Source organism: Candidatus Nitrososphaera evergladensis SR1, assembly GCF_000730285.1.
Taxonomy (GTDB): Archaea; Thermoproteota; Nitrososphaeria; order Nitrososphaerales; family Nitrososphaeraceae; genus Nitrososphaera; species Nitrososphaera evergladensis.
On sequence record NZ_CP007174.1, the window covers coordinates 1,355,922 to 1,412,161 of the forward strand.

Below are 56,240 nucleotides of genomic sequence, written 5' to 3' on the forward strand. Positions count from 1 at the left end.
CCAGGCGTTCGCCCATGATTGTGGACCAGGGAAGCTGCGGAAGCGAATCGCGCTTGTTCACTATGATGGCAACTACGCGGTTTGGGTTCTCCTTGTCGATTACTGCAGAGTATGTGTGGTCGCCGTCAAACGGATCGACAACTGTGAACGGGTCAATGGCGACGTACTCCCTCATTCTGTCACGCAGCGCGTCTGAAAGAGCTGAAGCGATTGCAAGGTCAGAAATATCCAGTTTCCTGACCTCTTCTGTAGAAGGTAGCCTGATGGATGTCGCCAACACGCCTGTTATCAAATGCGCCTGACTATATAATTTTAATTTTCCTTTCTAACCTTACAAAGGCATAAATTGCAACGCCATTGCAGGAAGGAATGCTGAGGTACCCAAGCTAGGTAAGTCGTCCTAGACCCTGAACGGGGTCAGCCTCGAGATCATATAATGCAACTTGACGTGCTAGCTGATGTCCTTCGGGACTCGTGGGTTCGAGTCCCACCCTCAGCGCTCTATTCGTGTAGTTGCACTGGGAAGTGAGCAAGAACAATACCCAGAACACAGCAAAAATCTACAGACTGTAAATGGTTCTTCGCCATCCCTTCCCCCCGCAGAACAGGCATCAACACAAACAGACAGCACAATCTGGTTGGAGGTGAATGAGCAACAATGGAATCATTGAATCTAGAGCAAGCAATCCAGTTCCTCCAAGACCAGCAAGCACAGAAGGACTTTTGCTGCTTCCACTTGAAGAATGGAATATTGAAAGCTCATTTCGACTAGCCTCCTCTCCTTCTATTTTTTCAATACATCATGATTATTTGTCATGATGCTTAAGCTAATTCCAGTGTAGAACATCTAATGAAAAGGGTAAAGCGTTCAACCCTAGTTGTGATAGGAATAGTTGGACTGGCAGGTCTGGTTCCTGTATTAATTGTAAATCAAATCCAAGGACAACCTCTTCCACCTGTGATTAACTTTGCATTAAGTCCTATACCATTTGCGTTTTTAGCGGTGGGAGCTCTGATTGTTAGGCAAGGATTTACAATGTGGGAGCATGTAGGAGAGCCAAATTATGAACCAGATTATGTTCTTGGTGCAATGATTCTGATTGTTGGGATGGTGTTCACCGGGGCTGGCTCCTTTGGAATGCTGTTAATCTTTGGTGGTGCTTCATAGTCACTTAATTTCTTCCAGCAAAGCATATAGCAGCATCCAGTCTATCCAGAGTCAGCGCTTTTCCCAAGGTTTCTGTCAAAGCAGTTGGCAGCCTCTAGCCCGCATAATGCCTCAATAATCTGCGAGCACCGCTACTTTTTTTATCCTGCTTGGCCTATCAAGAGATCTAGTCCCTTGAAGAAGTGGACGTACGACCATGCAGTTATTTTTCTTTTCATTTCCTTCTTATTTTTGGGGGCTGGTGGGGTTCTTTATGGCCTAATCTGTATGACGAAATACTTCTTTTCGCCTTGCAATGATGAGCTGGGTCAAATAGGAAGATACTCTCTTTTCGTAGGCGTGTTGATTTTCCTATTCAGTGTATACATCTTTAGTCTGGCAAAACGCAACGAAGCCAAACAGTCGTATGAACCGATAATGATAATGCCAATACTCAGGCATTACGGAGATGATGATATCAGCCGTTCCAGCGATGGAACGCAGATTTGCACGTTCTCCCTCAAGAACGTGGGTGACGGAAGTGCAAAAAATCTACAGATCAAGGCGACATCATCAAGTGACGGCAGACAGCTTACAGTAGATCCCCGCACTCCTGGAAAAAATGAAGCATGGGAGGTGTCGGAATGGAATGTCCAGGACCTCAAGACCGGCGAAAAGGTAGACATTGAAGTAAACTATACGGACATCAAGGGCAATCCGTGTTCAGCTTTAAGATTTACAGTAGGAGCAGAAGCGCAGTAAACGAATAACGTCACTGCGGCATCTGTCTGGCTATGAGTAGTAAAGCGTCGAAGGTATGTCTGCTGCGAGGTACTTGTTCCTTGAGAATACGCTTAAAGATATCCTTGAGTGAAGTATTTTGTGCGGTCTCTAGCGGGCTTTGTCGGGGACAAGTATTACAAGGCGTTTTTACAATGGCTTGAAAAAGAGTAGAATGAAGTGGATAAAGGGAATCCCCTCAGTGCGCGTGAATTTGTGCCGTTTTTTAGTCCAGTACAAAAAAGACGTTAGTACGCATGAGGGAGTATATGAGATGATAGAAAAGCCCATCGATAGAACCTGCAATAACCACATAGGAGTTATACTTACTTATAGACAAATCTTCACTGCAGCGGAGTAACAAGGCCGGCGACTTGTTCAAACAAAAATTCTGGTACGCCGAAGTCTTGACCGTCCTAGCCATCTTAAACCTTCCAGCCCTCGCGATAAATTATTTTGAGCCAGAGAATTGGTATGTATGGTATGCGCTAGCCGTTGTGGCCTTTGCAACTATGGTTTTCTCATTGAGGAAAATCCGCAGAATAGAAATGTTCAAGAGCCCTGCCTGGAGTTGGGAGATTCTCGTAATACTCATTACATTTGTGTTCGTGCATCGTCTGCTATTGGGAATAGCGGGAGGCACGCATCAAGGCTATTTCGTTAGTACCCTCTTGCAAATTCCGTCTGCCGGGATTCCCTTCTTGGTCGCGTGGCTGCTTCACCGGGTTCCTGAAGAAAGGCGCGTTAGTTAGTGTGCGATACGAATCAAAGTTAATAACTATCTTGCCGATTGATACTTGCCTAGAATTCTATCGAAGCTCGCTTGGCATTATTCATCACTGAACGTATCTCCTTATTTCTCCTCATTAACTCCATGCCTATATTCTCGGTCGTAATCTCTATTCGTCTGCCATCTAGCGATAAGGAAGAGCGATATGCCAAGCAACAAACCCGCTGTGGTCATGGCCCAACCAATCGAGTGCCTTTCAGGATCAGGATGCGGATTGGCAAAGAGTGGCATTCCCAAGATAAAACCTACCACGAATAAGCCAATTGCCAGAAAGGTCAGGCAGACGCCTACTGTACCAAGGATTCCCAAATCTTATTGAGAGTCTATTTGTGCAAACTTTACTAAATAGTCATCATTGTCGATTTATGATTCAGTCTACATTCTAAACTATCAAAAGAAATGCGTAGGAAACATGGAACAGTGTAGGAATTATCTAGCTTTCTAAAAAGAGATCGTATTCCCGATGCCCAAGCTTTCTTTTTTCTTGCCTCTATTATTGTGACCTTGCCTTGAGCCACTGTCCCACTTTGGGAAGCACGTTGTTCTGCGAGTACGAGCTTGCGATGAGCCCTACGTGGCCCGTGTGGAAGCGCATCAGGCGCTTGTCCGCACTTGACACCATGTCGTTGAGCGGCACGCTGCATTCCGGCGATACCAGGTGGTCCTCGTCGGCAACGAGGTTGAGCAGGGGCACGGTTATCTTTGACAGGTCGATGACTAGGTCGCCAAGGTAGAACTCGTTCTTGGCAAGCAGGTTGTCTTGGTAAATGTCAGATATCCATTCTCTGAACGTTTCGCCCGCAATCGGGGGTGTGTCGTACAGCCACTTTTCGATGCGCAGGAAATTGCCCACAAACGGCTCGTTGTCGATGTTCTGCACCAGGTTAAAGTACTTGGCAACTCCTTGCTTGAACGGCTTGAGCGCAGAATAACACGCAAACAGCTGCTCTGGCGGCAGGTTGCCTATGGTGTCGACCATCTTGGCAACGTCCATGTGCTTGGCCATGTTGCCAATGACCGTCGAGTCTTTCTCGGTGTCAATCACCGGCGCGATTACTGCTAGGTTGCGCACCTTTTCCTGGTGCAGAGCCGTGTACATTATGGACATCGACGCGCCCATGCAGTAGCCGTGCAGCGTCAGCTTGTCCGTCTTGCTCTTTTTGAGCACGATGTTGACGCAGTCGTCAATGTAGCCGTTGACATAGTCATCAAAGGTAAGGTACTTGTCAACGGTCGACGGGTCCTTCCAGTCGATTAGATAAACGTCAAAGCCCTGCGTCAGCAGGCTCCTTATCCAGCTCTTGTCAGGCTGGAGGTCAAGTACGTACGACCTGTTGATGAGCGCGTATACCGCAAGTATCGGGGTCTTGAAGGTCTTGTTCACAAGCGGCTGGTAGTGCAAAAGCCGGTAGGCCCTCGTCTCTGCCAGTATTTCATGCGGCGTCTGGCCGACTTGAACCTTTCCTGCAGTATACAGAATTTCCCTTGTCTTTTCAATCTTGCGAAAGTTTTCTTGGACCTCTCTTGTCAGGTCTTCGGCTGGCTTTATTTTCGCTGGCGGCTGTGTTGTAGCAACAGGCGATTGCGGTTGTTGCGGCTGTTGTTGTTGCTCTGACTTGTTTGGAAGCGTTTCTTGCTGTGTCATTGTTTTTCAACACTCCTTTTCAGGTCGCGGACAGACCTCTTTAGCTCGTGGATGTCTTTGAGGATCTCGTCGATCTCGCCCCTTGTTGGCAAGTTGAGCACCTTGAAGTTGCGCTCGGTTATGGTCTGCATGGCCCTTGACATGTCCAACTGGCTGCTGAACAGCTTGCCATAGACCTGCGAAAACTCGGACGACGCATACAGGCCGGTGAAAGCGTCCTCAAACGCCTCTATCATGGTCTTGCGGTAACTGTCATAGTCGTCCTTGGTGACAAACTGCTTTGGCGCCTTTTCGGCAGTTTCCTTTGACGCCTTGACGTAGGCCGCGTTTATCATCGACCAGTACTGGTCCGTATGGGTCTTCATGTCCGCCATTATCTTGCCAAGGCTGACAAACTCGTTTGCGTACGTGTTAAAGTCTTTTGTAAATGCGTACATGGGGCCTATGGTCGGCAGTTTTAGCACCTCGGACCACATGTCAAACATCTTGCTTGCCTGCTCCGGGGTCATCCCGGGCGTAAAGTTGTTATTTTTACTGTCATCGGTCATTAAACCACTTCTTCTATTATTGACTAAGGTAGAGTTCACCCGCCAACTATTATAGTTTGTCTGTCCAGAAATTATACTATTCTATAGAATATTATGTAAAATTTCTACTATATAGTACAGGTTTTAGTGCTTCTACAATTGCAGAAATAGCACTTGATAGCTGAGATGTAGATGTTTATTATGTCAACCAGCTTAAAGAACATATAGTTGCAAAAACCGCCGCAAGCCTGTGTTTTGTTCATCGCAACTGGCGTTTTGTTGCTATCTTTTGCATATACTTTGGAAAATAATGCGTACGCCCACAACATATCACCCGGTGTAAGGAGCCTGCCTGTAAGAATAGACAACGAGCAGTTCTCAAGCAACAGGGCAAACACTGATGGCGGCTTTATCGCTGTGACAGGCACTCTTACAAGCCTCGCCACTGAGCGGATAAAAGTGTCTCCGTACATCTTTGTAACTCCCTCGGAATGGGTTGGTGCAAACGGCGTACGCCACGGGACTCTTCCGTATTACGACCTCCTTGCCTTTATCTATCCACCTTACCGCGACCAGTCGAACTGGTACTTTCGGGTAGAGCTGAACAACCTGCCAAGCTCGATAGTGCTTGAGCCCGGAGAAAAGGTAGATTATGAAATCCAGATATATCCACTCAAGGCAGGCGCGTATCACGTTCACTCCTTCTTTCTGTCCGAGAATTTTGCACGTTCTGGTCTTGGCCAGACAATACTGGTGACAGGCTCTAGTGCGCCAACAACTGGCGAAATCACGCAACTGTACCTGCCGCTTGTTCTGGGGCTGACATCCTTTGTCATCCTGATTATCCGGATAATGCAAATCTCAAGAGAGAATGCGCATCTGGCTAGAGAAAGGATAGCCAGAGTGTATTTTGCGGCCAAGTCGTCGCTTGAAACCATGTGGCTTGCCGGCGTACTGTTCTGGCTTGCAACGGCTGCGCCTTACTTTCCTGCGATTGAATCAAGGTATGCTTTTGCATTGTCCGCATCTGCGGTACTGGCAGCCATTGTCATTGGAGGGTATGTCTCTGCAGCTGCAAAACAAAATGCCCGTCATCTGGCGTTTGCTATCATGACATCTGCCGTCAGCGCGGCATTTTGCTTTGCGCTGCTGTTTGGCGAAGGCTGGTTGTATCCTTACTACAAAGAGCTGCATTTCCTCGTGGATGGTTCTGCATTATTTCTTGCCATGATCGCAAACTCTATCATCGCGATTTATTTCGCGGTTATGGCGCGCAAAGAGGGAAAGAACAAGCTGACAAGTGTAGCGTAACTGCACACGCTCTTAAAAAACATTTTATAAAGGAACTGTCCGCATTCCAAAACGCGGGCTCGTAGCTCAGCATGGATAGAGCGCCTGCCTTCTAAACACACATCCTCTGTTTCTGAAGACAGCCGGAAGTCGTGGGATCGAAGCCCACCGGGCCCGCTTCTTCTTTTTGCTACTGTTTTTTCTTACTTTCTTGACAAGAGGGCGTATGCGCCGCCAACCGCGTACGCTATGGCTATCAGTATCCTTGAAACCATGACTGCAATGTCTTGGTGAGTCGCAAAGAGCGAGCCGTCTATCACAAGTGCTACCGGCAGAGCAACAAGTGAAATCGCGCCTACCAGAAGCTGCTCCGGGTTGTTCTGGCCGCTGTATTTTTTCATCAGGATGTAGGTGGAGAGGTTGCCAAGGCCAATGCCTAAAAGTATGAAATACTGGTAAAGGTGGGGAAACGCGCCAATGGCTGCAAACGGTCCTGCCCACGATACGCCATTTATCGCTTTTGCACCCGTTGACCATTTGATGCTGTTTTTCATGCGCCCCCTGATGGCCGGGATTGCCTTGCGAAAGCGCGGGCCTGCGCCGGCAAGCACCGCGCCGAAACTGCCTATCCATATTACAGCGTACCAGTAAACTGGCATGTTGTTGATTGCGGCAAGCTCTGAAAGAACCGAGCCGGCGCCAACTGCTGCTGACACTGCCACGAAAAGAACGCCAAACGCCCGCCTGGTCTGGAGCGCCGAGTTTTCCAACATCCGGTATGGGTACGATATCTAATTTAAAGCAAATTGTAAAAGGGGAAAAAGAGAGGGAGGGACAGGAGCCCTTACTTTGTCGCGTCGGACACCTTGGCCCACTTGGCCACTGCGCCTGCCGCCGTGACCCACTCGATTACAGAGTGGTAGACTGGCACGTTGGCATCCTCGATGCGCTTTGAGATGTTCTTGGTGAATGGTCCTCCCATCGCGCCGATGAGTATGGGCTTTTTCTTTTGCTTCTGGAACGACGCAAGCACGTCTACGATTGTTTCTTCAAGCGGGTCGTCCTGGAAGACAAACCACGGCATGATGATGTCGACGTTGGGGTCGTCCATGAACGCCTGTATCGCAAAGCGGTAGTCGTCGGCGTTGGCAGAGCCTGTGATGTCGCACGGGTTGCCGATGACGTATGTCGGAGGATAGTGTTCCTTGAACGCCTTCTTTGTCTGCTCTGACAGTTCTGCAACCTGCAGGCCGAGGCGCTCAAAGTTGTCAATCGCTGCGATGATTGGACCTGCGCCGTTTGTGACCATTGCCACGCGGCTTCCCTTTGGCACCGGCTGCCAGTTGAGCGCCTTGAGCGCCGCGGTCAGCTCTTCATAGCCGTCGACGCTGATGATTCCTGCCTGGTCCAGCGCGCCTTTCACGACGCCGTACGAGCCTCCAAGCGATCCCGTGTGTGACGCTGCCTGCTTGGCGCCCCTTGCGCTCCTGCCGTTCTTGAATACCACGATTGGCTTTTTGCGCTCTGTGATGACTTTTTTGGCTGTGTTCATGAACTTGCGGCCGTCGCCGAGGCCCTCGACGTACAGGCCGATTACCTTGGTGTTTGGATCTTCAGAGAGGTACCAGATCATGTCGGCTTCGTCCACGTCGGACCTGTTGCCGTACGAGATCATCTTGCTCATGCCAAAGACATCGGAACTTTCCATGAACGCGATTCCAACCGTCCCGCTCTGGGAGAGGAACGCAACGTTGCCGTTCTTTGGACGAAGCATCCTTGCGTGGCCTTGGAACGCGCAGTCGAGGCGGTTTGCGCCATTGAACATGCCGATGCAGTTGGGGCCGATGATCCTGATCTTCAGCTCCTGCGACAGCTTCTTTACCTCTGCCTCTATGGCGGCGCGCTCGCCTCCAAGTTCCTTGCCTCCGCCGGAGATGACTACAAAGTTGTGGATGTTCTTCTTTGCCGCCGACCTCATTAAGTCCGGCACGAATTTCAGGTCTACTGTTACAACTACAAGCTCGACGTTTTCCTGTATGTCGTCAAGGCTCTTGTACGCCTTGATGCCCATGATTTCGGGGTAGCCCTTGGCGTTTACCGGGAACACCTTGCCCTTGTAGTCGTGCTTGACCATGCTCTCTAGGACCGAGTTGCCCACCTTGCCTGCCTCCGGCGACGCGCCAATGAGTGCGATTGACTTGGCGTTGAAGAACAGGTCCATGTACGAAGAGTCGGGCTGAACCTTGGACACTGCGTTTGCGTCGACTGCCTGCCTCAGTATTATCTTGGCGTCGACTACGTAATAGTCCTTCTCGTAGAATATCACGGGGTTAAAATCGATGCTCTCATAGTACGGGGCCATCTCTGTGCCAAGGTTGCCGATGCTCACAAGGGCGCTTGCGATCATGTCCTTGTCGACCGGGGCCGCGCCACGGAATCCTTCAAGGATCTTTTTGCCCTTGAGGTCGTTTATCATGTCCAGCGCGTCCTGCTTTGTAATCGGCAGGACCCTGAACGCGACGTCCTTGAAAACCTCGGTGTAGATGCCTCCGATTCCTACCATTATAATCGGGCCAAACTGAGGGTCATTCTGCAGGCCGACAATGAGCTCCGCGCCTTGCGGCACCATCTTTTCAAGGAGCACGCCCTTGACCGTGTTGTACTGCTCTGACAGCCTGCCGTGCATGTCGCTAAAGGCATCCTTGACCTGCGCCTCGTTCTGTAGGCCGACCTTGACGCCCTTGACGTCTGTCTTGTGCAGGATCTCGGGCGACACTATCTTGGCGACAAGCGGAAAGCCCATTGCCTTGGCCTTTGCCGCGGCGTCTGCCTCGCTTGTGACAAGCGCGTACGGCGGCACCTTGACGCCGTACTCTGTCAAAACCTGTTTAGCCAATTCTTCTGTGATTACTTTTTCTTTGGTTGCAAAAACATCATCAAAGATCTTTTGGACCTTTTGATTCGCCATATTGAATCTGAGGAAAAGCTTCTCAAGCTTCTTTTATAGTTACCTAAGCATCGCTGTAAAGTTTCTATACACAACCTGGCACTTTTTTTCAAGTTCCGACAGGTCACCTGCGGCCGGAAGGATGCTTCTTTTTGCGTCTATTTTTTCAGCCCTTACCTCTGCGTCGTATTCCTTCATCCATGTCCTTATGAGGCGCTCGTCAACTTCTAGGTGGAACTGGACGCCTATGGCGCTTCCTACCTTGAACGCCTGCGGATAGAGGTCGGTGTATGCCAGAACCGTCGCATCTCTGGGTAGTTCGTACGTGTCGCCGTGCCACTGGAATACTCTCATCTTTTTCTCGCTGATGCCAGAGAACAGACTTGCCTTTCCCTGAGGCGACAGGAGGACATCGTGCCATCCTATCTCTTTTTTTCTGCCCTTGAACACCCGCCCGCCGGCTGCCTGCGCTATCAGCTGCGACCCAAGGCATACCCCAAGAACCGGCACATCGTTCTTGATTGCGTCCCTTATCAGGTCCTGCTCTTTTTGCAGATACGGAAGATTGTCGTAGACTGCCATCGGGCCTCCAAGAACGACGATTGCAGAATAACCGGATGACCTGGCAGGCACGCCGTCTTCTTGCGCACTGATGTTTTCGACCGCCAAGCCGTCCTTTCTGAACATGCCCTCAAGCGTGCCTAGCGTCTCGCACGCAACGTTCTGGATGGAAAGGACCTTCTTCTTCAAGGGTCTCTCTGTGTTATGCCGAGAGATACTATTTATTGTGTCGCTGGCTTGGCACAAATATTAAATCGCACCAGCGCTAAACTACAACTGCCGATGGGCTATCAGGCAAACGATGAGCAAGTCCTTGAGAAGCTGAGGCATTTTGTTGGTATGCTAAACGAAGAGTCTGAACGGGGTTCTGTAATTGTCGTGGAGGGCAGGCGCGACGCCGAGGCGCTCTCAAGCATCGGCTTTACGGGGAGCCCGGCCGTGTTCCACAATTTCAAGGGCATTGCCGACTTTGTCGATTGCCACGGCCATGGAAAAAACAAGATAATCCTGCTCCTTGACATGGACAGGACGGGCAAGTACCTCACAAGCAGGCTCTTCTCAAACCTCCAGTCACGCAGGAACCATGTCAGCCTCTTTTACAAACACGCGCTTGCCAAGATAACAAACGGCAAGGTGAGGCACGTTGAGGACCTGTCTACGTACGCCCAGCAGATGGCCGGCGTAACTGGCGCCCGCAAGGACCTTTACTTTTACACCTGAGACGTATCTCGCGATACACGAAAGCACTTATATTCAAGCGACAGCGAATTTCAATTAGTTACGGACAAACCAGTAAACGAGGTTATGAAGAAAAATTGCCTAGCACAGGAATCGTAAAGTATCATGTTAAGCTAAAGTTTGAAGTTGATGGTTTGGTCGAGAAGGCCGACATTATCGGTGCTATTTTTGGACAGACCGAAGGTCTCCTTGGACCTGAGATGAACCTCAACGAACTGCAAAAAGTATCAAAGGTTGGACGAATTGAAGTAAACGTCGAGACAAAGGGCAACGTGGCCAAGGGCGACGCGCTGATACCCATGAGCACCGACATCTCTACCGCCGCGCTTATCGCTGCGGCCATAGAGAGCATCGACAAGGTCGGCCCGTTCCAGGCCAAGTTCCAGCTGATGGGCATCGACGACATCCGCGCCATCAAGAAAAAGGTCATTGTCGACAGGGCCAAGAAAATAGTCCAGGACTGGGCGACCAAGACCATATCGGAGGGCGAGGAGATGCTCAAGGACGTCTATGATGCAAGCAAGCCCGGCAAGCTCACCGCCTACGGCAAGGCGCAGCTTGCGTGCGGAACAGGAGTTTTTGATTCAGAGTGGATAATACTCGTGGAAGGGCGCGCAGACGTCATCAACCTGCTTCGCGCTGGCTATGACAACGCGATTGCCATCGAGGGCGCCAAGATTGACGAGACTGTCGTAAAACTGACGGAAGGCAAGAAGGTGATTGCCTTCCTTGACGGCGACAGGGCTGGCGACCTCATACTCAAAGAGCTGGCAGGCGTAGTCAAGATCGACAAAGTCCTCCGGGCACCTACTGGAAGAGAAGTGGAAGAATGCACGCCTCTTGAGGTTTCCGAGATACTAAAGGACGCTTACTCTGTTGACGTTTCTGCAGCACCTCATCAGCAAGAGCTGCCGCCTGTGCAGCAAGAAGAGCGCAGGCACGAGCGCCGCGACCGCGACGATCGTGGCGGCGGCTATGGTGGAAGGAGGGACCGCGACCGCGGCGGCTATGGTGGAAGGAGGGACCGCGACCGCGGCGGCTACCGCGACAGAGATAGAGGTGGCTACCGAGACCGCGACGATCGTGGCGGCGGCTATGGTGGAAGGAGGGACGACTATCAGGACCGAGAAGAGTCCTACTCCCACGGCCCTTCACAGCAGGAAGAGCCTGCACAAGCCCCAGTAACGCCAGGACAGCCATCTGCAGCAGCGGCAAACGATGCGCCAGAGCTCTTGACTGCAATCCGCGATGTGTATCCGCAGATAAACGAGACGCTGGAGGCAGTGATACTCGATGGCTCGATGAAGCAGCTGCTAAAGGTTCCAGTATCTGAGGTAATCAAGAGGCTGGATTCTGCCGAAGGTGCCAAGTACCTTGTCATCGACGGCATTGTGACCCAGAGGCTCGTCGAGGCTGCCGACAAGGCAGGCATCGAGTACGTCGTGGGTCACAGGACAACAGGAGTCAAGCCAAGCGACATCAAGGTGCGGACCTTTGGCGACGTGGGCATCACGAACTAAATGCCGGAAATAAAGCTGCAGCACATACTGACTATGGTGCAGCTCCTGTCAAAAGGGGCTCGCCACAATTTTGTCGAAGTGACCACCGCGGATCTTGGCAGGAATATCGGACGGTCCCAGCAGGCCGCTTCAAAGCATCTTTTGGATCTAGAGATGGCCGGCTATATAGAGCGGGTAAGGCGCGGCCAGAAATTCGCCGTGCGCGTGACTGACAAGGGCAACACCGAGATCCAGAGCTTGTTTGCATCTCTAAAATCGGCGCTAGAGTCTGCGCCTGCCGCAATCGACTTTGAAGGAAGCGTTGTTTCGGGCATGGGCGAGGGCGCCTACTACATGTCGCTTGAAGGCTACAAAAAGCAGTTCCTTGAAAAACTTGGCTACGAGCCGTATCCTGGCACGCTCAACGTGCGCCTTACAGACCCAGTGTACATGAATGCAAGGCGGGAGCTTGGGCGCCACCCGTCGATATTTCTCGAAGGCTTCTCCGACGGGACGCGCACGTACGGATGGGTAAAGTGCTACCGGGCTTCCATAAACGACGGCGCAATGGAAAACGCCGCCGTCCTTGTCCTGGAGCGCACACACTATGACGACAGTATGCTTGAAGTCATTGCGCCGGTTTCAATAAAGGACGCAGTCGGGATAAAGAACGGCGACAGGATAAAGGTGCAGGTTAGGATAGACAATAATAACAGTCCTCATCAGATGCCGTAGATGGTGTCGCCAAGCTCTTCCTTTATCTTGGACGACTTTGACCCCGGTATCGGAGTCGACAGCCTGATCACCTGTACGTTGAGGTTGCGCTTTTTGCAGTTTTCTGCAACATCCTTTTCGCTGTGCGCCTGGTCGTAGCCAAGCGCAATCACGTCCGGCCTGACAAACTCGACTGTGTCGTAGAGAGTGCCCTCCCTGCCAATGAGCGCAAGGTCTACAAAGTTGAGCGACTCTACGAGCTCTTTACGCAGGTTTTCATCGTGGTAAATCTTGCGGTCTTTTTTTATCTTTAGCGCAGTGGCGGTCCTTGCGATGACTACCACAAGCACGTCGCCCACTTCCTTTGCCGCCTTTAGCGTATGGATGTGTCCGGGGTGTATCAGGTCAAATACCCCGCCTACGAGCACCACCTTGAGCGCGTCGCGGCCGATAAACGTCAATTTTGGCGGGCTGCTGTTCTTTTCCACCATGCCTATCTCTGCCAGGCGCTTTATCCTCTCTTCAAAGAACTTTTTCCCCACGGGCAGCTTTGCCCGGAGCCTGTCGTACGCCTGCACGGAAGGGTCAAGCGTGCTTGCGTAAATTGCAGCAAGTATTGACTTGTCTTCAGGCTCCATATCTGTACATGTTCTCCGAAAGCGACAGCAGGGTGTGGGTCTGTTAACTCTATAAATCCTTCGACATTTTTGTCGTGACGTAATAGTAGTTCAGTATGTCCCCTTCCACCTGCCTGACGTCTATACTTTCAAAGCCCGCCTCTGCCAGCTTTTCTTTTGCTTTTTGCTCGCCCCACACGGTGCCAAGTCCCTCTCCGCCATACGCAAGCGACACTGTCATGCAGTGCATGGTGGAAATCGTGTAGAGCGACGGCGCAAGCGGGTTTTCCATGTTTTCATGCAGGCGGCTTGAAGCGGCAATGTCTTGCATCAAAAAAGTGCCTCCCTTGCGAAGGGCCCTGTGGATGCACTTTAGCACCTTGGCGGGCCTTGCCTGGTCGTGTATCGTGTCAAAAGCGGTTACTAGGTCAAACTTTTCCCGGTCGCCTATCTTGGATGCGTCGACTATTTTGAACTTGGCATTTTTGAGTTTCATCTTTTTTGCTTCTGCCCTTGCCGCACCTATGCCTTCCCTTGAAATGTCATAGCCCCAGAACCTGCTCTTTGGAAAAGCCTTTGCCATAAGGTTGATGGCGTGGCCCGTGCCGCAGCCTACGTCAAGGACGTCTATTCCTGATTTGAGCCTGCCTGTCAGCCCCTGAGCAAGCGGGAGGATGTCGCCTACCAGCCTTGCATCAAAGACGCGGGCAGTCTCTTCTGCCTGGATTTCCTGGAATTTTGGAAACGCCGAATACGGGACGCCTCCTCCCTTTTTAAAGCACTTTACAATGTCGTCCTCGACGTTTCCCATGAGGGCAATGTACTGCGTAAACATGGCAAGGTTGTCAATGCCTGCATCGCGCGTAAGGCACGACGCGTGAGCGGCCGGCAGGCTGTACCTGCCCGTTGAAGGTTCATAGTCGATTATCCTGCCAGTGACCATTGCACCAAGCCATTCCCTGACGTACCTCTCGTTCAGTTTTGCAGCTTTTGCGATCTCGATGCTTGTGGAGGGCGAAAGGCGCGCCATCGCATCAAAGAGCCCTGTCTTGTGGCCCACGCTTGTCATAAGGCACAACATGCCGTCGTTTAGGATCTGCAAGAACCTGCCGCCAAAATCATTATTTTCGTTCTCTTCTTTGCTCATTTTCGTGCGTATATGATATGTGTGTTCGTACTTGCAAAAAAAGTTAACCAAGCTCTACGCAAATAAGCAAGCGCTGCGTCATCTTTTTCTGAACAATAATACACATGTCGTTATCGCCGGCAGAGATAAAGCGCAGACTGGAGCAGAACTGGATCCAGTTCCTTACTGCCAACTCTGCCCGGCTTTCGATGGACACGCTTGATGGCGCCAGCCCGCCGTCCATGTTTGTGGGAAGGTATGGCTATCCGAAGGTGCGAATCGGGCCGATGATACCGCCCGTGCATGGCGACACGACGGTCTATGACAAAACCGAGATGTGGGTGGGCAAGACGCTTGAAGAGATTGCCAATTTGCGCCTGTCCCTTGTGCGCGGGGTGATGAGCGTAAACGTCGGCGACACGTCAGGCCGCTACATCGAAAACCTGCAAGAGCTTGCCATGTCAGAGAGGCCTGCGGAAAGCGAGGCAACATTTGAGAAAAAGCCGCTTGCGGACATGGAGCTTGACCGCGAGCTTCGGCTGAACACGGAAGCGGCGCCCTTTGGGCCTGCCGCGCCTATCAAGACGTTCAAGGCGTCGTCGCTTTCAGCCGACCAGAAAATCGAGTCGGCGTTCTACGACGGCGACCTGCGCGCAAAAGACGCGGTGATGGAGCTTTACAAAAAGGGAATAGAGACAAGCAGGATCCACAGGGTCCTAAGCGTCGGGATGCTTGGGCTGAAAAAGAACCGCAAGCTGGTGCCGACAAGGTGGAGCATAACTGCGACTGACGACATCATCTCTGCAAACGTCGTCAGGCAGAACGAGGCAAACGAAAGCATTGACCTCTTTGAAGTGAGGCAGTATTCGCACCTTGGCAACTATTACTCTGTCATACTGATACCCGACAGCATATGGAGCTTTGAGATGATAGAATCGTGGTACGCCGGCGACGGCAAGATGGCTACCGGCGCCGATTACGAGGATGCGAGGGGCCTTGACCACTACCCTTCAATCGCCGGCGCATACTTTGCAGCGCGGCTTGCAGTCGCCGAACATCTGTCGAAAAGGCGCAGAAAGGCGGCGGCACTCGTACTGCGGGAGATCCATCCAGAGTACGTGATGCCTGTGGGAGTGTGGCAGATACGGGAAGGCGTGCGGGAGGCGCTCAAAACACCTGCAAAGGCGTTTGAAGGTTTTGATGGCGCGCTGGCGTTTGCGTGCTCGACAATGTCGCAATCAAGGGCAGAGATCCTGAGGCACAGCCAGCTGTACCGCAATTTCAGGTCGCAGACAAGGATTACCGATTTTTAATAAACAACAACGCAAAGGGTCATATACTGCCACCACGAAGTCTCGGCGTATATGAGTGACGCTCTTCCAGAAGGCGTAAAGCACCTCGTCCCAATCGTGCCAGTTGAAAAGGCCCCGAAAATTACCGAGCAGGCAAAGGAGGAGCTAAAGAGCGTGGGCATGATGGACGAAAAGGGTAAACTAAAGATCAAAGGCGTCAGCCCCAAGATGTTAAAGCGCATGAAGCAGGAGCAGGTCGCCTGTCCAGTGCTAAAGCAGGATATCGCCTTTGTGCAGTGTTATGTCTGCCGCAACTTCCATAGCAGGATCTCCGGGCAGGTGTACTGCAAGGGCGAGCCTCTCTAGGAAACTTTCATAAACCCTGCCACAACTGATGCACATTCATATTGAGTTCCCAGCCGCCAAAGGAAGCAGTGGGCATCACGGCCAAAAAGAGCGACGATTTCAGCGAATGGTACACGCAGGTGGTGATGAAGGCTGGCCTTGCCGACTATGCGCCAGTCAAGGGCTTTATCGTTCTTCGGCCTTATGGCTATGCCGTCTGGGAGTCAATACGCGACATTCTTGACAGGCGATTCAAAGAAACCGGCCACCAGAACGGCTTTCTTCCCGTGCTGATACCTGAAGGCCTGCTTTCAAAGGAGGAGGACCACTTTGCAGGCTTTACCCCCGAAGTGTTCTGGGTAACGCAAGCCGGCAACAACGACCTTGGAGAAAGGCTTGCCCTGCGCCCCACCTCTGAAACACTGGCGTACTCGATATTTGCAAAGTGGATAACAAGCTACCGCGATCTTCCACTAAAGATCAATTTCTGGAACACTGCCCTTCGCGCCGAAATAAAGGCGACCAAGCCGTTCATACGCACGTCAGAGTTTCTCTGGCAGGAAGGCCACACCGTGCACGCAACCGAGGACGACGCCGAGCAGGAAGTGATGTCGATACTTTCCATCTATCGCGAGCTTATCGAGGATCATCTTGCCGTTCCTGCGGTCCGTGGCTTTAAAAGCGACAAGGAAAAGTTTGTCGGCGCAAAATACACGACAACGCTTGAAGGCATGATGGCCGACGGCAAGGCGCTCCAGATGGGAACGTCGCACCACCTCGCCCAGAACTTTTCAAAACCGTTTGAGATAAAGTACCTCGGCAAGGACACAAAGGAGCACCTTGCATGGCAAACTTCGTGGGGAGTCTCGTGGCGCCTCATCGGGGCGATAATCATGGTGCACGGCGACGACAAAGGCCTGATACTGCCGCCCAAGATTGCGCCAATACAGGTTGTTATCGTGCCTATACACAAGGACAAGGACGCGCAGGCAGTCAAGGAAAAGGCAAACGAAATAGCGCAAGAGCTGAAGAATGCTGGAATCCGCGTGCACGTTGACGACCGCGACGAGTACACGTCCGGCTGGAAGTTCAACGAGTGGGAGCTAAAGGGCGTGCCGCTCCGCATCAACATTGGTGCTAGAGACATTGAAAAGGGGCAGGTCGAGTTTGCCAGGCGCGATATTCGTGACAACAAAATCCAGTCGCCGCGTACGAGCCTTGTCGACAAGACAAACGAGCTTTTAGAAGAGGTGCAAAAGAGCCTCTTTTCCAAGGCAAAAGCACTCCTTGACGGCTACATTTCAAGCCCGGCAAGCTACCCTGAATTTCGGTCAATAATCGAGGGCAAGGGTGGCTTTGCTCGTGCAGGCTGGTGCGGAGACCAAAAATGCGAGCTGGCCGTAAAAGAGGAGACAGGGGCCGACATTCGCGTCATCCCATTTGACCAGGACGGCATGCCTGAAAAATGCATCTACTGCGGGCAGGCTGCCAAGAAGGTCGCCATGTTTGGAAGGGCATACTAATTATTAAGGGATAGAGCGCGAGAGCTAGTTACGCTTGGTCGACATCACAGACCTATTGTTCCCGCTCGATGGCGAACTGGGATACCTCGGTATCTTTCTGGTAAGCTTTGTCGGGAGCATCATCGTGTTCGTGCCTGTTCCATACTTTCCGATAATCCTTGCGGCCGCGCTCAGCGACAAGTTTGACCCTCACATGATAGCCATAGTGAGCGCGCTTGGCACTGTCATAGCCAAGACCATCATATTTTTTGCCAGCTATTACGGCCGTAAAATGCTCAGCCAGCAGACGCAAAAGCGTATGCTTCCCTTGCAGAGGCTTGTAAGCAAGTACGGGTGGCCGGGAGCCTTTGTAGCTGCCGCAACTCCTGTACCTGATGACATCGTCTACATACCCCTTGGCCTTGCGCGGTACAGCCCGTGGAAGTTTGCGCTTTCTACGTTTGCGGGCAAGGTGGTGATGAACGAAGCAATAGTGTGGAGCACGGTCTTTCTTGGCCGGCCGCTTGTGCAGGATGTCGTGTCAGGCACGGACAACACGACGCTTGCAATAATCACGGTGGCAAGCATTGCGGCCATGGGCCTGATAATCTACTACTCGCTCAAGATAGACTGGGGAAAACTCATCGGCAGGTGGTTCCCCTGGGCCGTCAAGGAAGATGATGAAGAAGAAAAGGAAAAGACCAAAGATGGCGCTGAAAAGAAGAAGGACTAGCCAGCCAGGTTTTTTCTGTCGGAACTGACGCCGCGCTTTAGCTCAATTTCCACATAGTCTTCTTCCATGCCTGCGACGCAGTCAGTGACTACCGCCTTGACTGTCTGGAAGTGAATCTTGCCTGCGGGTGCCTTGCCTGCCTTTTGCATGGACGCAAGCTTGTGCTCAAGGCCGTCCTTGTGGTCGTCGCACACCACTGCGACCATGTACTCGCCGTCGTGGGACTTTATGGAAACAACGTAGGATGGCGGCAGGCGGCATTCGGTCCCGTCGACCTTGACGGAGCAAGACTCTGGGAGGAGCACGCAATTTGTGGGGCTAACTGGATATAAAATCCGTTCGCGGGAAGAAATTTGGTTTATAAAACGGTGGCTCTACTTGCCGGTGTAATAAAACATGGGTAGCCGAAGAAGAAAGGCCGCAGCCCGGCCGATGAGCAGGGCCCGCATGACAGACGGCAAGTGCCCCAAGTGCACAACGATCGTCAAGTTCAAGGTTTCCGGCGACGTGGGCAAGGAAATCTACGAGTGCACGTCATGCATGTCCAAGTTCTCAATAGATGAGCTCTAGTTCTCGTAGAATCGCAACACACGTTTTTTCCTAGTTGCCCTCAGCGGTGCTGCTGTTGATCTGGGCAAGCGGCACCTGTCCGGGGTTTCTGTATTTCACTACCTGCGACACGCCCTGCCTTGGATAGACGCCATAGATGAGTGTCGCCTTTGCCACCGTCGAGTCTTTGAGAGTCACCATGATTATCTGGTTGTCCTTTGAGCGCTCTACTAGGATCTTTGACAGCCTGTCAGTGTTCTGCGCGTCAAGGTGCGCGTCAACCTCGTCCATAAGATAGAACGGCGACGGCTTTAACGACTGGAGCGCAAGCAGGAACACTGTCGCGGCGATTGTTTTCTCGCCGCCGGAAAGCGCGGTCGACTCCCTTGCGATCTTGCCTGGAAACGCCACCAGGAGCATCACGCCGCCGGCAAACACATCTTCCGGGTTTTCAAGCTCCAGCCTTGCGTTTCCACCCGTTAATTTTGAAAATGTTGTGCGTATGTCGCCGTCAACCTTGCCAAACGCATCCATGAACATCTCTTTCTTCTCCTTCACTATCTGTTCTATGAACGAGACAATAGAGTTGCGCTCGCTTTCAAGCTGGTTGCGCCGGGTGGACATGCCCCTGTAGCCTTCCATCACCTGCACGTACGACTCGTCGGCGCGCAGGTTTATCCTAGATTTTACCTGCTCGTACTCGTCTGACAGCTCTTTTATTCCGCCCTCTACGTCCATCGGGTCAAGCAGGTTCTTGTAGCCTAGCCACACAAGGTCGTTTACGAGGCGAGATTCCTGCGCTGTCAGGTCGGAAACGTCCTTGCGCAAGAGCGCGGACTCTCGCTCGATGATGTTGTGCTCTTTTGACACCTTGCGCTCTTCTTCTGAGAGCCCCTTTATCTTGCGCTCGTACTCCTGCAGGACAGAATAGGCGTTGCCGGAAGAATCGATTATCTGCTGTTCTTGGTCTCTGAGGGCCTTTAGTTCTGTCTCTAGCGCCTGCGCCTTGCTTTGCATCTCCTCCACCTGCTTTTTGCGCTGGTCAAGCTCTGCAGTCAGTCGCTCCTTTTCCTCGTCCATCTGTACAAGCTCGCGCTGGTCAAATTCCAGCCTGCTTTCAATCCCGCCAAGCGAGCTTGAGATCTGGCTCAGCTCAATGTTTGCGCTGTCGGCCTGCTTCACTATCTGGTTGCGCTCGACGTTTATCTCTGCAAGCTGCGCCTTTGCGTTTGACTCGTCGATTCCCTGCAGGCGCACAGACAGCCTGTCAACGGCGGGCAAAATTAGCGTCAGCCTGCGCCTGTATTTTTCAAGCTCTGCTTCCAGTATTTGTGCTTCGTGCGCAAGCGTCTGTCCCTGCACCTGCATCTCCTGCATCGTTTTTTCCTTGCCTGCAATTGACGCCGATTCTTGGGCAAGACGGGTTTCGTTGCTTGAGATCTGGATCTCTAGCCTTATCTTCTCTGACTCGGCCGATGCAATGCGCTCTGCAGCCTCGCGCAGCTGCGCGTTCTTTTTCTCTACAACCTTTGACAGCTTGCCAAGCATGTCCCGAAGCGACTCGACCGAATCGCCGAGTATGATGGCTTTTGTCAGGTCAGAGATCTTTGATCCAAAGTCAAGCGCCATCGAGCCCCCTGCCGGCTCGAACAACTCGCCTTCTACCGACACGGCCCTAAAGCCCTGCCTTGCAAGCATGTACGCCGCAGACGAGTTCTTGACCACGATAGAATCTGAAAACAAAAACTCTGGCAGTGCTTCATACTCGCAATACACAAAGTCTGATACGCGCCCGACCACGTTCGTGTCGCCTCGGAATTCCTCCGTACGCTTGGACTTGTAACGGGCGACGACGTCAAGTGGGATTATGCGAAGGCGTGGAAGCTTTTTCTCCTTTGCGTACGCGGCTATTGCTATCATGGACTTGACATCCTCTACTACAAACGCCTTCATCCACTCCGTGCCTGCCGCAAGGACCGCCCGCTCGTAGCCCTTGTCCCACCTTATCAGGTCGTGGACGATTCCCTTGATGCCAAATTTCTCGCTGTACTTGGAAAGCTCTGCGATCGCAAAGTCCTCGTTCATGGCGTGCTTGGCCACGCTTGCCCGCTCCTCAAACTTGGTCGCCATCGTGTCTGCCTTTGAGAGTATGGCGGCAGAGCCGGCAAGCTCGCGCTCTAGCGCAATCTTGGTTTCTGCAAGCGTACTAATGGTGTTTATCGTTTCTTGAAGGCGCGATTTGTCAGATTCCAGCGACTTTTGCAGCTCTGCTATCCTTGCTTTTGCAGAATCAACTTCTGATGCAAGCGACGCAAGGGCAGAGTCGCCGGCGTCTTTTTTGTACGCGTTGGTCTTGAGCTTTTCCTCGACCCTTGTCGCCGACACCTCGATTGAATTTTTGAGCGACGAAATGCGCTTTAGTCTGCCTTCCAGCTTTTGCCGCAAGCCTGTATAGCGCGAAATCACTGCCGAGACTTCTTCGACTTGCGCGTTTATCTGGTCCAGCCTTGCGCGCAGGGCGGCAAGTGCTTCCTTTTTCTGGGCTACCGAAGCCTGCAGCCTATCTGCGTCTGCCTTCATACCCTCTGCCCGCTGGACAATTGCCTGCTTGCCTCCTTCTATCTGAGGCAGCCTCCTCTCAATGTCGGAAATCCTGCGCTGCGACTCGCCAAGCATTGCCTTGGTGCGCTCCGAGTCGTGGACTATGGAAGCTGTCTTGCTGGCAAGCTGCGCCTTGGCCTTGTTTGCCGCGTCCACCTCTTCCATGAACTTGGCCTTTTCAGTCTCAAGCCCTTCAATTTCCTGCCTTAATTCATCCAGATGCTTTGTCAGCTGCGCCGAGCGCTGGTTGTTGCCGTCCAGTATCTGGGTGCTGGTGGCAAGCTTGCTCCTGACGACCCTGATGTTGTTTGAGAGCTGCACCGCCTTGAACCGCTTTAATTCAGAGCCTATCTGCTCGTAGCGCAGCTGGTCGTTGCGCTCTGCCTCTAGCTCGTCTATGCGCTTTCGGATCTCTCCCATCCTTGCAAACGCGACTTCAAGGCGCCTGTCGGCCTCGTCAAGCTGCTTTAGCGCCTCTGCTTTTTTCTCGTCAAAATACGATAGACCGACAATGTCCTCGATTATCTTGCGTCTCTCTTCAGAGTTCAGTTCAGAAATCCTAGTTATCATGCCTTGCTGGACGATGTTGAGCTTGTTTGGCGCCGAAAGCACCACTTCAAGCAGTTCCATTATAGCAGTCTTGGACACCTTTTTTCCGTTGAGCAGGTATTGCGATTCGCCGCTCTGGCCTTCCATCTCTCTAGTCAGAGTGACCGTGTCCTCGTCCATCGGGATGCCCCTGTCCGTGTTGTCAAACGTGACACTGACGCGTATCAGCCTGTGGCCGGGGTTGTTGGCGTCGTGGAACAGCGACTGGAATTTGTCGACCCTCATGGCCTTGGGGCTGTTCTCGCCTATGGCAAACATGATTGCGTCAAGGATGTTGCTCTTGCCAGAGCCATTTGGGCCCGTGATGGCGACCAGCCCCTTCTCAAACTGCACGATAGTGTTGCGAAATCCAAACGACTTGAACCCGTACACCTCGAGCTTTTTGATGTGGACCAAGTGGGTTCTGGGATGAGATTTTACGCAGGGCTAATTATCTGTGCTGGCGCTCATTTGCGCTTCCTTTTAGTCAAGTATTTTTAATCAGAGCTAGTTAGCGTTCCCGCTTGCCCTCGACGAATTCGAGGAAATTGGCCTTTGCTACAGAGTACGGCATCTGGACAGGTGGGTGCTTGAAGCAGTAGGCCGAGATGCTGTCAAGCGGGCCGGATATCCCCCGGTCTATTGCTATCTTGGCGCACCTTGCCGCATCTATCATGACGCCGGCCGAGTTGTAGGCGTCTACCACCTTCAGCTTCAGGTCAAGTTCCACCGGGATCCCGCCAAAGTACTGGCCCTTTATCGAGATGTAGCATATCTTGTCGTTTTCCAGGAACCCCACAAAGTCAGACGGGCCGATTCGCATGGGGACCTCGTACGGGGCCATCGCTGCCACTGCTGACGTCTTGCTTATCCTCTTGTCTTCGAGGCGCTCTTCGTCAAGCATGTTGTAAAAGTCCATGTCGCCTCCGATGTTCAATTGATAAGTTTCATTTACTTTGACACCCCTGTCAACAAACAGCTTGACAAGCGTCTTGTGGACCACTGTTGCGCCAAGCTGGCTCATGACGTCGTCGCCGGCGCACGCAAGGCCTCGCCCTGCAAAGGCGTCCTGCCACTTGGGCGTAGACGCTATAAACACCGGTATTGCGTTTACAAATGCGCACCCTGCGTCAAGGCACGCTTCTGCATAGTATTGCGTGCCGCGCCTGCTTCCGACAGGCAGATAGTTGAGCAGCATCTCTGCGCCCGTGTCCTTTAACACCTGCACCACGTTTGCCGCCGGGCCGTCTGCTACTTTGATCTTTTGCGCAAGGTGCCTGCCGATGCCGTCGTGGACCTCGCCCTTTTGCACCTTGACGTCCATCTTGTCCATCTCTTTTATGATGCGGATGGTGTTGTTCGGCTTGGCAAATATCGCCTCGGAAAGGTCCTTTCCTACCTTGCTTGCGTTGACGTCAAAGGCCGCGACAAACTCGATGTCTGACGGCTCCAGCCCTCCAAGGTTATAAGCTGTCAGGCCTATCCAGTCGCTCTCTTGTTTCTTGGCGTCTGGGTTTTCGCGGTAATAGCGGGTGCCTTGGACTAGAGCAGAAGCGCAATTGCCGATCCCGGCAACGGCGACCTTGACCTTTCTACGCATCTTGTCTCTATCTGCATTAGAATCTGCTTAATATATCTTCAAGTTATTCTCGGGACAGCGCAAATCGTCTTTGTGTAGGCTGTTTCAAACCCTGAGCTTTTGTACAAGCCAAGCAGGTTTTCGCTTCCAAGCGTCTGCAAGAACAAGAGCGTGCCTTGCTTTTCAGCAAGTGCCCTGGCAAAATTCAGAATCGACTTGGCGACGCCCTTGCTCCTCTGCGCTGGAACGGTGCCAAGGCAGTATAGGCCAGTCATGCTGTTGTTTTTTGTTGTAAAGAGCGCCCCACACCCTGCTGGCATGTTATTTTCATTATTGTATGCCCGCAAGAGCTCTAGTTTCTTTGCATTGGATGTTATAATGCGCGCAACTTCGTCTTTCCATTCTGGAACTGAAAACGACCTGCAAAAGACGTCTATCCATATCGCAACTTCTGATGGCTTGCATGCTGCTGTTATCTTTATTCTCCTGCTATCGCGGGGCTCCCCTGCCTTCTTTTTTGCCGCTCTTAACACGTACATAGTGTCTACCATACGCAGCCTTGGTGGTGGCTGCGACCTGAAATAAAGGTGGCAGTCGATGCCTGCGTCCCAGAACACCTGTGCCACCTGCTCGTACGGGACATTACAATTTTCGACTGTTGCCCTGTTGAAAAAATAGTCGCCTTCAAGCTTTGGGTTGACAAGTGCAGTGGCGCACTTGATCTCTATTTTCTTTGACCACAGCGAACAGAACGCCCATTCGTTTTCCTCCATTAACCTGTAATCAGTATCTGAGGCCAAGGATCTCTGCCATCTCCCTGGTGCCTGCGCCTGCACGCGCGGCTTCAAGCATCACCCTCATCGCGCCCTGCGTGTCAAAATCGTCATCCATCTTTTGCATGAATTTCTTCATGTGCGCCGGCTTGCATTTCTTGTCTGCTGCACTTGATATAATGTCATCAAGCTCTGCATATTTGGCTAGCCTGTTTTCTGCAAAGTCAAGCCGCTCTCTATAATGTGTAGAATAGAGGTAAAGCCGCACTGCATTTGCACTGTGGTCTTGCAGCAGCCTTTTGATGGCAACGGCGTTGCCAAGCGACTTGCTCATCTTTTTTCCCTTGACGTACACAAGGCCGACGTGCGTCCATAACTTTACCGGCTCTTTTTCGGACGTTATCGCGCTCATTTGCGCAAGGTGCGATTCGTGGTGCGGGTACACCAGCTCGTCAGCGCCACCGTGCATGTCGTATGCGCCGCCAAAGCTGGCCACCGCGACCGACGTGTCTTGCATGTGCCACCACGGTATGCCACTTCCAAGCACCCTGTCGGAAAAGCTGATCCCAAAATCATCGTTTGTACTCCACAGCAGGATGTCAAGCGGCGACTTTTTGCCCGGCGCAATGTCAAGCCGGCAGTCTGCAAGCTCTTTGTCCGTCATCTTTGACAGCCTGCCAAAGCCTGCGCTCTTGGCATCAAGGTAGACGTTTCCGCTTGCGATGTACGCCTTGCCCTCGTCAAGCAATCGCCTTGCAAGCGCCTGCGCGGTGTGCACGTGGTCTGACACCCGCGCAAAAGCAAAGCCGTCGATGCCAAGCGCCGCGGCGTCGTACAAGAGCTCGCTAATGTAATATGTGGCAAGCTCTTTTGGCGCCATGCCTTCTGCCTTGGCCCTTGCAAAAATCTTGGGATCGATATCCGTGATGTTTACGATGACTCTGGTTTCTGCACCTAAAAAGCGCAGATAGCGCGTGACAGCGTCGTAAAACAAGAGCATCCTTGCGTGGCCCACGTGCGAATAGTCGTACACGGTCGGCCCGCAGAGAAATATTCTTGCTGCGGCGGCAGCGCTTCCTGGAACAAAGTCCTTCTTTTTTGCCGCCAGCGTGTCATAGACTTTCAAGTGTCCGGTAGCGCCTGCCAAAAGGGCTCTTAGACGGCCTCTGCAAGCTCTGGGCGCTCCTGGCTTATTATCTTGCCAAGGCCGCGCATATAGTTTCTTGCAAACGTCGACACGGGTTGCGAGGAATACCAGATGCAGCCGAGCACCTCGCAGTCGTGGCACGTCCTTGCAATGTCCCACTGCGGCGCGCTCCATATCTCGTCCACCGAGTGCTCAAGGAGACTGTACGTGTTTTCTGGGCTGTTGAACTTCCAGCATGGGACCATCACCGTTCCGTCGCCGTTTACAAAGATGCTCTTCCATACGCCGCATTCGTCAAACAGCCCGCGGCCGTGCTCAAGTATCTGCTGGAAATACTCCTGCGGGATCATGACTGGCAAACCTCCTGCTTTTTGCTGCTTGCCCATGTAGTCGAGTATGCTTTCGCACACCTTGTTCATTGTCTGTCTGTCCGGCAAAAGCGAATAGTCTACGTCTGACCTGTCCTCGACAAACGTGAACGAGACTGCGCTTGCGCCAAGCTCCTTTGCCCTGTCAAAATACGTCTGGTCAATGAACTCTTCTGTGTTGTATTTCGTGATGACGCTGTTGAGGTAGTGCGGGACCTTGTGCTCCGTCAAAAGGCGCAGGTTGTCCATCACCCTGCGGTACATGTGCGGGTTGACGCCGCGCACCTTGCAGTACGGTTCCTCATAAGTAGAATCAATGCTGCACGTGACAAACTGGATGTGCTTTTTCAGCTCGTCAAGGTCGATTGTGTGCAAAAGCGAGCAGTTGGAGATGAGCGTAATGGGCATTTTCAGTCCGTGCAGGTATTTCACAAGCTCCATAAAGTCCGGCCTGCTCGTGGGCTCGCCTCCCTCCACTATGGCCCATACGCAGTATTTTGACACCTTGTCAAAGACCGCCTTCCATTGCTCGGTAGTCAGGTCCCTGCGCTTTGCAGTCGCTATTTGGCCTTCCTTGTCTGCGTCTCCAAAGGGGCACATGGGGCAGTAAAAGTTGCAGTAATGGGTCATGCTGAATACTGCGATCAGAGGGCGCCTCCTGCCGACTGCCCTGTTTGCGGACCACTTGCCAAGCAGCTTTAGCGTCCTTATGGTGTCTACTCCTCCCATTGTGATATTTTTTGTAAAATGCCCGGAGTATTTCTGCCTTGTTATGCCGTACGCAAAGGCTAACAGAGAGGGCATGTGCTACGCATATGGCACATGGATGTCCTTGCCTTTGGCGCAGAGGTAGTCGCAGTATCGGCCTCGGGAGTGCTTGCACCCGGACCGCTGTTTGTTGCAAACATGATGTACGGGACAAGACAGGGCGCGCTTTCTGGAATCAAGGTCGCGCACGGACACGCGGTTGTCGAAATCGTGGTGATCGCCGTAATTGCGGCAGGGCTCTTTTCCGCCTCGGCTTTTATCGCAGACTATGCAAGCGTGATAGCAATAATCGGTGGCGTGTCAATAATTGGCTTTGCCATCCTGCAAATAGTCGGCATCATAACTACTGCAAGAAAAAGTAAACAGGAAAGAAAGACCGAGACTGTAAGAAGGAAGAATGGGCCGTTTGCCGCCGGCGTCATGTTTTCCGCCCTCAATCCATTCTTTCTTGTCTGGTGGCTCACAGTCGGCCTGAAACTGGTATCTGATTCGGCTGCCTTTGGAGCTGTGGCGGGCCCTGCGCTATTGTTTGGTATGCACGTGTGGATGGACTATGTGTGGCTTGCCGCTACTGCGTACCTTGCGTCAAAAGGAAGTTCCGTTCTAAAGTCAAAATACTACCGGGTCTTGATGCTTGTGCTGGCCGGCCTTTTGCTGTATTATGGCGTCCAGTTTTTGATAAACGGGGTAATGATGATAATAATAAAGTAGTAAAATAATTAATAATAAAATATTATTTTATTACTTTGTACGCGAGATGGGCACGTCTATCGTGGACACGTTTCTCATCTTGCCGTCCTCAGACGTCACCTGCTCAGAGCCGAGCTTTATTGGGCCAATCTTGTAGCCGATGGTGTCCATCCTCTTGACAATTATCTGCGCCACGTCTACAGCCCGGGTGATGCTCTTGCCCCTGGCCTTTATGACAACCGTCGGTTCGTTGGCCAGCTGCACCAGCGTGGCGGTAACGTAGGTCATCAATGGCTTTTTGCCGATAAAAATCTCGTTAGATGCCTTTGGCGGTCTGGTTGTATTGGTGCTGGTAGACAAGGTGCACAATATTGGGCAAGGTAGAATATAATGTTTGTCGAGCAATGATCTGCTCAGATCCCTGCGTGTTTCTTGAGGATGTTTTCAATGTCGCCTGGATTCTTGGTTATTTCTTTCACCGCTTCTGGGTTCTCTACTTCGTAGCAGTGCAAAAGCCCAAGCTCGTCTTTGTAAAACAGGTAGACCTTGTCTTCAAAGACACAGTGATAGAGCTTTTCCTGCTCCATCCTCTCCGTCTTGATCTTGATGCCGTCTTCGTTAATGACAACTGGGTAGTCATCATCACTACTGTTGTTGTCTGGCACGACAAGTGTCAGTTGGGACAAGCCGTATTTATTCAATTACACGACGTCTACCCTGACTGCTTTGAGCACGGACACTTCGTCATTTTGCGCGCCAAGCATCAGAGTATATTGTCCGGGGGCAAGGTCGCCTGCAGGGGTGAACACGAACGACACCTGCTTTGAGCTATTTGCCGGAATGGATATGTTCTGCTCGCTGAAAATGCCCGTGGAGTTGCCAAGAGCACCGTTGAGGGTGAACGTGCCAGATGCAACTGCGCTGCCGTTGAATGCGCCCTGCGCGTTGACGTTGACTTTGATTTCTGCGCTGTCGCCTCTCTTTACGGTTACCTCGTCGTTGGGTATGGACACCGTGAACGGGACTTGAGCATCCGTCTTTACGGTGCCTATCTTGTTCTCGCTCCATTCTGTGAACCATACCTGGCCCTGTGGGCCCACTGACATTTGGAGCGCGTTTGCAATCCCGCATGAGCTGGCGTTGTCGGGACAGTTGGCCCACAGCTTGTTCTGGCTTGGGATCCAGTATTCTGTGAGCATCTTTGTGTTTTTGTCAAATACGCTAATCTTGTTGCCTTCGTGCTGGTTGAACCATATTCTGCCGTCAGGCGCAGTCGCGATCCAGTATGGAAGCGTATATGCGCTTGGAGGCATCGTGCCGCCAAAGATCTTTGGCGATGCGACAGAAGTTGTATATTCTGTCACCTTGCCGTCACTCGGATCTAGCATAAAGAATATGCTGGTGCCGTGGTCTGTGCCCCACAGGTTGCCGTCCTTGTCAACGGTCATGCCTACTGGCGACGTGAGCTCTTGTGGTAGGTTGTACAAGGATGTCTGGTTCTTTTCAACATCGTACTTGTAGATTACGCCTTTTAGCTGGAATGCAAGGACCGACGTCCACACGACGTTGCGTTCCCTGTCAACCGTCACGGAGCCCGAGCTGATGCGGAAATTATCAATGCCCGCAAAGGCGTCAAGCGGAAGCTTGATCTCTGTAAATCCTTCTGCCGTTCCGGGCTTCATCTTGGAAAGGTCACCAAAAAACAGGGACTTTGACCTTACGCCTACGAGGTAAATATTACCATCAGAGTCAAAGTCAAACGAAATCGGGTCTGTAGCCGGCGTTTTGAACATGTCAAACGTGCCTGAAGTTGTGTTAAAGCGCCATAAAAGCTCGTTATTGTCTGTAAACCAGACGTTGCCCTTTGAGTCGGTCTTGGTCGCCCATGACATGTTAAATTCGATTGGATTGTCGCGCACCGGCCACTGGGGCACCTGGTACTGTGCGAATTTGTTGTCAGCAAGGCTATAACTGCCAAGTATGCCCTGCTTTGTAGAGACGTACCACACGCGACCATCGTTGTCGACAGAAAGTGAAAGCGGCATCTGGCATTCCGATGGGAGCACCTTTTCTGCTACGTAGGTATTGGAATTGGCCTTGGGGTCCGGGCCGCAAAATTGTGCTTTGAATTTTGCTATCGAGTCCGCCTGCGACGAAGACATCGACTGCTGCCCTCCCGATGGGGTCCCGCCTGCAAGAAAGGTTGCAGAAACACCTGCAACGGCCACTATGCCAATGATGGCGTAGATAATGATCTTCTTGTTTGATGACGGAGGAGGGGAAGACCTCTTGCCTGACAACGCGGAAAAAACACGCTTGTCCCAATATATCTCTTGTCTGCGCCCACGCAGGTAGGGCTAAAATATGAGGCGTGCGTATCTTGAACCCTTGACTGCGCCCGAACAGGCTTCTCCGGCAGGGACACAGAAGAAACAGCAAGGATACCTGGGCTACCTGTCGGTATTGATAGCCTCGGCGCTCTTTGGCTCTGTGTTTGCAGTCACCAAGGTGCCGCTTGCAAGCATCGACCCGCTTGCGCTTTCCGCGGTTATCTATGTGATCGCAGGGCTGACGCTTGTGCCCTTTGCCAAGGCATCATTCCGCCTGCAAAGGCGAGAGGCGCGCTACATGATTGCCATTACCGCGTTTGGGGCGGTAGCTGCACCCGTCCTTCTTTTGCACGGTCTTCAGATGACCGAGGCATCCGACGCCTCAATCCTGGCAAACGGCGAGGTGCTGTTTACCGTAATCCTGTCGTCGCTGTTCTTTGGGGAAAGGCCGCATGGCAAGCTTGGACTTGCCGCAGTCGCGCTTGTCATTGTGGGGTTGTTCATGGCCACAACTGACATGAAGTTCTCCTCCGGCACGATAATCGAACTCAACGCCGGCAACCTGATGATCCTTGCGTCCATGTTCTTCTGGGCCATTGACAACAATTTCAGCAGAAAGCTGACGACGTTTTCTGACATCAGCCCTGCCAAGATGGCCATGATAAAGTCGCTTGCAGGTGGGCTGGTGCTCCTTGGCGTGACTGCCGCTGCGGGCAAGTGGGGCGCGCTTGGAAACATTAGCGCGCAGCTGTGGCTCATAATAATCACGCTGTCTGCATCAGGCTTTGGAGGCGCCCTCTTGTTCTTCCTTGCCGGCATCAAAAGGATAGGCACGATAAAGACAATGGCCGTGTTTTCGATGACTCCGATATTTGGAATAGTGATAGCGGCAGCCGCGCTTGGCGAGTCAATAAGCGTGTTTCAGGCCATCGCCACCGGTCTGATAATCATTGGAATCCTCATAGTCAGCAGGCGCTAGAGCAGTTTCAATCGCTCTGTGACCTTGTCGACAAGGTCCGCCGGCGCAGGGCCAATCCCGACGCACGTTGCCGTGCCCGGCGGCACCTGCGTGAGGCCGCTGTCCTGCACGAGCACCACTGGAAGTTTCAGGCTTTCGGCGTGGTTTTTGACGTCTATGAGCTCCTCAAAGCTCTGCACCTTTACGACCACCTTGGCCTGCCCTCCCTCAAACCAAGAGTCGAACCAGTCCGGCTTTTTCTGCTTGGTGCGCTCGGCAGCCATCACCGCGGCGTGCGCCACCTGCGCGGCTATCTTGCCCGTGCCCATGCCAAGGTCCCTTCTTATCACCATCACCTGCTTGAAATCCAAGACTCCATAGTTTAATTAAGAGAGCGAGAAATACCTTGCTGGCCGTTGTCTCACTTTGACGTAATTGTAGCCGGCGGGAGCATTTCCGGACTGATGGCCGCAAGGGAGGCGGCAAAGGCCTGTGCCACCGTCGCAGTTCTTGAAGAGGACGCCGAGATAGGCACACCGGAACACTGTGGCGGGCTTGTAAGCATGGAGGGCATGAAAAACCTCGGGATAGTGCCTGATGCAAGCGCAGTCGAAAACAGCAGGATAAGGCGCGCCAGGATCCTTTCACCCTCTAACGGCTTTGAGCTGTCTGCAGAGAAGCAAAAGGTGGTGGTGCTTGACAGGCGCGCCCTTGACAAGCAGGTGGCGCTTCAGGCGCAGAGGGCCAGCGCAGACATCCGGGTAAAGTGCTCGGTGCGCTCTTTTAATAAAGATGGCACACGATATATTGTAAAAACGTCAGAGGGTGACTTTACGTGTGACTATTTCGTTGACGCAAGGGGCGTCGCCTCGATAATAAACAAAAACCGCGACGGCGTGCTCTCGTCGGCGCAGTACGAGGTGTTTGCGCCCTGGATAAAGCGCGACGCAATTGAAGTCGCGTTTGACAGCGAGAGATATCCCGGCTTTTTTGCGTGGGTGATACCAACAGGCGACGGCAGGGGCAAGGTGGGCGTCGCCGGCAAGGGCATAAACGCTGCAAGCGCATTAAAGTCGTACATGGATGCAAAAGGCCCGTATTCTGTCGTGCGCAAGGTGTACGCGCCGATATGGGTCATGGGCCCGATTGCAAGCTTTGTGTCTGGCCGCACTGTTGTCGTGGGAGACGCGGCAGGGCAGACCAAGCCTACCACCGCCGGCGGAATATACACCTGCGGCACGGGCGGGCTCTTGGCAGGAAGAAGCATCGCAAAAGCGATTGCTGCCGGGAAAAAAGATGACAGCATATTGGATGAGTACCAGAAGGGGTGGTCTGCGATGTTTGGTGAGGAATTTTCCAAGATGCTCGTTGCAAGGCGCCTGCTGGAAAGGCTTGACAACAAGGCGCTTGATGAACTGTTTTCTGCAATACCAAAGGACAAGCTGGAAGACGCATCGTCAACGGGCGACTTTGACTTTCACACGGCCGCCCTTGCCAAGATGCTGGACGTAAAAAGCGCAGGCAGGATGGCAAAAGCGCTCCTTGGCAACGAAATCCGCCGGCTGGTCGACGGCTAGATAGATATAAATTCGGATTCGCTCACTTGACCGTCATGTCAAAGCAACTGTCGTTGCCGGTCTGCACCTCATGCAGCAGGCCAATAATGCCTAACGATGAATGCGTAAAATTCTACTGCCCAAACTGTGGCTATGTCCTTATGTGGCGCTGCGAATCCTGCCGCGAGTTTGCAAGGCCCTACAAGTGCGTGGGCTGCGGTTTTGAGGGTCCATAGACATGGCGCGCCTAGTGGCAAGGATAAAGGTCCTTCCAGCTGACGCTGACATCAGCATAGACAAAATCGTGGAGGGGCTCAAAGGCAACATCCCGCAGGGGATGGAACTCAAAGGCCACGCCAAGGAACCGATAGCGTTTGGCCTGAACGCAGTCGTCGGCGACTTTATGCTGGATGACGCGGAGGGGCAGATGGACAAGCTCGAAGAAGCCATCCGCAGCGTGCAGGGCGTCGGCGAGATTGAAGTGATGAACATCAGCCGTGCGTCGGTCAAGATGAAGTAGTAAAAGTAATGATGATGTTATTCTCAAAAACGCCGGAGGCTTGTACAGGTTGAAGAAGGCCAAGGCAGGTAGCGATGAATCTCCACAGGTGCAGCTGCGCGTAGCTGAGGCCAAGCACCGCGACGTGGGCAAGTGCAGGGCCAGATTGGACCCGCACTACATGGAGCAGATTGGCGTCCAGCCCGGCGAGGTGATAGAGATAACCGGCAAGCGTGCGACTGCTGTCACCGCGTGGCCTGCAGACGATGAAGAACAGGACACCGACATTATCCGCATCGACGGGCAGACCCGGAAAAACGCCGGCGTCGGCTTGAACGATCTTTTGAATGTACGAAAGGCAGAGAGCAAGGCTGCAAAGAGCATAACGCTGATGCCTATAGGCGACAGCAACATTACGGTAGACAAAGAGTTCTGCGAGTTTGTAAAGGGCCGGCTCAAGGGCTTTCCGATGAGCGAGGGCGACGAGATTTCAGTCGTCATTCTCGGCAACTCGATGGACTTTAAGGTACAAAAGATATCGCCAAAGGCCATAGTCCGCGTCGAGCGCTCGACAAAGCTTGCCATAATGGCCGAGACTGCGCAGGACCGCAAGCCCCGCGTCACCTACGAGGAGATTGGCGGCATGAAGGAGCAGATAAAGCGCCTGCGCGAGATTGTTGAACTGCCGATGCGCCACCCAGAGGTCTTTGCCCGGCTCGGCATAGAGCCGCATAGCGGCATCCTCATGTACGGGCCGCCAGGAACTGGCAAGACACTCATCGCCAAGGCGCTGGCGTCAGAGTCAGAGGCCAACTTTTTCATAATAAACGGCCCGGAGATCATGAACAAGTACTATGGCGAGACAGAAGCGCGCCTGCGCGACATATTCAAGGAAGCCAAGGAATCCTCGCCTTCCATCATATTCATCGACGAGATTGACGCAATCGCGCCTAAGAGGGAAGAGGCGTTTGGCGACGTGGAAAAGCGCGTCGTCGCGCAGCTCCTTGCGCTCATGGACGGCATGCAAGAGCGCGGCCAGGTCATAGTCCTTGGAGCCACAAACCGCCCAGAAAGCCTTGACCCCGCGCTGAGGCGCCCCGGCAGGTTCGACAGGGAGATAGAGATAGGCGTGCCAAACGCAGAAGGCCGCCTAGAGATATTGCAGATACATACAAGGGGGATGCCGCTTGACGACGACATCAACCTGCAAGAGCTTGCGTCAGAATTGCACGGCTACACGGGCGCCGACATCAAGGCGCTCTGCAGGGAAGCCGCAATGAAGGCTCTCAGGCGCTACCTTCCAGAGATAGACCTTGAAGGCGACAAGATATCGCCGGAGGTGCTTGAGCAGATGGTGATAACCACAAAGGACTTTCGCGACGGCATCAAGGAGATCGTGCCCACTGCCATGAGAGAGTTTTACGTCGAAGTGGCAAGGGTCAAGTGGACCGAGGTGGGCGGCCTGTACGACGCCAAGAGGGTGCTGCATGACAACCTCATCACCTCGATAAAAGAGCCAGAGAGCTTTTCCAAGATGGGAATAAAACCGCCAAAGGGCGCACTGCTCTACGGCCCGTCCGGCACTGGCAAGACGCTCATCGCCAAGGCGCTTGCCACGGAGAGCAACGCCAACATCATAATAGTCAGGGGACCTGAAGTCCTTTCAAAGTGGGTCGGCGAGTCGGAAAAGGCAATACGCGAGATATTCCGAAAAGCCAAGACGTCTTCGCCCTGCATCGTGGTGTTTGACGAGCTGGACTCGCTTGCAAGGCCGCGCGGCCAGAGCGAGGACGGCGCCGGAAACGAGCGCGTGGTCAGCCAGATACTGACAGAGATGGACGACGCAGGCAACTCGGGCGTGATAATCGTCGGAATCACCAACAGGCCTGACCTCATTGACCCGTCGCTCCTTCGGCCCGGCAGGCTGGACCTCATCGTCTACATTGGCCAGCCAGACGAAAAGGCAAGGTTTGAGATATTAAAGATAATAACGCAGCCGATGCCTCTTGAAAGTGACGTAGATCTGGCAAGCATTGCGCAGACAACCCGGAATTTCAGCGGGGCGGACCTCTTTGCGCTCTGCCGCGAGGCGGCGGTAAGTGCCATGCAGAGAAAATCGCCCACAATATCAAATACCGACTTTGCTCAGGCCCTCAGGGCGGCAAGGCCGTCCATAACCAAGGAGGTGGAGGAATGGTACGAGTCGATGAAAAAGAGCCTCACCTACGCCATGCCAAAGCCAATAGACAAGAGCTTTTACGGCTGATTAAACCAGTAAAAACATAGCTAAAAAAAGATCTGGTTGCTTTTAACGCTACGAGGGCTTGCAGTCAGCAAAAAGAGGGTTGGCACTACACACACGCTCTGAACAGGTACATTTTACGGTGCAGCGCTAACCCTGACATTTAATGGCAGATTAAGATTAAAGCAGTTTCCGTGTTTGGCAAGTGGTTCAGGGGGCGCGTTTACTGGAAATATTATAATATCCTGCATCAATCGCGCAACAACTCTTATCAGCTACCTCGACTCTATATCGTCAGGGGACGAGTATGTGTGCAAAATAATGAGGAAGAAGAGCGCGAGATCGAAGACTTGCTCTCATTAGGCATCAATCCGAGAAGAAAAACAGAATTTAATGATAAAAACGAGTTGGCTGAATTGGCAGAAAACCTCAAACAAGCGTTGTTGCAGGATTACAGGATGGCGTATAGCGACAGAGGTCACGAATATGAAGAAGAAGCAAAATCAACCGTAAATCCTTAGCGTGTTTGATATCCCTGCCTTTCGCGTCGTGACAAAATTTTCAAGCCTGACTCTATGCATGTCGCTGCCTCTTTGCTGACATAGCTTTTTATCATGCGGCTGGCTTTCAGTATTTAATGTCCTTATCTTTGTATTTCTCAAGCCGCTTGGCTATGAGCGAATTAACGCGTCTCAATTTGGCCGCTGTGGAAGGTCATTATTACCTGTCTATCTCATGGTTATTATTGCCTGCTACCACCACAACAAAGAGCTACTATTACGGTTGATGATGATTGCATTATGAAGTATCCATTGAGAAACCTCATTTATGAAAAGGTCAGGCAGGCCGGAAACATGACGGACGCCGACCTGATGAACGCGCTGTCAAAGGAGGGCATCACAATAGCCGACGCCGAGTTCAACAAGATCCTGCTGGACTTGGAAATATACGGCCTCATCCGTGTCGCCTGGATCACAAAGGAAAAGCGCAGGATAGAACTAGTCGCCGATTCGGGAACCACAAGCTAGATGGGTATCTTGTAGTAAAAGAGCGCATCAACCGCAAGCGCTACAAATATCACTACCAGGTACGGGGCCGTAACCTTGTACGCCTTCCACGCAAACTCTGGTGTAGGGTTCTTGGTTAGCTTGTAGTGGTAGATAAGCATGAGCGAGCCGGATATTGCCGCGATTATCGTGTAAAGGAGCCCCGGGCCGGGGTTCAAAAAGTAAAGGCCAACCGAATATGGGAGCAGTATCGCCGTGTTGGCAAGGATGTAGCTTGCAGTTTTCTGGTTGCCAATGAGGACTGGAAGCATCGGGACGCGGACTGACGCGTATTCTTCGCGTGCCCGTATCGCCAGGCACCAGAAATGGGGCGGGGTCCACATGAACACAAGCCACCCGACTAGAAAGCCAAGCAGGTCCATCGAGCCTGTCACCGTGGCCCATCCTGCCATTGATGCGGCGCTTCCGGCAAAGCCGCCTATCACGATGTTCCAGGCGTTGTTGCGCTTTAGCCATGCAGTGTATATTATGACGTAAAAGAATATTCCAAGGGCTATCATTCCTGTCGCCATCGGGTTGAGGGTAAACCACGCAATGACCACAGACAGCACGCTCACGCCAAGGCCGTACGCAAGGACGCTCTTTGGTGACAGCCTGCCTGCAGGAATCGGCCTCTTGGCGGTCCTTTCCATCACCTTGTCGATGTCGCGGTCGTAATAGTGGTTCAGGGCGCTTGCACCCATTGAGGCAAGTGCGCCGGCAAGCGTGAGAAAGCCAAGCTTGAACCAGTCGACATCCCATGCTACGCTGGGAGTAGCGTCAAAGCGAGTAGCGGCAAGATACGAGGTGACTGCCGTAATCACCAAGACGACTACTATTCTTGGTTTTGAAACCTCGACAAAGTCGCGTGCAGTCACGCTATGAGCCTCTCAAAATCAGTAGCGCTGGCTTGCATTTAATTGATTCGGATGTTGCTGTCAGACGATGAAACGCTTTAGGTTTGACACCTGCAGCCTAAAGAATGTGAGCACCTTGCGCTTTAGTATGGCGTGCTCGGCGTCTGAAAGGCCGCACGCGCACTTGTTCTTGCTGTCCATGCTGTGCGCCTCGGCTACTGCGTACACCTTGGCTATCTTGTCCCTTGCCTGCGCAAAGTCGTACAGGCCCTCAATCCTGTGGGTGTGCTCTAGCATGTCCAGAAGGTTCACGGTCGTGAGCCACGCGTCTGCGACGGTGTCGCCTTCGCCCACGTCAAAAACGTCTGCTATGGACAAGGTGGTGTTATCAGCAGCAAGTCCTGCAAAACGCGCACCATAAGGCGGGTGGTCAACAATTTTAGAGGTGCAGAAAGGATTATTTATGCCAGAAAAGCCCATCATAGCCAAGCATGACTGACTGGGACCTGCTGACACCCGGTATTGGTCTTACGTCCATCGGCATTGTTGGCGTAGGCATATCGCTTGCTGGCATTGCCAAGACCTTCATCGACGGCATGCACGCAGTTTCTCTCCTTACCATGTTCATCGGGATGATATTTCTCGCCTCCGGTCTTTTCAAGGACGGCTTTCCGTCGACTGGCAGGGCCAAGTCTGCCACGTTTATCACGCTTGGTTTCCTCGTAACGTTTGGTGTCGCTGCCGCAGTCACGGTAAGCGTCCAGGTGCCAAGCATCTTTGCATACATTGGCCTCATGGCCATGATCGGGATACCCGGCGCGGTGCTTGCCGTCACGTCGTTTAGAAAGCCGCAGTATGTCAAGGCAATGGGTGTGATATTTATCGCCGGAGCCGCGGTAGGCGGCATAACTTTCTATGCATTTGGCCTCGTGACGCCCAAGCCTCCCCAGCCTGCTGAGGAAGAGCAGCAACAGCCAGCCGCTCCTGCGGCGCCAGCGACTCCGCCTGCAAACGTTATCAAGGCAAGCATCCCGGCAGGCGCCTCTGCGCAGGGCAACCCCTCATATGATCCAAACCCGCTGACCGTTGCCAAGGGAGATGGCGTAGAGTGGACGAACAACGACAACGTGCCGCACACCGTGACCAGCAAGGCAGACAGCGGCAAAACGTTTGACTCTAAAGTCATGGCTGCCGGCAAGACCTTCCTGCTCAACACTGCCACCCTGAAGGAAGGTGACTATGAATACTATTGCCAGCTACATCCGTTCATGGACGGTATGCTAAAGGTTGGCGGAGCCGGGGCTTCAAGCGCTGCAGGTGGAAACGCTACTTCTTCCAGCGGCAATGCTACAGGTGGGAATGCCGCCACTCAATCAAGTGGAGGTAACGCTACTACTGGTAGTAGTGCTGCTACTGCTAATAACAATACCAACGCCACGGCGCCAAGCGGAAACGCCACATCTGCGCCAAGTACTGCCTCTGGAGGAGCAAAGACGGCGGCAACAGTTACATCAGTTTCAATAGTGCTTGGTGCTTCCACTCCAACCAACGGCCAGTTCTTCTCGCCTGCAGAAGCCAAGTCTGCGGTCGGAAGCATGGTGACTTGGACTAACCATGACACTACGTTGCACACCGTGACATCCGGCAAGGTAGTAAACAACACGCCTGCCCCTGACAAGGTGTTTGATTCTGGTCTTATGAAAGCTGGCGCCAGCTATTCGTACGTGTTTGAAAAAGCTGGCGAGTACGACTATTACTGCATGCTACACCCGTACATGACGGGCAAGGTAACGGTCAGCTGACTGGCGACACAAGTACGCAAAGCATAGCTCTTTCAGCAGTCCAGCTTCAAGAGCTTGAGCAGCTTGCAAGAGCATCGATGCCAAACGAGTCATGCGCCTTTCTCCTTGGCAGCGGGCAGGGCAAGATATCAATTGCAGAGATACTGCCGGTGAAAAATGCGCACGCGTCATACGCGTCGTTTGAAATACCGCCGGAAGAGCTGCTAAAGGCTTACGACTATGCCGAGCGCAAAGAGATGCAGGTTGCCGGCATATTCCACTCGCACCCATCGCCTCCCTCTCCTTCTCGGACCGACGTGCGCTTTATGGAGATAAACCCTGTCGTGTGGGTCATCTACTCGACTACAGAGAACAGGTTTGCCGCATGGATATTTGATGAGGAAAACGTGCGACAAGTAGACATGACAAAGAGAGGCTAGGGCGTCAGCCTGTCAGTGTCTCTGGGGTATAGGACGACGTCGCGCACGTTCTGCGAGCCTGTCAGGACCATCATCAGCCTGTCGTAGCCAAGTCCCCACCCTGAATGCGGAGGCATGCCCCAGTCAAACGCCTTGAGGTGCTCTGAAAAGCTTGCCGGGTTCAGTCCCTGCTCGGCAAGCCTGCTTCTCAAACGCTCTGGGTCATGCAGCCTGCGGCCGCCTGACACCAGTTCGAGATAGCCGTGCTGCAGGTCAAACGACTTGGACAGCCTTTCGTCGCCTTCCTTTTCATGGATGTAAAACGGCTTTAGTTTCAGCGGCCAGTCCATGATAAAGTAGAATCCCCTGTGAATCTCGCCCAGCTTGCGCAGTGCGGCGTCAGACAGGTCTTCGCCAAACGAGAGCTTTTCGCCCTCTTTGGCTAGCTCGTCAAGGCACTGCTCGTACGTGAGCCTGTCTATTTTGCCGCTGAACGGGATCTCTTGAGCACCTGCCGCTGCAAGTTCTGCCTTGTGGTTTTCATTAAAGTCGCGGATAACGTTTCCCACCACCTTTTCCACGAGGTCCATCACGTCCTCGTAATCCAGAAATGCCGCCTCGACGTCGATGCTCGTAAACTCTGTCAGGTGCCTGACTGTGTGCGAGTTTTCCGCCCTGAAATAGGGGCCGATTTCAAACACCCTGTCCAAGCCCAGCGTCAGCTGTTCCTTGTAAAGCTGCGGGCTCTGCGCCAGGTACGCCTTGCGCTTGAAATAGTCAAACCCAAAGAGGTTTGCGCCGCCCTCGCTTGCACTCCCTATTATCTTGGGGGTGTTGACCTCGACAAAGCCCTCGCCTCTCAGGGTGTCCCTTACCACCTTGAGGCCGGCAGAACGCAGGTGGAATATCGCCGCGACCTTGGGGTTTCTCAGGTCAAGCGCCCTTGCGTCAAGCCTCTTGTCTGGAGCCGACTCGACCCTGCCCGTCGGGTCGATGGGAAGCGGGTGGACCGCCTTTGTAAGTATCGTAAACTCTGTTACCTTGACTTCAACCGGGAAATCCTTGGCCTTGCTCTTTTGGACAGTGCCTGCAACGATTACTGCACTCTGCCTTGGCGCCTGCACGGCTGCCTGCACGTTGTCGCCCGTCACTATGGCCTGGCAGGCGCCGGTGACGTCGCGGATTGTCATAAACGCCAGCTTGCCAATGTCGCGCACGTCTTCAATCCAGCCGCCTATCCTAACCTGGCTGCCTACAAGGCCCTCGCCAAGCTGGCGTGCGTAATGCGTCCTGTGTATGTCAACAATTACCATATTGTCTCTATCGCTGCTCAAACTCTACTAAAAGTTCAATGTTTCTGACGGCTTTGGCTATCCTTTGGACCTTTTCAACGTTGATCTTTTGGCTGCTGCTTTTGCCGGCCACCACGGCCTTGGTCACCTTGTTGCCGTCTGGGAGATAGAAATGGTTTATCGAAAGCACCCTTGCGGGGTGGAACAGGCTCTCTACAAGCCCGCGCTCTGACGCCTCTGACTCTACATAGTGCACCTTGTGCCCAAACTCTCTTTCTATCCTTTCTGCAAGCGATGGGTTGGCCCTTATCGACATCACGTCGGGCCCTCTCAGGACAAGGATGTAATCGTCATCCACCCTCGCCCCTCTAGACAGCGTAAACCTGTCGACGTCTTGGCTCTTGTTCGCTACCCTTGTCAGCCTTACTGCAGCGTCCACGTCATCCTGCGTGATGTTGCCGGCGTGCAGTTTTTCATCGCACTTGGCACATAACACGCCACTTTTTGCATCAAAGGAACATATGGGAGTCTTCAATGAGGCGGAACTTGCATAATGGCGAGCGCCCGTTATATAACCGCTCGGCCACGCAATGCCCTTCTATTGGCAGTCATTAAGGTGCCAAGTTACCCATCCATGATTTTAAAGATGTAACTGGATATGGATTGCTGAAAGTTGATTCCTATTTCAAATTGAAGGCGCAAGGGCGATATCTACCTGATTAGATATTATGGAGATATTTAGGTGTATTTTGGGGAATTATCGATACCAAATAACTAATTTTCAAAATACTAAAATGTTATTAAGATGAGATTGTAATTATTGGTATATGTCATACCAGAAGGTACATCATGATGTTATGAGCCTTGACTCAAAAATCAGACTAGTCACGATTTGTGACATGAACGGCAAGATTTTGTTCTCTGACCATAGGCCCGGTGTAAAGAATCTTCTTACGCCAGAGGAGAGCAGAAAGTCGCTTGATTTAGCCATCAACGCATGGAAAACGCGCAGCGAGCTTGCACCAAAAATAGGAAAGGGAAAATACGTGCTGGCAGAATACGAAAAAATCAAGCGCATTACAATGCCACTTGACGATAATCATTTGCTCTACATGACTACAGAAGTAGATGCCGATCATTCGAAAATAATCGACTCGATAAGTAAGCTCAGAAAGTAAACAGGAATATTCAGGGACTAGATATATTCGTCAGAAGATATCTGCTATTTCTCCAACTTCAATACCCTCTTATGGCAGGTATTAAGTTACATAAAAAAGTTATCCGTCTACAAAATTTGCAAGATTGAGCGTGAAAACCGGGCAGATGTAACACAGCATGTGTAACATCTAATTTGTAATTTTAAAATGTAATATATGAGCAAGCCAAAACATCCTAACCCAACTTCAAAGTTGCGCGCAAGGCCAGACGGGAATACCGTTTCAGCATAAATCCCTCAAGCCATCGCTCATGCCATGTGCTTGCAAGCTGGGGACTCGAATGGATCTGGATAACAGAGGGTCTAGAGTCGTACTGCAAGGTCAGGGTGCCTTTTCTTCAATTCGTTCAACGCTTCCTGTGGCTCCAAATCGCGGTCGATTAACTCTTCATCTATAGGCTCGGGGTTAAGCTCGTTCAATTTCCTCACAAAGTTGAAGAACAACAAAGGATTTCTTGGTGTCTTCAAGACAGAGCGACGCTTCTCAGAAAGGCTTCTTTTCTGCTTGTTCTCTGCCAAAGGTAGATTGCTTGTATCGCCAGAGTTTGTCGTTGGTTCCTCGACTTTATCAAAGGTAAATTCGCCCTTTCTCAGGCGTCGAAGTGTTTTCCTTTCGACGGCTTTCCCTAGAATATGCTCGACTGTCTAGGCGTTAATACTCATACTTTTACTGATTACCCCAATGGCTTGACTTCTTGTGAAGGACCATTGGGAAACGTATTCCTCAGTCTATCTGTTACTTCGATTTCTGTATTGTTTGCGATCGATTCTTGACGTCTGACGGGTTCCTTTTCTTCGCGCATGATTGGTTGACCTTTATCCAAATGTGAATTTTGAGTCCTCTTTGCTGCAGGAACTGCCCCATCAAAATGATATCCTCTTCTGACTTTAGGGTAATTGTAAGTGAGCCGTTAAAGTCTATATCATTTCAAAATTACATGAAGAAAGAAAAGAGAAGACAGCTCCTTGTAGATGTCATCCTTACCTGGATCGTTTTGAATTGCGACTGTGACATTTTGTGATCATAATAAAAAAGAAAAAAATGACAGGCCGAGAGAAAGAGCGAGAGTTTCCAGTTTGAACCTTGGCGATTAGCCAATAAAAAGCACACTTGTGCTGATAATAAGGTAGTTGGTGAGCATTTTTTAGCAATTGATATTACATATCATTTTTTGCTTATATCAAATAAGAATGCTTTATAATTATCAATAATATGCGATCAATGATATATAACATACATAATTTTTGTCTTTTTGCATAACTGTTTAATCTCGTTGAGTGCTAGAATCGCTTAGAGCAAAACTATGAAACTCGATGGAAGAAGAATTGCAACGCTAGCAGCCATGGTTGCTGTCGCATTTTTGAGTGCGATCGCAATACGGGGATTGGTAGAACCTAGCAACAACAACACTGCTGTCACAGCGCAACAGCAACAACAACCTATGCTCAAGTTGGAACCCACTTCGGGTGCTCCCGGCGGTAATGTCACCATCACAGGAAATAACTTTAGCATGAACAGCCCTGTGAAAGTCGAATTTGACGGCAAGATGCTCAATGTAGGCAACATAACTACAACCGCTAATGGCGGCTTTACTGTGATGGCAAATATTCCAAGCGATGCATCAGACGGCGGCCATGAGATAAAAGCTAGTGACGACAAAGGCAAGAGCGCATCAGCAACCTTTACTGTTAAGAAAGGCGGATAAACTGCCAGACGTTCTTGCAAAACGGACGCTGAAGCCCTTGCCATTTTTTATGGAAAGCTCGTAGGGGAGTACTCAGAGCTATCTTGGTGTGCACCTTTAAGGGCAGCTTTGCGATGGTGAAATATAATAAAAGACGAAAGGCTGAGCCAGAATCCTGATAGCATCATCACTAAACTATGCGATTTTCCGAATCGCCAATTATTTTGACTAGTATGTCATCCTAGACCTTTCTGCAGTCTCTCTTGATGTTCGGCCCATGGTGGCGAAAAGGTTGGCGTTAATCCTTGCCATCTCCTTGGCGCTCTCCCTAATTTGGTTCATAGTAATTGCGGCTGCTTCCATATTTGCAAACATCATCTTGTTCGCAGTCTTGGATGCCGCGATCGTGGCATCTGCAATAGTGGTCGCCATTCTCGAGAATAGTTCTGCCGCTGCTTGCGGAGACATCGGGAAACCCCACCACGATTCCATTTGCCTTACGTTCTGACTCCACGTCGATTGCATTGAATTAATGGCCTGCTTCTGGGAATCCAGGTAACTCTCTGCAATATCGCGTGACGCATCAATACTCTTTGTCTGATAATCCCTTAATACTTGGGTGTATTTCGGTATCTCCTGTTCGGCCTCATTCAGAGTTTTTCTAAGATTTTCTTTACTTTCGTCGAGGGATCTTGAAATGGCTTCTCTTTGCTGTCGCTCCATGTCTTCGAAAGACCTAGGGGCCTCTCCTCCACTCTCAGGTTTGGCCGGCGTGCTCTCTTTCTTGTCGTCCTTTCTTGACGCCATCACAAAATTTTTCGTAATAATTGATTAATAGAGTTTTGACTATAGTTTACCTATCAAAGTAATTATCGATCGAGAGGTAATATTGATCTGTGACCATGTGCCGCAATCCTACTTTCAGGTTTGCCTTATACTTCAGTCCATGAAGCGCGGACAAGGGGCCAGACAAGAGTCTAAAGCCGTCCATACGCCATTTTTGAACTGAAGTGCGGACACGGACAAAATCTTGTCCGCTGACAAAACACTACTTTTGTCCGTCCATTTGATTTTCCTCCAACTCTTGTACATAGTACTTGAAACCTCTTCTCGCCTCTCTCGGGCACCTTTAGAGGATTGAAAAGGCGTTTTCCCATGCAGACAAGAAGAAATTATCGTAGCCATCAATAGCGAGAGAGACATTAGGCATTTGACGTATCTCATTATAATTGCAACTGCGAAGAGATATCATGTCCAAGAATAAGCTCGATTATGTGGAGTGGAATGAGCTCAAGGGAAAAGAAGCCCGCGGCGTAGATAAGAGCGTTGACCTTGGAGAAATCCAGGGAGTCGGGAGAACATACGTCGTGACAAAAAAGGGAGTAGTAGATAAGGATAAGTTCTACATTCCAAAGGCTTTGGCTGAAAGGTATGATGGAAAAGAGGTGTGGTTCAATGTATCGGAGGGAATGAAATCAGAGTTCAGGCGAGACAACCCGCCAAGTGATGAAGAATATGCAAAATATAGGACCACCAATTCGCCGACAGACATTGAGGACAAGATTGCGGTAGTTACAGAGATTCCAGTTAAGGAAGATGCAGTCGTAGTCGAGAGCGAAACTATGGTTGATACGGGAATCCAAACGGAAGAACAACCTGTGGTAGTTGATTGGGAAAAGATCATTCACAAAAATGTTCGTTCGATGGATGGCGAGCCAGTAGGTAATGTTGTAGCGCTATATCCTGATACGATACATGTAGAGAGCCAAGGATCAAGAATGGCATATGAAATACCGAAGGATGAGGTCAAGGGCTTTGATGGTGCAGAAGTTCGCCTGAAAGCTCCAATAACTGACTTGGAACGATATATGAAACGGGGTCATTAGAGGATCTTTGCGTAGGCTTTCTCGACTCCATAGCAAGAGTCAGCAATATCATACAAATTCATTTTGCCCTTCTTTCCTTCTATCTAGATTATCGTCTTGATGGAATTTTGAACGGGATTCAGACATGACAGAATAATACTGTCTTAAGACAAAACCATACTTTTGTCTGATTGTCTGCTTGTCTTCCTTCCTTTTCCTATGCGTACAATATGAAATCCCTTTCACCTCTCAAGGCCATTCTGTGGAAGCAGGAGCAAAATGGTCAGTCAGAAGCAGGCTTTTCAGTCAAAAACTACCGTCTTTGGCGACTTGATACCCCTTTTAAATAGTTGACCTTCCTACCACGTATTCATCAAAGTTCCTCAAAGACTTCTCCGGGCCCTTGCGCTTTCCACCGTTGCCGTTCACGTGCTCCAATTCCTAGGATAAAATTGATATAGCATTTTTCAACTTCAATACCCTCTTATACCGTTTGAGACGCTTTCAAATCATATTACATATGCCTTCCCATTCCTCCTCCGCTGCCGGGGAATCAAATAACAAGAAACTCGCCGTCAAAGGCCTTTCAGCGTACTATTTGACGGAGAGGGGCCCTGTCAAGGCAGTTGACGCAGTCAACTTTGCGCTTTCAGAAAGCGAGTCGCTTGGCATAGTGGGCGAGTCTGCATGTGGCAAGAGCACGCTTGGGTCGGCGCTAATGCGCTCGATGCAGTCTCCCGGCAGGATTGTGGGAGGCGCAATCGTCCTTGCGGGCGAAGACATTGCCAGAATGTCAGACCGCGACTTTGGAAAAAACGTCCGGTGGAAGAAAATAGCGATGGTCTTTCAGGGCGCCATGAACGCGCTTGACCCCGTCTACACGGTTGAAAGCCAGCTCCGGGAGCTGCTGCAAGAGCATGGCTTTGAAGGCGATGTCGACGCCAAGATTTCAGAGTCGCTAAAGCAGGTGGGTCTGGCGCCGGCGGTGGCGTCGCGCTACCCGCACGAGCTGTCTGGCGGCATGAAGCAGCGCGTGGTGATTGCAATGGCGCTCTTGTTAGAGCCTGACCTCTTGGTCGCAGACGAGCCGACCACCGCGCTTGACGTGCTCGTACAGTCGCAGATCATTGCGCTTTTGAAAAAGCTGCACCGGGAAAAAGGAGTCACAGTGATCCTGATTAGCCACGACCTTGCGCTCGTGTCGCAGATTGCCGACAAGATAGGGATAATGTACGCCGGCCAGCTGGTCGAAGCCGGCTCGACGCAAGACATTTACAAAAACCCCAAGCACCCGTACACGCAGGCGCTGATAGCCGCAGTGCCAAGGCTGCATTCGGACGAGAAAAAGATCCGCTTTATACCCGGCAGCCCTCCAAGCCTGCTTGACCCGCCGGCCGGCTGCAGATTCTACCCCCGCTGCCCGCACGCAATGGATGTGTGCAAGCAGGACCCTCCCGAGTTTGCTACCGACACCGGGTACGTCAGGTGCTGGCTGTACGACCCAACCTTAAAAAGTACGTCGCGCTGAGAGCACAGGTGCCCACATACCGTGTCGTCAACAACAATCCTGTCATACTTTCCATTAGGCCAGATGCGCGAAAAGCAGCGCTCTGTGTTGTTAGAGATAGAGTCCGCCCTAAAGTCCGGCTACAGAAACATCTTTCTTGAAGCGCCCACCGGCTTTGGCAAGACGCCAGTGGCAATCACCCTTGCAAGGTACCTTGGAAGCTCGCACATTTGCACTGCGACAAAGGATCTGCAGGCGCAGTACCAGCGCGACTTTCCCTTCGTCTTTGAGGTAAAGGGGCGGGCCAACTTTCCCTGCATAGTCAAGGAGGACATGGGCCTTGCAGAAAACTGCGACTTTGGCCCATGCGTTCAGGATGACTCGTACGACTGCATGTACAAGACGCGGCTTTTAGACTACAAGGTTGTAGGAGAAGGGACGCTTGCCGAGCAGGTCAGGCTGGACCCTCTTGCCGAAAAAACGTACGTTGACAAGCTGAAAAAGCAGTCCAAGATTGTGGAACTGGAATGGCGGCCATGCCACTACTTTCACCAGAGGTGGATTGGCGCAAAGGCAAGCCACACGGTCTACAACTACCGCTACTTTTTGTCCGACATTTTCTACACCGGCACCACCCAAAAGCGCAAGCTCTTGGTGATGGACGAGGCGCACCAGATAGAATCAGAGGTGGGGGACTTTCGCAGCTTTACCGTCCACAAGAACACGCTGCGCTTTCTTCCACGGGTGCAGATGCCGGAGAAAAACGTCGAAGATGTCGAGCCGTGGATGGAGTTCTGCTCGTCTCTTAGGGACAAGATGATAAAATTCATCGAGCAGGCGACGGACGCCATTGAGCGTGGCAGGGTGGCCGAGCCGTACACAGAGCGCAACCTGATAGAGGCGATATCAAAGGAAAAGAACCTTGAAGCGGTGCTGTACGATATGCGCTCAAACAAAAAGAACTGGATAGTGTCAAGCATCCAGCGCGACGCGCAGAACCAGCAGCTTGTGCGCGCCACGTTGACCCCTCTTGAAACCTCTGGCTACTTTGGCGACATACTTGACAAGGGAACAATCAATTTGTTCATGAGCGCTACCATACTGTCAAAAGATTATCTGTGCAAGGTCTCCGGGCTAAAGCCGGACCAGGTCAAGTTCATCCAGGTGCGCGACTCGGACTTTCCAGTGAAAAACAGGCCGATACACCTGATGAACGTGGCGTGGCTCAACGCCCGATCTATGCAGGAAAGCATGCCAAAAATCGCCAAGGCCGTAGACAACATCATGACGATACACAAAAACGAAAAGGGCATAATCCACACAACGTCGTACTCGCAGCTGCAGTACATCCGCGACAACATCAGCCGGGAAAACGCGTCGCGGCTTATTGAAACGGGCTCGGCGCTTGGCAGAGAAGAGGTGCTTGAAAAGCACTACAAGAGCGCCAGGCCGACAGTGCTCATATCACCTTCCCTGCATCTGGGCGTAGACCTAAAGGACGACCTGTCGAGGTTCCAGGTGATAACCAAGGTTCCCTATCCCGATCTGACGGACAGAAAGGTCTCTGCGATGAAAGACCGGGACCAGCGCTGGTACACGTGGTACACGGTGCTCCGGCTGGCGCAGTCGTACGGGCGGTCGATAAGGAGCGCCGACGACTTTGCCACCACCTACATCCTTGACTCCAGCATCTCGTTTCTGCTAAAGAATGCGCAGGACATGGTGCCAAAGTGGTTTATGGAAGCAGTAAAGAATACCTAGAACGTTTTTATGTTGTAGCGGCTCAAAAATAGCGGTTTGTCCGGCGACAGGGCCGCTCCGTCACCAAGCCAGCAGGCAGCAGCGCCCACGATATTTGGCATAAACTCTAGCGTTGCTGTTACGCTTGTCCTTATCTCGCCTATAATATTCACGCTTGTAGTGTACCCTGACTCGTTCAATCTCTCGTGGAACGAGGGCAGGGGAGGATTCATCTTTGCAATGGCCTTTATCGCGGCAGAGCTTGTCGGCGTCAGGCAGCCGGTAAGCAAGAGAAAATTCTTGGTGGTGGCCGGACTTGCCGCACTGACAATAGGTTATTTTGCGGCCCTTCCGTACGGCCTGCACGACTCAATCCGTGATACGGGGCTGTCGTACGGCATCCGCAGCGAGGTTATCGGAAGCTGGATGTTTATGTGGGACTTTGTGGTGATGGCACTGTTTGTCGGCGCGTCATTGGTAGTGCTGTTTGGGAAAAAGTGGTACAAGATAGCGCCTGCGGGGGCGATATACCTTGCAGGAAGCGCTGTCATCCTGTCGCTTGACGCCTTTTTCCCGTACGACACGCTTGGACCGCTCCAGATAATCGTGCCGGCGTATCTGCAGATAGACCAAGCAGTCATCAGGTTCATCGACACGAACATCATGGACATCGGCAAGGGAGTGGTCGCCACTGCCAGGGGCAACCTGCTCGTGCTAAACGGCCTGCACGGGCCTTTTGCGTTGCAGGTATTCTGGCCGTCTGCAGGCGTCCACAGCATGATAATCTACACACTTGTGATGCTTGCTTTCTTGCTAAAGATGGAGATACCGCTAAAGCGCAAGCTCATCTATTTTGCGATAGGCACGCTTGGCACTGTCGCCGTGAACGTCGTCCGCATAATATCGCTGACAATGTACGCGCTCATTGTGACTGCCAACCCAAGGGAATGGGAGGCATTTCACTCTGTGGCCGGCGAGATAATGTTTCTGCCCTGGCTTGGCATCTACCTTGGAATCGTGATGTACACGGAGGGCAGGCGCTTGCGCAGGATGCGGCAACAGCAGGCAAGTACCACTCCTTCTTCTACTTCGCCGTAGAAAAATAGTCAAACAGCGTGTTCTGGCCAGAGCTGTCCTGCAGGTCTGATATCCGCACCCCAAGCCTGCGCACGCTTCTCTTTTTCTCGCCCATCGCCTCGTCCAAAAGTGATCTTGCCGTTGCGCGCAAAAGATCAAGACTTGACGCGTGAGCCTTGAGCGCCCTTGACCTTGTGACGTTTTCCAGGTCATCCAGGATGAGGATTATGCCGACCGATCCAAACGCCGCCTTTTTTTCAGTCGCGCTTTCATAGACTTGTTTGCATATTTCTTCAAGGTCGGCATACATCTCTTCTGCGCTCTGCGCGTCTTTTTTCAGCGTGACGATGCGCATTATCTGCTGCTTGCGATCGCCATCTGCTGACTCTGTGACAGGCTCGTCGTCGATTCCCTTTGCAGCATTGTGGATGTACGTCGCAGTCTTTTTGCCAAACTCTTGCATCAACTTGAAAAGGTCAAACGACGCAAGGTCGCCGGCGGTCTTTACTCCAAGTTCTGCAAGCCTGTCGCGGGTCTTGGGGCCAATCCCAGGTATCTTGTCAACGTCAAGCGCAGAAATGAATTGTACGGCGTTTTCCGGCCCGACGGCTGTCAGGCCGTCAGGCTTGTTGTAGTCAGACGCTACCTTGGCAAGCATCTTGTTTGGCGCAACGCCGACAGAGCATGTAAGTCCAATGCGCTCCTGCACTTGCTGTTTTATTGTGCGCGCAAGTGCTCCGGCGGCATCAAAACTGCCCTTGACTCGTTGTGACACGTCGATAAAGCACTCGTCAATTCCTACGTGCTCAAAAACATCGGCGTGCTCTTTGATGACTGCCATCGCGCTTTCAGACACCTGCCTGTAATAGTCAGCGTCAAGCGGCAGAAACAGCGCATTGTCCACCTGGGCAAGTTTTGCCTTTGCAACCCTGATCGGGATGCCTGATTTTACGCCGTACTTTCTTGCGACATAGTTGGCGGTGCTTACCACTCCGCTGTCCTCTGTCCTGCCGGAAAAGACGCACACCAGCACGGGCCTTTCCTTTATCTCTGGCCTGCGGATCTCTTCGCACTGAGCGAAAAAATAATCAAAGTCCACGTGCATGACGACCCTCTGCAGAGATGCCGGCAACGGCCGGTATTGGCAGGCCTGCATAATTAACTTGTGTACTGCTTTTTTCACTGGCCGTTCAACACAGATACGCCGGGCATCTCGTCTCCTGCAAGGTAGCGCAATGTCGCTCCTCCTCCCGTAGAGACGTGGCTAACCTCGTTTTCGGCGACGCCGGATTTCTTCATGGCCTCAAGCGTGTCGCCTCCGCCAATGAGCGTCTTGGCGCCACGCCAGTAGGCAAGCGCCATGCTCTTGGCGATGTTGACCGTGCCGTTTGCAAATGCCCTGACCTCAAACATGCCCATCGGGCCGTTCCAGAATATCATGCCTGCGCCGTTTGTGCCGCTTACCTCTGTGGAATAGCGCTCTATCGTCTCGCTGCCGATGTCAAAGCCGGCCATGCCATCGGGTATGTCGCCCTTGACCATTGTTATCGACGTGTCTGCCGGCGATATGGCCGCAACGTGGTCCGTGGGAAGCATTATCTTGTCGCCGTATGATGCAAGGGCCTTTGAGACCCACGGCAGGTGCTCGTTGTCGATGAGCGACTTGCCTGTCTTGAAGCCCTTGGCCTTCAGGAAAGTGTATGCCGCCGCTCCCCCGATTATCACCTTGTCAGCCTTTAGTAGCAGGTGCTCCAGCGCGCCTATCTTGTCCTTTATCTTGACGCCTCCGACAACCACCTTGAAAGGCTTTATCGGGTTGTCCTTCATCATCGACAGGTACTCGACTTCCTTTCTCATGTTAAAGCCGGCAAGCCGCGCGTCGACGAGCTTGGCCATGCCGTACGTGGAGGCGTGCTTTCTGTGCGACGTGCTGAACGCGTCGTTTACGTAGATGTCTGCAAGGCTTGCCAGTTTCTTGCAGAATTTCAGGTCGTTGGCTTCCTCTTCCTTGTAAAAGCGCAGGTTCTCAAGGAGCAGTATGTCCCCGTTGTTCATGCGGCCGATCTCGTCTTCAACCGGCTGGCCGACGCAGTCGTGCGCAAACCTCACCTTTATGCCAGGCCTGCTTCCGACTATCTCTGACAGGCGCTTTGCCACCGGCGCAAGCGTGTAGTCATCGTCGCGGCCGTCGGGCCTGCCAAGGTGCGACGCAAGTATGACCTTTGCGCCCCTCTTTGTCAGGTATTCTATCGTGGGTATTGTCATGCGGATGCGATAGTCCTCACCCACGGTCCCGTTGCTCACGCTGACGTTGAAATCAACTCTGACAAACACGCGTTTTCCGTTAAACTTTTTGTCGTCGAGATCGGTAAGGGTTCTGAGCGCCAATGGATGGGACAGCTAAAAGGCAGGAGATTATTTACTTTTCCGAAAAGAAATGCTAGAACGAAAATCCTCAAAACACTTAATAAAATAATGGCGCCGCCAAGCTACGTGAGTTTCGTCCCAAAAAGGGTTCTTGGCAAGTTCATGCACGTTACGGACCAGCCGCTAAAGAGGCCTGGCGGAAAATCACTGGTATATTTCATGGGCGCAGGCTTTTGCCCGTTCTGCGCGGCAGAGCGCTGGGCCATCGTCAAGGCGCTTGAGCGCTTTGGGAAATGGGAGGGCCTTGTGGAGGACAAGAGCGCCGGCCACGACGAAAAGTACCTCAACGTACCGACGTTTAATCTGGCAAGGGCAAAATATGCAAGCGACGCAGTCGAGTTTGCCGGAAAAGAGACTGCCGACCGCAACTTTGAGCCGCTGCAGGAGCTTGACGACAAGGATTATGAGATTCTAGACATGTACAACCCTGACCAGATGATCCCCTTCTTGCTGATAGACGGCCAGTACATGCAGGTTGGAGCTGGCTATAGCCCGGAGCTTATCCAGAACATGACCCACGACAAGGTCAAGGCAGAACTTGGCAACCCGAACTCTGCAATAGGCAAGGCCATCAACGCAGAAATCGACAACATTACCGCGTTGATATGCAAGGCAACAGGCGGAAAGGGGAGCGCCTGTAACTCTGACAGCGTCAAGGCGCTGACTGCAAAACTGTAAGAAGAAAAAAGAATTTTTCTTTATTCTTCTACCTTTGCGACCTGCGGCTTTAGCGCAGTGACGCGCGTGTAGGTCGGGCACCCAAGCTTGCTTGACGCAACCTTGAAGCCTTCCTTTGCCAGCGGGAGGTTTGCCGCAGTGACGTACGCCTCGAATATGACTTGGTCAGGCTTTACCCTTGCTGCAAGGCCGGTTGCCTTGCCAAAGGCGCGGCGCATTCCCTCCTGAAGACGGTCTGCACCTGCCGTTGCGATCATCTTGTTCTCCCGGAGTATGACGTGTGGATAGACCCTGAGCATCGAAAAAAAGCTCATCTCGCCTGCCGTTGCCATCCTCTTGTTCGCCGCCAGCCTGGCCGCCTCAAGGGCGTTGTGCCTAATCTGGATCTTTTCCGTGACAACGAGTTCCAGCTTGTAATCATAATCCTGGCTTGCCTGGCCGGACGCAAACCTTGCTATCTTTAACTGTGGCTTGCCGGCAATGTATTCGCGCCTTACATAAGGCATTCCGCGCGTCTCGCGATAATTTACTCCCTTCATACTCTATGCACTAAATTTGAATGCTTAAATGTGGAAGTCTGCTGTGATTTAATCGTTATGTCATCTCCTCAGCAGCAACAGCCATTTGCAGAAAAACAGCAGCAACAGGCGGGAGAGGAGGTGCAGCCAGCGGCAGTAGTAGAAGCGAGGCTTGCAGGCGCTGGCAAGGTGCTGATAGAAGAAACAAGGTCGCAGGACGAGCTGCGCACCCGGGGCTTTGGAGAGCGCGAAGGGCAAGAATACGTGTTAAAGCCGTACGAGGCGCTATACCTCTTGCAGGCAAAGCGCCTGACGTTTGCCGGCAAGAAGGATGTCACCTTTGACTCCCTCTTTGAACATCTGTTAAAGCACGACAAAAACATCATGACCAAGTTCTTGGTCTACCGCGACCTTCGGAGCCGGGGCTACGTGGCAAAGGAGGGCTTTGGCTTTGGCGACGATTTTCGAGTCTATGAAAGGGGCGAGTACGAGAAAAAACCGGCAAAGTATGTGGTCTTTGGGATTAACGAAGGCGCAAACGTGACTGCAAAGGGCTTTGCAAGCGCCATTGAGCAGATCGAAAAGATGGGCAAGGAGGCAGTGGTGGCAGTCATTGAAAGGCGCGGCGAGGTCATCTATTACAAGGCATCCAAGATGCGCTTTATGCAGAACAAGCACGATACTTTTCTGGTCCGGTGATGGTGACAGTAAAAACGTCAACGGATGAGCCCAAGTTCAAGGAGGTGTATTGCGCTGACTGCAAGATGGTACTTGCAAGGTACTCTATCAAGTATTTTACGGACACGGACATCAACGAGCTTGTGCACGTCCATTACTCGGCGCACATCAAGGAAGGGCACGCCATAGAAACCCGCCTTGCCATGTAAACGATTTATAGCCCTGCAGGCTTCACTTGCCCATGCAACGTAACCTCTGCGAGAGGGTTATCAAGCTAGACAAGAACATACGCTTCGCAGGCATAGTCAACGCAAACGGCGAAGTCATCGAGGGTGGCTTCCAGCAGGGGATCCAGCCGCTTCTCAATGGCCCTGCCGAGCAGCAAATGTACATACAGTCACTCTCCAACGTCGTGACGCTCAAGCAGTACGCAGACATGCTCGGCGACTTTCGCTACAGCATAACCGAACACGACAAAGTCACGCTTCTTACCTTCCCGCTAGGTGACGGCATCCTGTGCGTCTCTGCCTCTCCAAAGGCAGACTCGGCAAAAATCAGGAACAAAGTGGCGGCTCTTTTGAAGGGAAACAAGCCAAGGGGCAGCAAGAAGGTTTAATAATGCAATGACTAAAAGGTTAAATGCATGGTAGCCTCCTCCGAGGCAAGGTTGGCCAAGCGCTTTTGTGAGCACTGCTTTTACCGCGGTGCCGAATCAGAGTTTCTCGCAGCAGCCGACTTTTGCATCGAGTGCATGAGCGTGCACGCGCACTGCCCAAAATGCAAGTCCAGCTTCCACAGCGTCCACGTTGTCGAATAAAAGATTTTTACACGGCTCTTGCGCTTTGGTTAGCGTTGCAGGGTGATGACGAAGTGTACAGTCCCCCTATTATCTGCCTGCGTCGGCAGAAAAATGAAGAGAATTTACCGGACTGCCGAGCCTTGCAGCGTTATTTTAGAAGAAGCATATAATAGATTTAGTATTGCTAAAATTCTTTCAGAATGACATTTATCCAATAAAGGCCATTTTTTAAACCATGAATATTGCAGATTCTGAGGTTGCGCAGTTAATCATAGCTCGAACATGCGGCTGCAATGAACTTGGAAGAAGAAAAGTCACATACAATTTTGCTGACCCTTACCACGCCCTGTGCCTTGACAAGAAGGACATCATACTTGCACAGCTGGAAGCCTGCGAGACCTTGCTAAAATATGCTTCCGATGATCCTGACAAGAAGGTCGTGGAAAAGGAAATTGCCGAGCTGCGCATGGCGATGGACCTGCTGACCTGAGCCGCCACAGGAAGGGGTGGCGCAATTGTAATGTCACAGCAGTTTCGAGAGTACGAGCAGAAGGTCCGAAAGGCCAGCTTTGTGTTGTGCCCGTCGTGCTACTGGTGCGCGACATACTTTGCAACTGTTGACGACAAGTTCCCGGAATGCCCTGTCTGCAGGAGCGTTGTTATCGATTCTATTCCGATTTCAGAAAGCGAGTTTTACCATGTAAACATTACTGGAAACGGCAACGTGGAACTGAGGTTCCGGAGAGGTGCCTGACGCCAAGAGATCTGTGTTCGCCAAGAAAAGAGCTTTAACATTTTTAATTCACCAGCCCGTAGCCGTTTCTGTAGTGAAATACGACCAGCTGTGCGCCGAGCTTGCAGGCCTTGACAATAGCATAGTGGCAACCTTTGTGCTTTCAAACAAGGTCACGGGAATGCATGTCAAGATGAACGTGCCAAAAATAAAAGAAGAGGACACCCGCCTGCTTGCAGAGCAGACTGCCACAGTGATGGGAATAACGCGCACAAACGAAAGGCTGTTTGGCAAGGTAGGCTTTTTGCTTGTGCATCACGAGTTTGTAGATGGGATATTCTTTCCCGCAGGCAACGACACCACGGTTCTGGTCGGCTTGGTACAGCCGTACGATCAGGCAGACGTAGTTGAAAAGGTGCGCAAGAAAATAGGGTCCGTCTTTGCGCCATAATAATTGCACTGTACAAAGACAAGACCTTGAAAACTGCAATATGTGATGATGTGTTGGCACATGTCAATACGCGTCCTTACAGCTAAATTGCGGAATTGCATTCTATGTTGCGTGAAAAGATGCCCAAAACACGGCAGAGGCAAGTACAGCAGGCAGTTTGACACTTTCTACTGTCCAGAGTGCGATAGGTGGCTTGAGAAAAAGTGTCCAACTCCAAAATTCTGTCTGCTCTGCGTCAACAGGCCACGCAAGCCGAGTCTTGCACAATAGCTTGGTGTGTATGTGTGTAGGACCTGTTGCGCAAGAATCCTTTGCAGCATGGTTCCTGCGGGATAGACAAATATTCGGCTATTGTAGAAGTTAAATTGCGGGGTAGGCCAAGCACGCCTTTATACTCCATATATCTCCGTGCTAGCGTGCACTGATTGTTTGGCCCCGGTCTACTCCGCCTACCGCGTCGTGCCGACTCTTTATCTTAAACGGTCCTCTGGTGTTTTTAAGGCTGAAAAAGCCAGCAGGATTATTGCTGCTGACCTGATCCTCCTCCTTACGTTCTAGCTTTGTGATTCA

General features: G+C 51.9%; 64 protein-coding genes and 1 tRNA gene (2 of these 65 cut by a window edge). 37 read left to right on the forward strand and 28 right to left on the reverse strand.

The annotated features are described in order from the left end of the window. Positions 1–277, reverse strand: partial view of a hypothetical protein gene (locus tag NTE_RS07225; RefSeq protein WP_148700410.1) — the 5' portion only. Its footprint begins 146 nt before the window's first position; 277 of the gene's 423 nt are visible here — the first part of the coding sequence; the start codon lies at positions 275–277; its stop codon lies off the left edge, out of view. Between the two features lie 94 nt (positions 278–371). Here NTE_RS07225 and NTE_RS07230 point away from each other — a divergent pair. The 3 genes from NTE_RS07230 (at position 372) to NTE_RS07240 (ending at position 1,909) form a co-directional block, all read left to right on the forward strand. Then, positions 372–499 (forward strand) — tRNA-Ser (locus NTE_RS07230). Positions 500–850: 351 nt separating this feature from the next. Continuing rightward, a complete protein-coding gene (locus NTE_RS07235) occupies positions 851–1,168 on the forward strand; it encodes a hypothetical protein (protein ID WP_148700411.1) in 318 nt (105 codons plus the stop codon). 174 nt (positions 1,169–1,342) lie between these two features. Further along, positions 1,343–1,909 carry a COG1361 family protein gene (locus NTE_RS07240; protein ID WP_148700412.1) on the forward strand — a complete coding sequence of 189 codons (567 nt, stop codon included), beginning with the start codon at positions 1,343–1,345 and terminating at the stop codon, positions 1,907–1,909. 1,301 nt (positions 1,910–3,210) lie between these two features. Here the strand turns inward: NTE_RS07240 and phaC are convergent. Both phaC and NTE_RS07250 read right to left on the reverse strand, forming a co-directional pair. Further along, a complete protein-coding gene (gene phaC, locus NTE_RS07245) occupies positions 3,211–4,362 on the reverse strand; it encodes a class III poly(R)-hydroxyalkanoic acid synthase subunit PhaC (RefSeq protein WP_148700413.1) in 1,152 nt (383 codons plus the stop codon). After that, positions 4,359–4,910, reverse strand: coding sequence for a poly(R)-hydroxyalkanoic acid synthase subunit PhaE (locus NTE_RS07250; RefSeq protein ID WP_148700414.1), 552 nt, complete (start codon positions 4,908–4,910; stop codon positions 4,359–4,361). The genes phaC and NTE_RS07250 overlap by 4 nt, the downstream gene beginning before the upstream one ends. 258 nt (positions 4,911–5,168) lie before the next feature. Here NTE_RS07250 and NTE_RS07255 point away from each other — a divergent pair, with 258 nt between their 5' ends. Then, positions 5,169–6,200, forward strand: coding sequence for a hypothetical protein (locus NTE_RS07255; RefSeq protein ID WP_148700415.1), 1,032 nt, complete (start codon positions 5,169–5,171; stop codon positions 6,198–6,200). A 182-nt stretch (positions 6,201–6,382) separates the two neighbouring features. Here NTE_RS07255 and NTE_RS07260 read toward each other — a convergent pair whose 3' ends face one another. The 3 genes from NTE_RS07260 to NTE_RS07270 form a co-directional block, all read right to left on the reverse strand. Next, complete coding sequence (locus tag NTE_RS07260) at positions 6,383–6,952, reverse strand: hypothetical protein (protein WP_226987229.1); 570 nt, start codon at positions 6,950–6,952, stop codon at positions 6,383–6,385. A 71-nt stretch (positions 6,953–7,023) separates the two neighbouring features. Then, on the reverse strand, positions 7,024–9,147 hold the full coding sequence (locus NTE_RS07265) for a 3-hydroxypropionate--CoA ligase (protein ID WP_148700416.1): 2,124 nt from the start codon (positions 9,145–9,147) through the stop codon (positions 7,024–7,026). Between the two features lie 39 nt (positions 9,148–9,186). Further along, a complete protein-coding gene (locus NTE_RS07270) occupies positions 9,187–9,876 on the reverse strand; it encodes a type 1 glutamine amidotransferase (RefSeq protein WP_148700417.1) in 690 nt (229 codons plus the stop codon). A gap of 93 nt (positions 9,877–9,969) precedes the next feature. Between NTE_RS07270 and NTE_RS07275 the strand changes: the two genes are divergently transcribed. The 3 genes from NTE_RS07275 (at position 9,970) to NTE_RS07285 (ending at position 12,659) form a co-directional block, all read left to right on the forward strand. After that, the gene (locus NTE_RS07275; RefSeq protein WP_148700418.1) at positions 9,970–10,407 is read left to right on the forward strand and encodes a toprim domain-containing protein; all 438 of its coding nucleotides are present in this window, start codon (positions 9,970–9,972) and stop codon (positions 10,405–10,407) included. A 95-nt stretch (positions 10,408–10,502) separates the two neighbouring features. Next, positions 10,503–11,945, forward strand: a complete 1,443-nt coding sequence (dnaG, locus tag NTE_RS07280; protein WP_148700419.1) for a DNA primase DnaG — start codon at positions 10,503–10,505, stop codon at positions 11,943–11,945. Beyond that, positions 11,946–12,659 (forward strand): DUF120 domain-containing protein, encoded by a 714-nt coding sequence (locus NTE_RS07285; protein WP_148700420.1) that lies wholly within the window; start codon positions 11,946–11,948, stop codon positions 12,657–12,659. On the opposite strand, the gene NTE_RS07290 is transcribed toward NTE_RS07285, so the two are convergent. After that, a complete protein-coding gene (locus tag NTE_RS07290; protein WP_148700421.1) occupies positions 12,647–13,276 on the reverse strand; it encodes an FAD synthase family protein in 630 nt (209 codons plus the stop codon). The two genes, NTE_RS07285 and NTE_RS07290, sit on opposite strands and share 13 nt — an antisense overlap. Positions 13,277–13,325: 49 nt before the next feature. Continuing rightward, positions 13,326–14,402 (reverse strand): class I SAM-dependent methyltransferase, encoded by a 1,077-nt coding sequence (locus NTE_RS07295; protein ID WP_148700422.1) that lies wholly within the window; start codon positions 14,400–14,402, stop codon positions 13,326–13,328. 104 nt (positions 14,403–14,506) lie between these two features. On the opposite strand from NTE_RS07295, the gene NTE_RS07300 reads away from it, so the two are divergent. The 4 genes from NTE_RS07300 to NTE_RS07315 are packed head-to-tail and all read left to right on the forward strand — an operon-like array spanning position 14,507 to position 18,253. Further along, the gene (locus NTE_RS07300) at positions 14,507–15,694 is read left to right on the forward strand and encodes an Nre family DNA repair protein (RefSeq protein WP_148700423.1); all 1,188 of its coding nucleotides are present in this window, start codon (positions 14,507–14,509) and stop codon (positions 15,692–15,694) included. 51 nt (positions 15,695–15,745) lie between these two features. Then, positions 15,746–16,039, forward strand: a complete 294-nt coding sequence (locus tag NTE_RS07305) for a hypothetical protein (protein WP_148700424.1) — start codon at positions 15,746–15,748, stop codon at positions 16,037–16,039. A 41-nt stretch (positions 16,040–16,080) separates the two neighbouring features. After that, complete coding sequence (proS, locus tag NTE_RS07310; protein WP_148700425.1) at positions 16,081–17,541, forward strand: proline--tRNA ligase; 1,461 nt, start codon at positions 16,081–16,083, stop codon at positions 17,539–17,541. 34 nt (positions 17,542–17,575) lie between these two features. Next, entirely contained in the window at positions 17,576–18,253 is a 678-nt protein-coding gene (locus NTE_RS07315; protein WP_148700426.1) for a YqaA family protein, read from the forward strand. On the opposite strand, the gene NTE_RS07320 is transcribed toward NTE_RS07315, so the two are convergent. After that, positions 18,250–18,558, reverse strand: a complete 309-nt coding sequence (locus NTE_RS07320) for a hypothetical protein (protein ID WP_148700427.1) — start codon at positions 18,556–18,558, stop codon at positions 18,250–18,252. The genes NTE_RS07315 and NTE_RS07320 overlap by 4 nt on opposite strands. Positions 18,559–18,649: 91 nt before the next feature. Here NTE_RS07320 and NTE_RS16505 point away from each other — a divergent pair, with 91 nt between their 5' ends. Further along, positions 18,650–18,823, forward strand: a complete 174-nt coding sequence (locus NTE_RS16505; protein WP_158385245.1) for a hypothetical protein — start codon at positions 18,650–18,652, stop codon at positions 18,821–18,823. 30 nt (positions 18,824–18,853) lie between these two features. Here the strand turns inward: NTE_RS16505 and NTE_RS07325 are convergent, their stop codons facing one another. The 5 genes from NTE_RS07325 to NTE_RS07345 all read right to left on the reverse strand — a co-directional run bounded on the left by NTE_RS07325 (position 18,854) and on the right by NTE_RS07345 (position 26,662). Further along, entirely contained in the window at positions 18,854–22,408 is a 3,555-nt protein-coding gene (locus NTE_RS07325; protein ID WP_148700428.1) for a chromosome segregation SMC family protein, read from the reverse strand. A 94-nt stretch (positions 22,409–22,502) separates the two neighbouring features. Then, positions 22,503–23,591: an inositol-3-phosphate synthase gene (locus NTE_RS07330; protein ID WP_148700429.1), complete on the reverse strand. Its 1,089-nt coding sequence runs from the start codon at positions 23,589–23,591 to the stop codon at positions 22,503–22,505. A gap of 38 nt (positions 23,592–23,629) precedes the next feature. Next, complete coding sequence (locus NTE_RS07335; RefSeq protein ID WP_148700430.1) at positions 23,630–24,370, reverse strand: GNAT family N-acetyltransferase; 741 nt, start codon at positions 24,368–24,370, stop codon at positions 23,630–23,632. Continuing rightward, the gene (locus NTE_RS07340) at positions 24,354–25,469 is read right to left on the reverse strand and encodes a class I tRNA ligase family protein (protein WP_158385247.1); all 1,116 of its coding nucleotides are present in this window, start codon (positions 25,467–25,469) and stop codon (positions 24,354–24,356) included. The genes NTE_RS07335 and NTE_RS07340 overlap by 17 nt, the downstream gene beginning before the upstream one ends. 29 nt (positions 25,470–25,498) lie before the next feature. Further along, entirely contained in the window at positions 25,499–26,662 is a 1,164-nt protein-coding gene (locus tag NTE_RS07345; protein ID WP_148700432.1) for a radical SAM protein, read from the reverse strand. On the opposite strand from NTE_RS07345, the gene NTE_RS07350 reads away from it, so the two are divergent. After that, positions 26,663–27,337 carry a LysE family transporter gene (locus NTE_RS07350; RefSeq protein WP_226987230.1) on the forward strand — a complete coding sequence of 225 codons (675 nt, stop codon included), beginning with the start codon at positions 26,663–26,665 and terminating at the stop codon, positions 27,335–27,337. A gap of 30 nt (positions 27,338–27,367) precedes the next feature. Here NTE_RS07350 and NTE_RS07355 read toward each other — a convergent pair whose 3' ends face one another. Genes NTE_RS07355 through NTE_RS07365 form a run of 3 tightly spaced genes read right to left on the reverse strand, consistent with a single transcriptional unit; the run spans position 27,368 to position 29,616 of the window. Continuing rightward, positions 27,368–27,676, reverse strand: a complete 309-nt coding sequence (locus tag NTE_RS07355; protein WP_226987231.1) for an AlbA family DNA/RNA-binding protein — start codon at positions 27,674–27,676, stop codon at positions 27,368–27,370. 53 nt (positions 27,677–27,729) lie between these two features. Continuing rightward, a complete protein-coding gene (locus tag NTE_RS07360; RefSeq protein WP_148700433.1) occupies positions 27,730–27,981 on the reverse strand; it encodes a hypothetical protein in 252 nt (83 codons plus the stop codon). Positions 27,982–28,017: 36 nt separating this feature from the next. Continuing rightward, positions 28,018–29,616 carry an NHL repeat-containing protein gene (locus NTE_RS07365; RefSeq protein ID WP_148700434.1) on the reverse strand — a complete coding sequence of 533 codons (1,599 nt, stop codon included), beginning with the start codon at positions 29,614–29,616 and terminating at the stop codon, positions 28,018–28,020. Between the two features lie 88 nt (positions 29,617–29,704). Here NTE_RS07365 and NTE_RS07370 point away from each other — a divergent pair, with 88 nt between their 5' ends. Continuing rightward, positions 29,705–30,625, forward strand: a complete 921-nt coding sequence (locus tag NTE_RS07370) for a DMT family transporter (protein WP_226987232.1) — start codon at positions 29,705–29,707, stop codon at positions 30,623–30,625. Here the strand turns inward: NTE_RS07370 and pth2 are convergent. After that, complete coding sequence (gene pth2 / locus NTE_RS07375) at positions 30,622–30,957, reverse strand: peptidyl-tRNA hydrolase Pth2 (protein ID WP_148702079.1); 336 nt, start codon at positions 30,955–30,957, stop codon at positions 30,622–30,624. The two genes, NTE_RS07370 and pth2, sit on opposite strands and share 4 nt — an antisense overlap. Positions 30,958–31,020: 63 nt before the next feature. On the opposite strand from pth2, the gene NTE_RS07380 reads away from it, so the two are divergent. The 6 genes from NTE_RS07380 to NTE_RS07405 all read left to right on the forward strand — a co-directional run bounded on the left by NTE_RS07380 (position 31,021) and on the right by NTE_RS07405 (position 35,929). Beyond that, the gene (locus tag NTE_RS07380; RefSeq protein ID WP_193354095.1) at positions 31,021–32,181 is read left to right on the forward strand and encodes a geranylgeranyl reductase family protein; all 1,161 of its coding nucleotides are present in this window, start codon (positions 31,021–31,023) and stop codon (positions 32,179–32,181) included. A 35-nt stretch (positions 32,182–32,216) separates the two neighbouring features. Further along, positions 32,217–32,396: a zinc finger domain-containing protein gene (locus NTE_RS07385; protein ID WP_148700436.1), complete on the forward strand. Its 180-nt coding sequence runs from the start codon at positions 32,217–32,219 to the stop codon at positions 32,394–32,396. Between the two features lie 2 nt (positions 32,397–32,398). Beyond that, entirely contained in the window at positions 32,399–32,680 is a 282-nt protein-coding gene (locus NTE_RS07390) for an elongation factor 1-beta (protein ID WP_148700437.1), read from the forward strand. 49 nt (positions 32,681–32,729) lie between these two features. Continuing rightward, entirely contained in the window at positions 32,730–34,925 is a 2,196-nt protein-coding gene (locus NTE_RS07395) for a CDC48 family AAA ATPase (RefSeq protein WP_148700438.1), read from the forward strand. A gap of 170 nt (positions 34,926–35,095) precedes the next feature. Beyond that, positions 35,096–35,422, forward strand: a complete 327-nt coding sequence (locus tag NTE_RS07400; RefSeq protein ID WP_148700439.1) for a hypothetical protein — start codon at positions 35,096–35,098, stop codon at positions 35,420–35,422. 279 nt (positions 35,423–35,701) lie between these two features. Further along, a complete protein-coding gene (locus NTE_RS07405) occupies positions 35,702–35,929 on the forward strand; it encodes a hypothetical protein (RefSeq protein ID WP_148700440.1) in 228 nt (75 codons plus the stop codon). Here the strand turns inward: NTE_RS07405 and cyoE are convergent. Both cyoE and NTE_RS07415 read right to left on the reverse strand, forming a co-directional pair. Further along, a complete protein-coding gene (gene cyoE / locus NTE_RS07410; protein ID WP_148700441.1) occupies positions 35,926–36,825 on the reverse strand; it encodes a heme o synthase in 900 nt (299 codons plus the stop codon). The genes NTE_RS07405 and cyoE overlap by 4 nt on opposite strands. A 60-nt stretch (positions 36,826–36,885) precedes the next feature. Next, positions 36,886–37,182, reverse strand: a complete 297-nt coding sequence (locus NTE_RS07415) for a hypothetical protein (RefSeq protein ID WP_148700442.1) — start codon at positions 37,180–37,182, stop codon at positions 36,886–36,888. A gap of 113 nt (positions 37,183–37,295) precedes the next feature. Here NTE_RS07415 and NTE_RS07420 point away from each other — a divergent pair, with 113 nt between their 5' ends. Together NTE_RS07420 and NTE_RS07425 are read left to right on the forward strand one after the other, a co-directional pair. Further along, the gene (locus tag NTE_RS07420; RefSeq protein WP_148700443.1) at positions 37,296–38,606 is read left to right on the forward strand and encodes a cupredoxin domain-containing protein; all 1,311 of its coding nucleotides are present in this window, start codon (positions 37,296–37,298) and stop codon (positions 38,604–38,606) included. 23 nt (positions 38,607–38,629) lie between these two features. Further along, on the forward strand, positions 38,630–39,025 hold the full coding sequence (locus NTE_RS07425) for a M67 family metallopeptidase (protein ID WP_226987260.1): 396 nt from the start codon (positions 38,630–38,632) through the stop codon (positions 39,023–39,025). Here NTE_RS07425 and aspS read toward each other — a convergent pair. Together aspS and NTE_RS07435 are read right to left on the reverse strand one after the other, a co-directional pair. Next, entirely contained in the window at positions 39,022–40,317 is a 1,296-nt protein-coding gene (gene aspS / locus NTE_RS07430; RefSeq protein WP_148700445.1) for an aspartate--tRNA(Asn) ligase, read from the reverse strand. The genes NTE_RS07425 and aspS overlap by 4 nt on opposite strands. Positions 40,318–40,324: 7 nt before the next feature. Next, the gene (locus NTE_RS07435; protein ID WP_148700446.1) at positions 40,325–40,831 is read right to left on the reverse strand and encodes a hypothetical protein; all 507 of its coding nucleotides are present in this window, start codon (positions 40,829–40,831) and stop codon (positions 40,325–40,327) included. Positions 40,832–41,123: 292 nt separating this feature from the next. On the opposite strand from NTE_RS07435, the gene NTE_RS07440 reads away from it, so the two are divergent. Beyond that, positions 41,124–41,474, forward strand: a complete 351-nt coding sequence (locus tag NTE_RS07440) for a hypothetical protein (protein WP_148700447.1) — start codon at positions 41,124–41,126, stop codon at positions 41,472–41,474. A gap of 341 nt (positions 41,475–41,815) precedes the next feature. Here NTE_RS07440 and NTE_RS07445 read toward each other — a convergent pair whose 3' ends face one another. Then, the gene (locus NTE_RS07445) at positions 41,816–42,031 is read right to left on the reverse strand and encodes a hypothetical protein (RefSeq protein WP_148700448.1); all 216 of its coding nucleotides are present in this window, start codon (positions 42,029–42,031) and stop codon (positions 41,816–41,818) included. A 785-nt stretch (positions 42,032–42,816) separates the two neighbouring features. Here NTE_RS07445 and NTE_RS07450 point away from each other — a divergent pair. Continuing rightward, a complete protein-coding gene (locus NTE_RS07450) occupies positions 42,817–43,218 on the forward strand; it encodes an IPT/TIG domain-containing protein (protein WP_148700449.1) in 402 nt (133 codons plus the stop codon). Positions 43,219–43,425: 207 nt separating this feature from the next. Here the strand turns inward: NTE_RS07450 and NTE_RS07455 are convergent, their stop codons facing one another. Then, positions 43,426–44,004 carry a hypothetical protein gene (locus NTE_RS07455; RefSeq protein WP_148700450.1) on the reverse strand — a complete coding sequence of 193 codons (579 nt, stop codon included), beginning with the start codon at positions 44,002–44,004 and terminating at the stop codon, positions 43,426–43,428. Between the two features lie 443 nt (positions 44,005–44,447). On the opposite strand from NTE_RS07455, the gene NTE_RS07460 reads away from it, so the two are divergent. The 4 genes from NTE_RS07460 to artG all read left to right on the forward strand — a co-directional run bounded on the left by NTE_RS07460 (position 44,448) and on the right by artG (position 49,407). Next, positions 44,448–45,083 carry a hypothetical protein gene (locus NTE_RS07460; RefSeq protein WP_148700451.1) on the forward strand — a complete coding sequence of 212 codons (636 nt, stop codon included), beginning with the start codon at positions 44,448–44,450 and terminating at the stop codon, positions 45,081–45,083. Between the two features lie 499 nt (positions 45,084–45,582). Continuing rightward, positions 45,583–46,590, forward strand: a complete 1,008-nt coding sequence (locus NTE_RS07465) for an ABC transporter ATP-binding protein (RefSeq protein ID WP_148700452.1) — start codon at positions 45,583–45,585, stop codon at positions 46,588–46,590. 21 nt (positions 46,591–46,611) lie between these two features. Beyond that, the gene (locus NTE_RS07470; RefSeq protein ID WP_148700453.1) at positions 46,612–48,330 is read left to right on the forward strand and encodes a helicase C-terminal domain-containing protein; all 1,719 of its coding nucleotides are present in this window, start codon (positions 46,612–46,614) and stop codon (positions 48,328–48,330) included. Between the two features lie 36 nt (positions 48,331–48,366). Next, the gene (artG, locus tag NTE_RS07475) at positions 48,367–49,407 is read left to right on the forward strand and encodes a thaumarchaeosortase (RefSeq protein ID WP_226987234.1); all 1,041 of its coding nucleotides are present in this window, start codon (positions 48,367–48,369) and stop codon (positions 49,405–49,407) included. On the opposite strand, the gene dinB is transcribed toward artG, so the two are convergent. After that, positions 49,394–50,518, reverse strand: coding sequence for a DNA polymerase IV (gene dinB / locus NTE_RS07480; protein ID WP_226987235.1), 1,125 nt, complete (start codon positions 50,516–50,518; stop codon positions 49,394–49,396). The genes artG and dinB overlap by 14 nt on opposite strands. Positions 50,519–50,565: 47 nt before the next feature. Then, positions 50,566–51,774 carry a phosphoglycerate kinase gene (locus NTE_RS07485; protein WP_148700455.1) on the reverse strand — a complete coding sequence of 403 codons (1,209 nt, stop codon included), beginning with the start codon at positions 51,772–51,774 and terminating at the stop codon, positions 50,566–50,568. 87 nt (positions 51,775–51,861) lie between these two features. On the opposite strand from NTE_RS07485, the gene NTE_RS07490 reads away from it, so the two are divergent. Continuing rightward, entirely contained in the window at positions 51,862–52,491 is a 630-nt protein-coding gene (locus NTE_RS07490; protein WP_158385249.1) for a DUF929 family protein, read from the forward strand. A 20-nt stretch (positions 52,492–52,511) separates the two neighbouring features. Here the strand turns inward: NTE_RS07490 and NTE_RS07495 are convergent, their stop codons facing one another. Further along, positions 52,512–53,030 carry a 50S ribosomal protein L16 gene (locus NTE_RS07495; protein WP_148700457.1) on the reverse strand — a complete coding sequence of 173 codons (519 nt, stop codon included), beginning with the start codon at positions 53,028–53,030 and terminating at the stop codon, positions 52,512–52,514. Between the two features lie 57 nt (positions 53,031–53,087). On the opposite strand from NTE_RS07495, the gene endA reads away from it, so the two are divergent. The 8 genes from endA (at position 53,088) to NTE_RS17325 (ending at position 56,228) form a co-directional block, all read left to right on the forward strand. Then, positions 53,088–53,708 (forward strand): tRNA-intron lyase, encoded by a 621-nt coding sequence (endA, locus tag NTE_RS07500; RefSeq protein ID WP_148700458.1) that lies wholly within the window; start codon positions 53,088–53,090, stop codon positions 53,706–53,708. Continuing rightward, complete coding sequence (locus tag NTE_RS07505) at positions 53,708–53,896, forward strand: hypothetical protein (RefSeq protein WP_148700459.1); 189 nt, start codon at positions 53,708–53,710, stop codon at positions 53,894–53,896. Before endA ends, NTE_RS07505 begins: the two co-directional genes overlap by 1 nt. 32 nt (positions 53,897–53,928) lie before the next feature. Then, complete coding sequence (locus NTE_RS07510) at positions 53,929–54,303, forward strand: DUF6659 family protein (RefSeq protein WP_148700460.1); 375 nt, start codon at positions 53,929–53,931, stop codon at positions 54,301–54,303. Positions 54,304–54,330: 27 nt separating this feature from the next. Then, positions 54,331–54,504 (forward strand): hypothetical protein, encoded by a 174-nt coding sequence (locus NTE_RS16510; protein WP_158385251.1) that lies wholly within the window; start codon positions 54,331–54,333, stop codon positions 54,502–54,504. A gap of 217 nt (positions 54,505–54,721) precedes the next feature. Beyond that, a complete protein-coding gene (locus tag NTE_RS07515) occupies positions 54,722–54,976 on the forward strand; it encodes a hypothetical protein (RefSeq protein WP_148700461.1) in 255 nt (84 codons plus the stop codon). A gap of 30 nt (positions 54,977–55,006) precedes the next feature. Then, entirely contained in the window at positions 55,007–55,240 is a 234-nt protein-coding gene (locus NTE_RS07520) for a hypothetical protein (protein ID WP_148700462.1), read from the forward strand. Positions 55,241–55,313: 73 nt separating this feature from the next. Continuing rightward, entirely contained in the window at positions 55,314–55,670 is a 357-nt protein-coding gene (locus tag NTE_RS07525; RefSeq protein ID WP_148700463.1) for a hypothetical protein, read from the forward strand. Between the two features lie 429 nt (positions 55,671–56,099). Then, the gene (locus tag NTE_RS17325) at positions 56,100–56,228 is read left to right on the forward strand and encodes a hypothetical protein (protein WP_264357946.1); all 129 of its coding nucleotides are present in this window, start codon (positions 56,100–56,102) and stop codon (positions 56,226–56,228) included. On the opposite strand, the gene NTE_RS07530 is transcribed toward NTE_RS17325, so the two are convergent. Continuing rightward, positions 56,225–56,240, reverse strand: the end of a protein-coding gene (locus NTE_RS07530; protein ID WP_148700464.1) for a TRAM domain-containing RNA chaperone. 407 nt of this gene lie beyond the right edge of the window; only the last 16 of its 423 coding nucleotides appear in the window; the start codon falls outside the window, past its right edge; the stop codon is at positions 56,225–56,227. The two genes, NTE_RS17325 and NTE_RS07530, sit on opposite strands and share 4 nt — an antisense overlap.

Bases quoted from the DNA above. Each gene is read 5' to 3' on its own strand.
- NTE_RS07260 (WP_226987229.1), bottom strand. From the start codon at position 6,952: ATGTTGGAAAACTCGGCGCTCCAGACCAGGCGGGCGTTTGGCGTTCTT.
- NTE_RS07390 (WP_148700437.1), top strand. From the start codon at position 32,399: ATGGCGCGCCTAGTGGCAAGGATAAAGGTCCTTCCAGCTGACGCTGAC.
- phaC (WP_148700413.1), bottom strand. From the start codon at position 4,362: ATGACACAGCAAGAAACGCTTCCAAACAAGTCAGAGCAACAACAACAG.
- NTE_RS07385 (WP_148700436.1), top strand. From the start codon at position 32,217: ATGTCAAAGCAACTGTCGTTGCCGGTCTGCACCTCATGCAGCAGGCCA.
- NTE_RS07505 (WP_148700459.1), top strand. From the start codon at position 53,708: ATGGTGACAGTAAAAACGTCAACGGATGAGCCCAAGTTCAAGGAGGTG.
- NTE_RS07300 (WP_148700423.1), top strand. From the start codon at position 14,507: ATGTCGTTATCGCCGGCAGAGATAAAGCGCAGACTGGAGCAGAACTGG.
- NTE_RS07295 (WP_148700422.1), bottom strand. From the start codon at position 14,402: ATGAGCAAAGAAGAGAACGAAAATAATGATTTTGGCGGCAGGTTCTTG.
- aspS (WP_148700445.1), bottom strand. From the start codon at position 40,317: ATGGTAATTGTTGACATACACAGGACGCATTACGCACGCCAGCTTGGC.
- NTE_RS07495 (WP_148700457.1), bottom strand. From the start codon at position 53,030: ATGAAGGGAGTAAATTATCGCGAGACGCGCGGAATGCCTTATGTAAGG.
- NTE_RS07290 (WP_148700421.1), bottom strand. From the start codon at position 13,276: ATGGAGCCTGAAGACAAGTCAATACTTGCTGCAATTTACGCAAGCACG.
- NTE_RS07460 (WP_148700451.1), top strand. From the start codon at position 44,448: ATGTCCAAGAATAAGCTCGATTATGTGGAGTGGAATGAGCTCAAGGGA.
- NTE_RS07510 (WP_148700460.1), top strand. From the start codon at position 53,929: ATGCAACGTAACCTCTGCGAGAGGGTTATCAAGCTAGACAAGAACATA.
- NTE_RS07275 (WP_148700418.1), top strand. From the start codon at position 9,970: ATGGGCTATCAGGCAAACGATGAGCAAGTCCTTGAGAAGCTGAGGCAT.
- NTE_RS07515 (WP_148700461.1), top strand. From the start codon at position 54,722: ATGAATATTGCAGATTCTGAGGTTGCGCAGTTAATCATAGCTCGAACA.
- NTE_RS07265 (WP_148700416.1), bottom strand. From the start codon at position 9,147: ATGGCGAATCAAAAGGTCCAAAAGATCTTTGATGATGTTTTTGCAACC.
- NTE_RS07285 (WP_148700420.1), top strand. From the start codon at position 11,946: ATGCCGGAAATAAAGCTGCAGCACATACTGACTATGGTGCAGCTCCTG.
- NTE_RS07455 (WP_148700450.1), bottom strand. From the start codon at position 44,004: ATGGCGTCAAGAAAGGACGACAAGAAAGAGAGCACGCCGGCCAAACCT.
- NTE_RS07305 (WP_148700424.1), top strand. From the start codon at position 15,746: ATGAGTGACGCTCTTCCAGAAGGCGTAAAGCACCTCGTCCCAATCGTG.
- NTE_RS07440 (WP_148700447.1), top strand. From the start codon at position 41,124: ATGTCATACCAGAAGGTACATCATGATGTTATGAGCCTTGACTCAAAA.
- NTE_RS07420 (WP_148700443.1), top strand. From the start codon at position 37,296: ATGACTGACTGGGACCTGCTGACACCCGGTATTGGTCTTACGTCCATC.
- NTE_RS07465 (WP_148700452.1), top strand. From the start codon at position 45,583: ATGCCTTCCCATTCCTCCTCCGCTGCCGGGGAATCAAATAACAAGAAA.
- pth2 (WP_148702079.1), bottom strand. From the start codon at position 30,957: ATGGTGATAAGAAGGGACCTTGGCATGGGCACGGGCAAGATAGCCGCG.
- NTE_RS07250 (WP_148700414.1), bottom strand. From the start codon at position 4,910: ATGACCGATGACAGTAAAAATAACAACTTTACGCCCGGGATGACCCCG.
- NTE_RS07405 (WP_148700440.1), top strand. From the start codon at position 35,702: ATGAAGTATCCATTGAGAAACCTCATTTATGAAAAGGTCAGGCAGGCC.
- NTE_RS16505 (WP_158385245.1), top strand. From the start codon at position 18,650: ATGGGTAGCCGAAGAAGAAAGGCCGCAGCCCGGCCGATGAGCAGGGCC.
- NTE_RS07330 (WP_148700429.1), bottom strand. From the start codon at position 23,591: ATGCGTAGAAAGGTCAAGGTCGCCGTTGCCGGGATCGGCAATTGCGCT.
- NTE_RS16510 (WP_158385251.1), top strand. From the start codon at position 54,331: ATGGTAGCCTCCTCCGAGGCAAGGTTGGCCAAGCGCTTTTGTGAGCAC.
- endA (WP_148700458.1), top strand. From the start codon at position 53,088: ATGTCATCTCCTCAGCAGCAACAGCCATTTGCAGAAAAACAGCAGCAA.
- NTE_RS07490 (WP_158385249.1), top strand. From the start codon at position 51,862: ATGGCGCCGCCAAGCTACGTGAGTTTCGTCCCAAAAAGGGTTCTTGGC.
- NTE_RS07235 (WP_148700411.1), top strand. From the start codon at position 851: ATGAAAAGGGTAAAGCGTTCAACCCTAGTTGTGATAGGAATAGTTGGA.
- NTE_RS07450 (WP_148700449.1), top strand. From the start codon at position 42,817: ATGAAACTCGATGGAAGAAGAATTGCAACGCTAGCAGCCATGGTTGCT.
- NTE_RS07520 (WP_148700462.1), top strand. From the start codon at position 55,007: ATGTCACAGCAGTTTCGAGAGTACGAGCAGAAGGTCCGAAAGGCCAGC.
- NTE_RS07345 (WP_148700432.1), bottom strand. From the start codon at position 26,662: ATGCCCTCTCTGTTAGCCTTTGCGTACGGCATAACAAGGCAGAAATAC.